Raw genomic sequence first — 54,137 nt, 5'->3', positions numbered from 1 at the left:
GAGGACCTGCTTCTCGATATAGGCCGTGACCTCGGCGCCGTTCTTCTCGGTCCGCTCGGCGTAGGCGGTCTCGGCCGCCTTGAGCAGGCGCTCGCGCATCTCCTCGTCGGCGATGCCCTCTTCCTTGGCCCAGTCCTCGACCGGCACGTCGAGGTTGAGGATCTCCTTCACCTGCTCGCGCAGGCCGGCGACGTCCCACTGCTCGGCGTAGGCGTTCTCCGGGATGTGGCGGGCGACGAGGTCGTCGATCACGCCCTCGCGCATCTCGTCCACGGTCTCGCGGACGCTGTCCTGGCCCATGAAGTCGCGGCGCTGCTCGAACACGACCTTGCGCTGGTCGTTCATGACGTTGTCGTACTTGAGCACGTTCTTGCGCATGTCGAAGTTGCGCGCCTCGACCTTCTGCTGCGCCTTCTCGATGGCCTTGTTGATCCAGGGGTGGATGATCGCCTCGCCCTGCTCCAGGCCGAGCTTCTGCAGCATCCCGTCCATGCGGTCGGAGCCGAAGATGCGCATCAGGTCGTCCTGAAGCGACAGGTAGAACTTCGAGCGGCCGGGATCGCCCTGGCGCCCGGAGCGGCCGCGGAGCTGGTTGTCGATGCGCCGCGATTCGTGACGCTCGGTGCCGATGATGTAGAGGCCGCCGGGCAGCGCCTTCTTGCGGCCCGCCTCCGGATCGGCCGGCTCGCCCGAGGCCAGCACCTTGGTGCGGTTCTCGGCGATCTCCGCCTTGATCGCCGCGATGGCGGCGTCGCGCTCCGGACCGTCGGCGAGGTGGCCCAGCTCCTTCTCGATCCGCATCTCGAGGTTGCCGCCGAGTTTGATGTCGGTGCCGCGGCCGGCCATGTTGGTGGCGATGGTGATCGCGCCCGGCACGCCGGCCTCGGCCACGATGTAGGCCTCCTGCTCGTGGAAGCGGGCGTTGAGCACGGCGAAGCGCTTGGTCACCCGGCCCTCGCGGGCGGCGGCGTAGACGTCGGTCAGCGCGTTCGGGTCGGAGTAGTCGAGCAGGCTGTAGCCGGCCTTCTTGAGCATCTCGGCGAGGTGCTCCGACTTCTCGATCGAGCCGGTGCCGACCAGGATCGGCTGGTGGCGCGCATGCGCCTTGTCGATCTCGGCGATGATGCCCTCGTACTTCTCGCCGACGGTCCGGTAGACCTCGTCGTCCTCGTCGACGCGCTCGACTTCCTTGTTGGTCGGGATGTCGACCACGTCGAGTTTGTAGATCTCGGCGAACTCGTCGGCCTCGGTCGAGGCGGTTCCGGTCATGCCGGCGAGCTTCTTGTAGAGGCGGAAGTAGTTCTGGAAGGTGATCGAGGCGAGCGTCTGGTTCTCGGGCTGAATCGTGACCCGCTCCTTGGCCTCCAGCGCCTGGTGCAGGCCTTCCGAGTAGCGCCGGCCCTGCATCATGCGGCCCGTGAACTCGTCGATGATCACCACTTCGTCGTTCTTGACGATGTAGTCCTTGTCGCGGGTGAACAGCGTGTGGGCGCGCAGGGCCTGGTTCACGTGGTGGACCAGCGTGACGTTGTGGGCGTCGTAGAGGTCGCCCTCCTTCAGGAGGCCGGCCTCGCGCATCGCCTCCTCGATGAACTCGTTGCCCTCCTCGGTCAGCGAGACCGTGCGCTGCTTCTCGTCGAGGTCGTAGAACTCCTTGCGCAGGCGCGGCATCAGCGCGTCGACCGCCACGTAGAGTTCCGACCGGTCATCCACCGGCCCTGAGATGATCAGCGGCGTGCGTGCCTCGTCGATCAGGATCGAATCGACCTCGTCGACGATCGCGAAGTTGTGCCCGCGCTGTGCCAGCTGGGACAGCTCGTACTTCATGTTGTCGCGCAGGTAGTCGAAGCCGTACTCGTTGTTGGTGCCGTAGGTGATGTCGCAGGCGTAGGCCTCCTTGCGCTGCGCATCGTCGAGCCCGTGCACGATCGTGCCGACGGAGAGGCCCAGGAACCGGTAGACCTGACCCATCCACTCGGCGTCGCGCGAGGCGAGGTAGTCGTTCACGGTGACGACGTGGACGCCCTTGCCCTCCAGGGCGTTGAGGTAGACCGGCAGCGTCGCCACCAGGGTCTTGCCCTCGCCGGTCTTCATCTCGGCGATGCCGCCCTCGTGGAGCACCATGCCGCCGATGAGCTGCACGTCGAAGTGGCGCTGGCCGAAGACGCGCTTGGCCGCCTCGCGCACCGTAGCGAAGGCCGGCACGAGGATGTCGTCGAGGCTCTTGCCGTTGGCGAGTTCGGCCTTCAGCATGTCGGTGCGGGCGCGCAGGGCCTCGTCCGAGAGGGCCTGGATCTCCGGTTCCAGCGCATTGATCTGCGCGACGCGCGGGCGGTAGCCCTTGACGCGGCGGTCGTTCGAGGAGCCGAAAATCTTCTTGGCGATGGAGCCGAGCATCATAGACCTGCGGACGCGCGAGCCCGCCCACGGGTAAGCGTGGCGGGCCGGCCTGGACGGAGTTGGCCGGGCTTATAGAGGTAAACATCGCCCGGCGCACCTGGAAGGGGCAGCCCTCAACGCATGCCGGTACGGTCACGGTTCCGGCACCGGTGAAATGGCCGCGCTTGCCTTCTCGCCCGACGCGGGCCACCTGTGCCGCGGCGCGACGCCCGGCCGATCCGGCGCGGCGCCGAGACGTGAGCCGAGGACTTCGCCCGTATGCCGAACACCGCCCTTCTCCGGCGCGTCAGCGCGCTCGCCGTCATGGTCGCGATGCCGGGACTGGCGCTGGCCCAGGCACCCCAGAAGGCCCCCACGCCGGCCGCCAACACGCCGGCCGCCGCCTCGCCCGCCGCGCCGGCCGCGGCGCCGAGCGCCGACGCGGTCGTGGCGAGCGTGAACGGCAAGCCGATCACGCAGGGCGACCTCGCCATCGCGGCCGATGACCCGGCCCTGTCACTGCCCGGCGTCGACGAGGCCCAGAAGAAGAGCCTGCTCGTCGACTACATGGTCGACCTCCGCGTCGGCGCGCAGGCCGCCGAGGCCGCCAAGGTCGGCGACACGCCCGAGTTCAAGCGCAAGCTCGCCTACTTCCGCGACAAGCTCCTGCTCGACGACTACCTGGAGCAGGAGGCCAAGCGCGCGGTCACGCCCGAGGCGGAGCACGCGATCTACGATCAGACCGTCAAGCTGATGAAGCCCGAGGAGGAGGTGCACGCGCGCCACATCCTGGTCGACAACGAGGCCGAGGCGAAGAAGATCGCCGCGCGCATCAAGGGCGGCGAGGACTTCGCCAAGGTCGCCGCCGAGGCGTCCAAGGACCCGGGCTCGAAGGCCGAGGGCGGCGATCTCGGCTGGTTCACCAAGGAGCGGATGGTGCCCGACTTCGCCAACGCCGCCTTCGCGATGAAGCCCGGCCAGGTCTCCGACCCGATCAAGACCCAGTTCGGCTGGCACGTGATCAAGGTCGAGGAGAAGCGGACCAAGCCGCAGCCGACCTTCGACGAGCTCAAGGAGCAGATCGACCAGCACCTGATCCGCAAGGCGCAGCAGGACATGATCCTGAAGCTCCGCTCGGAGGCCAAGATCGACCGCGCCGACGCGCCGCCGGCGGCTCAGACCGCGCCCGAACCGAAGAAGTGACGGTTCAAGGCTGACAGGCGCGGCCCCGCGGGGCCGCGCCCCGTCGTCAGTACGGCCGATCCGGGACGAGGTAGCTGGATCGCGCCGGGGCCGGCTGGGGCGTGATGCCGAGGGCCGAGAGTTCGGCGCCGCGGCGCCCCTCGGCGATCCTGTCGAGCACCGCGATCAGCAGCCACGGACACGCGATGCCGATGAAGAACGCCATGTGATCCTCCCGCGCCGAACCGATGGGCCCGTTCGGCTTAGGAAAATAATAGGCGGGCCGGGCCGCGCCGCAAGCGGCATCCCGGCCGGGATCTCAGATCCAGCCCTGGAGCTCGCGGCGCACGACGTGCTCGATCACCCGCATGCCGAGGTCGCTGTCGTTCAGGCAGGGGATGTAGGCGAAGCGCTCGCCGCCGTTCTCCTCGAAATAGTGCCGGTTCTCGCCGTCGAGCTCCTCGAGGGTTTCCAGGCAGTCCGCCGTGAAGCCCGGGGCGACGATCGCCATCCGCTTCACGCCCGACTTCGCGAGTTCCATCACCGTCTCGTCGGTGTAGGGCTTCAGCCACTCCTCGTTGCCGAAGCGCGACTGGAAGGTGACCCGCATCTTCTCCGGAGACAGGCCGAGCGCCTCGCGGATCAGGCGCCCGGTCTTGTGGCACTGACAATGGTACGGGTCGCCCTTGAGCAGGTAGCTCCGCGGCACGCCGTGGAACGAGGTGAGGATCACCTCCGGCTCGAAGTCGAGCTTGGCTAGGCCCTCGCGGATCGAATCGGCCATGGCGGCGATGTAGACCGGGTCGTCGTGATAGGGCGGCGAGACCCGCACCGTGGGCTGCCAGCGCATGTCCATCAGCGCCCGGAAGGCCTGATCGCAGGCCGTGGCCGAGGTCGCGGCGGCGTATTGCGGGTAGAGCGGCACCAGCAGGATCCGGTCGCAGCCCTGGTCGAGCAGCGCCTGGATCCGGCCGGCGACCTCGGGCTTGCCGTAGCGCATCGCCCAGTCGACGACCACCGACTCGCCCATGGCCGCCTGGAGGCGCTCGCTCTGGCCGCGCGTGATCGTCTTCAGCGGCCCCTCGTTGAGCGCGTTGTTCCAGACGCTGGCGTAGTCGCGGCCCTTCGGCCCGGGGCGCTTCGTCAGGATGATCAGGTTGAGGAGCGGCCACCAGATCAGCCGCGGCACCTCGATCACCCGGCGGTCCGACAGGAACTCCTTGAGATACCGGCGCATCGGCCAGTAGGACGTGCCCTCGGGTGTCCCGAGATTCATCAGGAGCACGCCGACGCGGCCCCAGGCCACCTTCGGGTGGTCGGCCGGAAGGGTGTTCGCCGCGGGCTGCAGCGGTGCGAGGGGCCGGCCATTCGCCAGCGCGGCGGGTTCGACGCGTTCGTTCATGGCAGCGTTCCGGCGCCGCGCGCCGAGATCCTTCCTCTGGCTTCCGATATCCGGCGGCCGGCGCGTACGCCCTGGTACGCCTCGGCTTGGCCGGCGCTTAAACCCCGTCGGGTGCGCTTCCATGTAGGGTGCGAAGCCGCCCGGCGAAGGGCGGACGCGACATGCCGCACCGCGACAGGCCGCGCGCTCGACCCCCGTCCCTAAACACGGGCGGCTCCCGGCCGCAACCGCCGCGCCGATGACGGTGCGCGTCCGCCTCCTATCTCGGCGTGGAAACCGATCGCGAGAGACCATGGCCACCACACCCGTCGCCGACGCCCTCACGGCCTTCCGCGCCTCCGGTTCGCCCTGGCTGAGCCTGCCGTTCTTCGCCGGCGGGGAGGCCGACGCCGTGGCGGCGCGGGTCGATGCCCGAATCGCCGCGGGCGCCCGCGTCCTGCCGGCACCGGACCGGATCTTCCGCGCCTTGGCCGAGACCCCGCTGCAGGACGTGCGGGCCGTGATTCTCGGGCAGGACCCCTACCCGACACCGGGCGACGCCAACGGCCTCGCCTTCTCGTTCGTCGGCTCCGGTCGCCTGCCCGCCTCGCTGAAGGTGATCCTGGCGGAGGCGGGATCCGACCGCGCCGCCGGCGGCGACCTGACGCCCTGGGCGCGGCAGGGCGTGCTCCTGCTCAACAGCGCGCTCACGGTCGAGGCCGGCAAGGCCGGGGCGCACCTGCGCTACGGCTGGGCCCCGCTGACCGATCAGGCCGTGAGCGCCGTCTCGGCCCGCGCGGAGCCCGCCGTGTTCCTGCTCTGGGGCGCCCAGGCGCGGGCCAGGGCCGCGCTCATCGACGCGACCCGCCACGGCGTGTTCGAGAGCGGACACCCCTCGCCGCTCAACCGGGCCCGGGATTTTCCCGGCTCCGACCCGTTCGGCCGGGCCAACCGCTGGCTCGCCGCGAACGGGCGCCCGCCGATCGACTGGCGCCTCGGCTGAGGCCGGCGGCGATCCCGCGAATGGGCTATTGCGGCTTGGCGGGCTCGGCGGGCTTCGCCGGCGCGGCGGGGTCCTGGCCGGCGGGCAGGAGCACGTTCTTGGCCACCGTGCCCTCGGGCCCGTACTCGCCGGCCACCGCGAGGCAGGCCTGGTCGCGGTTCTGCGCCATCTGGTTCGACATCAGCGTGAACATGGTCTGCACCCGGTTGCCGAACGGTCCGCGCGGCTGGACGTCGCCGATCTGCACGTTCTGCTTCGCCAGCAGGGCCTCGAACTGGTCGCTGCCGATCCGGTAGCCGCAGACGTTCGAGGCCGCGAAGATGTAGGCGGCGAATTCCAGGGCCCGCGGCGACGGGGCGTTCCGGATCTGCGCCTGCGCCGGCAGGGCCGCGAGCGTGACGGCGGCGAGGAGTGTGATCCGGGTCGTAGTGGGGCGCATGCGCGGCGGTTCCTCGATCGGGGGCGGCCTCTCGCGGGCCGCCTCTGGCGGGCGGGACATAGGCCGGACCCGCGCGCGCGCCAATGCGACCGAAGATGCGACCCGAGATGTCGGCAATTCACCCGTCCCGGTTCACGGCCCGTTCGCCATAAGTCCAGTCGCCGGCCCGCGCGTCGACGAAAAGACGGTCGTTTCTCGACGGAACGCCCGGGTGAGAGAGAGTGTTAACCTGCTCGCGTCACGCCAGGACCTGCAGTGTGTCCAGATTCAGGCGGTCCGCATCGCATGTACGGCGTCCATCACCCGGCGGCCTCCATCCCACTCCCGGCTCGCGACGCCGACCGGCGCGCCCGGCCGGGCGCGCAAGGAGCCGCCAGCGCGGAGCGGCGCGGCGCGCCGGCGGTGCCGGTCGCGGCGGTCTGTCCGCACCGCGTCTCGCGCTGGGCCTGGGGCGAGGGCCTGCGGGCCGGGCAGGCCGTGGCGCTCCTGGTGCAGGATCTCGGGCAGGTCGAGGCTATGCGCCTCGGCCTCACCCGCCTCGGCCTGCGCGTCGTCTGCCTCGACTGCGCCGGCCGCGACCAGGCGCTGGCGGAAAGCCTCGCGCAGTCGGGCGCCGGGCTGGCCGTCGTCGATACCGCGCTCGCCGACGCCTATGCCGGCGTGATGGGCCGGCTCACCGCCTATCCGGCGGTGTGGTGGAACGGTCCGGGCGCCGACTACGCGAGCCTCGACCTCGCCCTGGCCGAGCACGCCTGACAACCGCCGCATCGCGGATCGCGGGCCGCGGCACCGTCGCGGACCTGAACCCTGCGTGCTACCGTCCGGCGACGCGACCGGCCCCGTGCCAGGGAGGCCGGCGCCGGGAGACGCCGCCATGACCGCAGCCCTTGCCACGGCCCACGCCGCCAGCCCGGAGGCGCCGGTGCTGTTGCGCAGCGATGCCGACGGGGTCGCGACGCTGACGCTGAACCGGCCGCAGGCCCGCAACGCCCTGTCGATGGCCCTGATGGGCGCGCTCCAGGAGCAGCTCGATGCGATCCGCGCGGATCCGTCCGTGCGGGTGGTGATCCTGCAGGGGGCGGGCCCCGCCTTCTGCGCCGGGCACGATCTCAAGGAGATGCGCGCCGATCCGTCCCGCGCGGCGACCGAGGCGGTGTTCCGCACCTGCGCCCGGCTGATGCTGAGCCTCACGCGCCTTCCGCAGCCGGTAATCGCCCGCGTCCACGGGATCGCCACCGCCGCTGGGTGCCAACTCGTGGCCACCTGCGATCTCGCCGTGTGCGCCGAGACCGCCCGCTTCGCCACGCCGGGGGTGCAGATCGGCCTGTTCTGCTCGACCCCGATGGTCGCCCTGTCACGCGCCGTATCGCGCAAGGCCGCCCTGGAGATGCTGCTGGTCGGCGAGCCGATCGACGCCGGGGAGGCGCTGCGGATCGGGTTGGTCAACCGCGTCGTGCCGGAGCCGGAGCTCGACGCGGCGGTGGGCGCCCTGGCGGCCCGGATCGCCGGGAAGGCCCGGCGCGTCCTGGCGATCGGCAAGGAGGCGTTCGGCCGGCAGATCGAGATGGGCCTGGAGGGCGCCTACGGCTACACCGCCGAGGTCATGACCCGGAACATGATGATGGCCGACGCGCAGGAGGGGATCGACGCGTTCCTGGGCAAGCGGCCGCCCCGCTGGGAGCAGTGAGCCGGCATCCCGGTCCGCGCACTGGCGCGATACGACGCAGGCCCTCCGGCGCGACGCGCATAGGTTATGGCGCCGCCCTGCCCTAGGATGAGGGGCCTGTCCGACCCTGCCGGGCTCGGCGCCGCCACGCGGAACGGCTGATGAGCACCCTCGACCTGCTCGGTCTGACGCTGTCCTTCTACGGCACGATGCCGCCGCCGCGGCCCCCGCGGCCGAACCGCAACGGCGCCACCTGGGCCGCCGCCGTGATCTTCGGCGGCGTCTGCCTCGCGACGATCGGGCCGATGATCACCATCTGGAGCTTCCACCGGCCCTATGCCGAGGCCAAGGCGCGCTGCATCGCCTCCGGCGGCCGGGTCCTGTACGGGGCCCTCGACGGCAGCGGACCCTATCGCTGCGAGCGGCCCGCGGCCGCCGCGGCCGCCGCGCCCATTGCGCATCCGGCCAAGCCGGCGGATTAATCCGCCCGCCGCATGCGCTACAGGTCGATCCGGCGCCTCCCGACGCGAACCCGGATAGCCTCACCTTGGAAAACGCGATCACCCGCTGGGTCCAGTCGACCGCCCTGATGCGGTCGGATGTCGAGGCCCTGATCGGCTTCGCGCTGGCGATCGGCGTCACCCTGCACGCCCTGCTGCGCAAGCGCCGGGTCAGCGTGGCGGTGGGCTGGATCGGGCTCGCGTGGCTGTCGCCAATCTTCGGGACCGCCCTGTACCTGACCTTCGGCATCAACCGGGTCTCGCGCCGCGCGCGGCGGCTGCGGACCAAGCCGTCCGACGCGACGCAGCTGCCCGACACCGACGACGCCGTGGTGCCGGAGGCGCTCTGGCCCCTCGACCGGGCGATCCGGCGGATCACGAGCCTGCCGGCCTTCGCGGGCAACACCGTGCAGATGTTCCGCAACGGCGACGCCGGCTATCCGCAGATGCTGGCGGCGATTCGCGAGGCGCGGTCCAGCATCGGCCTGTCGAGCTACATCTTCCGGGACGACGCCACCGGCCGCGAATTCTGCGACGCCCTCGTGGAGGCGAAGGCCCGGGGCGTGCAGGTCCGCGTCATCATCGACGGGATCGGCGGCGGCTATTTCCGCGCGCCGGTCTACCACCGCCTGACGGCCGCCGGGGTGCCGGCCGCCCTGTTCATGCACTCCGCCCTCCCCTGGCGGATGCCGTTCCTCAATCTGCGCTCGCACAAGAAGCTGCTGATCGTCGACGGGCGGATCGCCTTCACGGGCGGTCTCAACATCTCGCACCCGAACCGCGTCGCCCTGAAGCCCGAGCACCCGATCCGGGACACGCATTTCCGCCTGACCGGCCCCGTGGTCGAGCAACTCGCCGCCGCGTTCGCGGCCGACTGGGCCTTCGTGGACGGCGAGATCCTCGACGGCCCCCCGTGGTTCGTCGACCTCGAGCCCTGCGGACCGAGCGTCGCCCGGGCGGTGACCTCCGGCCCGGACGCGGACGTCGAGAAGATCGAGCAGGTCATCCTCCAGGCGCTCGCCTGCGCGCGCCGGTCGGTGCGCTTCGTGACGCCCTACTTCCTTCCCGACGAGCTGGTGACCGGCGCGCTCGCCCAGGCCGCGACCCGGGGCATCACCGTCGACGTGATCATCCCGCGGGTCAGCGACCATCCCTACATCGACTGGGCGACCCGGGCGCATCTCGACCCGCTGCTGCGGGCTGGCGTGAACGTCTGGCTCGACGAGCCGCCCTTCGACCATTCCAAGGCGATGGTGGTCGACGACATCTGGTGCTTCGTCGGCAGCGCCAACTGGGACATGCGCAGCTTCCGGCTCAATTTCGAGCTGAACGTCGAGATCATCGACGCCGACCTCGCCGCCGACCTCGACCGGTTCATGCGCGGCAAGATGGAGGCGCGGCTCAGCCGGGAGGATCTCGCCGCGCGCGGCCTGCCGATCCGTCTGCGCGACGCAGGCGTGCGACTGCTGCTGCCATACCTTTGAACCGGGCGGGGGCGTGCGCCTCCGGCGCCGGGCCGAGATGGACGACAATCGGCCGGTGATCGGAGCGTCCCCGCGGCAGCACCGCGTGCGCGTGGCAGACGAGCCCGCGGGCGAGGCAGCGGTCGAGCCGCAGCGGCAGCACCTCGACCATCGCGTGGGTCGATTGCCGCGGTCCGACGTCGCGGAAGCCCGGGATCAGCGCCGGGCCGACGATGTTGTAGTCGCCGAGCACAGCCGCTCGCGGCGGCAGCTCGCCGACGATGCGCCGCAGCTGGCGCCGGTTCAGCATCTGTCCGTGCGACAGGTGGACGTTGGCCACGCCGAATTCGCCGAGATCGAGGATCTGGCAGACCCGGTGCACGAGGGCGCCGGAGGGGAGCGCGATGACCCGGGGCGGCGCCGCCCAGGGCTTCGGGCTCCACATGGCGAGCCCGTGGATCCGGCCCGGCAGGGGCGCCCAGGCGTAGTGGCCGCCGATCCGGTCCAGCAGGAAGCCGATGGCGCGCGTCGCCTCCTGCATCAGCAGCAGGTCGGGCTTCTCCTGCGCCACGAGGGCGGCGACGTCGTCCACCGCCGCGCCGGTGCGCCGCAGCAGGTTCCAGCTCACGATCTTGAAGGGCTGGTGCGGCCGCTCGGCGGGGCGGATCGGCGTGACGGGCGACGGTGCGGGGGTGGAGCGGGCCGGGCGTGCAGCAGGATTCATCGGGCCGGTCTCGTACCTCAACGCGCGGCGCTCCCGCCACCGCCACGCTCTAACGCGCCCGGAGCCGGGACGTTCGACCGCTTTCGCGCCGGGCCCGGGCGCGGTCCGACCTGGGCGCCCCACAGCCCATCGCCGGGCGCCGCTTGAGGCGGACCCGGTCGGCGGCCTAAGAGCCGGCATGGCGACGCCGGCCGCTCCGCGGATCGCCGCGCACCGCCATCCCACCGATCCCGTCCGGAGGCCATGACGGCGTTCAGCTTCATCCATGCCGCCGACCTGCATCTCGGCAGCCCGCTGTCGGGCCTCGCCGCGCGCGACGCGGAACTGGCCCGGCGCCTCGCCGCGGCGAGCCGGCAGGCCTTCGAGGATCTGGTGACCCAGGCGATCGAGCGGTCGGTCGCCTTCGTCGTTGTCGCGGGTGACGTCTACGACGGCGACTGGGCCGACACCACGATCGGCCTGTTCTTCGCCCGGCAGGTCGCGCGCCTCGACCGCGCCGGCATCCCGACGATCCTCGTGCGCGGCAACCACGACGCCGAGAGCGTCATCACGCGCTCGATCACGCTGCCGGCCTCCGTCCACGTCTTCCCGACCGCCCGCGCCGGCACCCTGCGCCTCGACGCGCTCCGCGTCGCGGTCCACGGCCGCAGCTTCCAGGGCCGGGCCGTGGAGGAGAACCTCGCGCTCACCTACCCGGCCGCCGTGCCGGGCTGGTTCAACCTCGGGGTCCTGCACACCTCCTGCACCGGCCACGCCGCCCACGAGACCTACGCCCCCTGCTCGGTCGCCGACCTCGCGGCCCGGGGCTACGAGTACTGGGCGCTGGGCCACATCCACGAGTACGCGGAGCTGTCCCGGGATCCCTGGATCGTGTTCCCCGGCAATCTCCAGGGCCGGAGCGTGCGCGAGTGCGGCGAGAAGGGCGCCGTCGTGGTCGACGTCGCCGACGGGCGGGTGACCGGCGTCAGCCGCCTGCCCCTCGACCGGGCGCGATTCGAGCAGATCACGGTCGACCTCGCGGCGGTGGCCGACGCGCGCGGCGCCGTCGAGGCCGTCGAGGCGGCGCTGAGGCCCCTGGCCGGGATCGCGGCGCGCCGGCTGCTCCTGGTCCGCGTCCACCTCGCCGGGACGACCCGGGCCCACGACGCCCTCGCGGCCGATCGCGAGTCCCTGACGGCCGAGATCCAGGCGGCCGCGCACCGGCTGCACGAGGACATCTGGCTGGAGCGCCTGAAGATCGAGACCCGCCGCCCGCGCGCCGCGGCGGAGCCGACCGGCGCCGCCATCGACCCCGCGGCCCTGCTCGCCGACCTCGACCGCGACCCCGAGTTCCGCGCCCGGGCGAAGGCGGCGCTGGCCGAGATCGGCGGCCGGATGCCGGGGACGGCCGCCGCCGAGGCCGACCTCGACGCGGAGTTCGACGCGCTCTGCGCCGAGGCCGAGGCCCTCGTCCTCGGACGCCTCGGCGGCCGGCACTGCTGAGGCGCGCGCCCATGGACCCCCGATGCGCCTGATCCGCCTCGCCTTGGAGCGCTACGGCGCCTTCACGGACCGCACCGTCGCGTTCCGGCCCGACGCGCGCCTGCACGTGGTGCTGGGCGCCAACGAGGCCGGCAAGAGCACCGCGCTGGCGGCGGTCACCGACCTGCTGTTCGGCTTCGGGAAGACGACGCCCTACGCCTTCCTGCACGACATGCCGCAGCTGCGCCTCGGCGCGGAGATCGCCGCCGCCGACGGACGCCGGCTGTCCTTCCGCCGCCGGAAGGGCAACAGCCGCACCCTCATCGACGCCGACGACGCGCCGCTCGCCGACGACGCGCTGGCCCCGTTCCTCGGCGGCCTGTCCCGGACGGTGTTCTGCCGGGCCTTCGGACTCGACGCGGCGAGCCTCCGGGCCGGGGGCCGCGAGATGGTCGACGTGGAGGGCGAGGTCGGCGCGAGCCTGTTCGCGGCGGGCTCGGGCCTGCGCGGCCTCACGGAGCTGCAGACGACGCTCGACGCGGAGGCCGACGCCATCTTCGCCCCGCGCCAGGCCAAGCACCGGACCTTCTACCAGGCGCTGGAGCGCCACGAGACGGCCCGGCGGGCGATCCGCGAGCGGGGCCTGCGCGCCGGCGACTGGCGCGCCCTGAACGACGAGATCGCCGCGGCGGCCGCGCAGCTCGAGGCGCTCCGGTCCGAGCAGAAGGCCGGGGCGGTCGCGCGCGCCCGGCTGGAACGGTTCAAGCGCGTCCGCCCGATCATCGCCGAGATCGACGCGCTGGAGCGGCGCATCGCCGCCGAGACCGACCTCGTCGACGCGGATTCCGCCTGGATCGCCCGCCTCGGGGCGGCCCTGGACGCGTGCCGCGCCGCGGACGCCGAGGCGGAGCGGGCCGAAACCGCGCGCGACCGGGCCCGCGGCGAGGCCGAATCGGTGCCGGTCGAGCCGGGGCTGACCCATCGGGCGGACGAGATCCTGGCGGCGTTCAGCGGTACTCGGGAGTTCGAGAAGGGTGGCACCGACCTGCCCCGCATCGAGGGCGACGCCCACAAGGTCGGGCTGGATCTGGAGCGGCTGCGCGCCCGGATCGGCGTGCCCGACCTCGCCGCGCTCGAGGCCCGCCAGCCCCCGGACGCCGCGCGGGCGCGGACCGAGCGGCTGATCCGCGACGGTCGGACCCTGGCGGCCGCCGAGGAGCAGATCGCCCGCGACCTCGCCGCCGCCCGCGCCGAGCGGGAACGCCTCGCCCGCGAGATGGAGGCGGCGGACGCGGCCCGGGACCCGACCCCGCTCCGCGAGGCGCTGAAACCCCTGGCCCGGCTGCACGAGTGGATCGCCGCCCGCGACACCCTCGAGGGCGCGATCCGCCGGGAGGCGGCGCTCCTGCGCAACCAGGCCGAGCGGCTGTCGCCGCCGGTCGCCGACCTCGCCGCCCTTGTCCGGACGCCCCTGCCCGCCCCCGACACGGTGGCGCGCTACCGTCAGCGCCTCGAGGCCAAGACCCGCGAGCACGAGCGGGCGGCCGACCGGTGCGACGCGGCCCGGCGCCAGGTCGCGGCCACCCGCGCGCGCCTGCGGGAGCGCGAGGCCGGCCGGCCCGTCGCCACCCGGGAGCGCCTCGAAGCCCTGCGGGCAGCGCGGGACGCGGCGCTCGCGCCGCTGCGCGAGGCTCTCGCGGCCGGCCGGCCGGCCGCCATCGCCGGGATCGCGGCCTTCGAGCGGGCGCTCCTCGAGGCCGACCGCGTCGCGGACGAGCGGGCCTCCGACGCGGCCCGGGTCGCCGCCCACGCGGCCGACCTGGAGCGGCTCGCCGCCGAGGAGGCGGAGGCCGCGCAGGCCGACGGCGTCCTCGCCGGTCTCGCGGCGGAGATCGCGGCGGGCGAGGCGGCGTGGCGCGAGGCCTGGCGGCCCGCCGGCCTCGTGCCCGGACCGCCGGCCGAGATGGCGGCCTGGCTCGCCGAGGTGGAGAGCCTGATCGAGGCCGAGCAGCGCCTCGCCGCGCAGCGGATCGAGGCCGACCGCCTCCTGGCGCGGATCGAGACCGCGCGGGGGCCCTTGGCCGACCTGCGCACCCGCGCCGGGCTCGACGCCGCACCGGACCTCGAGATCGCCGCCGCGCTGGACGGTCTCGAAGCGCGCATCGCCGCCCTGGCGAGCCGCTGGGAGGCCAATCTGCAGGCCGGTGGCCTGCTGCGCGCGGCCGGACTGTCCGTCGAGCGGCTGGAGGCGAGCCTCGCCGAGACCGCTGCCCGCCGCGCCGCGTGGCAGGCCGACTGGGCGGCGGCGCTCCTGCCCCTCGGCCTCGACGGTGCGGCCGGGCCCGAGGAGGCCGAGGGCGCGCTGGAGGCGTGGCGGAGCGTGCCGGACCGGCTGGCGGAGCGAGCCGCCCTGCAGCGCCGCTCGGCCGGGATCCGCCGGGATATGGAGGCGTTCCGCGACACGGCGGCCACGCTGGTCGAGGCCCTGGCCCCCGATCTCGCCGAGACGTCGCCCGCCGGCGCGATCCGGTCGCTCCACGGGCGCCTCGTCGCCGCGCAGGCCCGCGAGGCGCGGCGCGCCGAGCTCGACCGTCGCCGCGACGAGGCCGAGGCGGCCCATCGCGCCGCTGCCGAAGGGCGCGACGCGGCGCGGGCGATGCTCGTCCGGCAGGTCGCCGAGGTTATGCCGGACCTCGCCGCGGCACCGACGCCGGAGATCGATCGTCTGTTCGGCCGCCTCAGCGCTCGGGAAGCGCTGCGCGCCGAGCGTCTTCGGCTCCGCGGCAACCTCGCGGGTGCGGCCGACGGACTTCCCGAGGGGGAGCTGCGCGCCGGGCTGGAGACGTTGTCGCCCGAGGCGATCGAGGCGGAGCTGGCGCGTCTGGTCCTCGAGGCCGAGGAGCAGGCCGAGCGCGGGCAGGTCATCTTCGCGGACCGCGACCGGGCGGAGCGGCGGCGGGCGGAGCTCGAGGGCGGCACCGGCGCCGAGCTGGCCCTCGCGGAGCGCAAGGCCGCGGAGGCGGATCTCCAGGCGGCTTCCCGCTCCTGGGCCGTCTTGCGGCTCGCCGGGCTGATGCTCGGGCAGGCGGTCGCCCGCCACCGCGCGGGGCAGCAGGACCCGCTCGTCACCCGGGCGGGCGCGCTGTTCCAGGCTCTCACCGGCGGCGCGTTCTCCGGTCTGGCGCAGATCTACGACGAGGCCGACACGCCGAAGCTCGCCGGGCAGCGCGCCGGCGGCGGCACGGTCGCGATCGAGGGCATGAGCGAGGGCACCCGCGACCAGCTCTACCTCGCCCTGCGGCTGGCCTATCTGGAGGATTACGCCGGCCGCGCCGAGCCGGCCCCCTTCATCGGCGACGACCTGTTCTCGACCTTCGACGAGACCCGGACCGGCTACGGCCTCGATGCGCTCGCGGCGATCGGCGCCCGGGTCCAGCCGATCCTGTTCACGCACCACCGCCACGTCGCGGACATCGCTCGCGACCGGCTCGGCGACGCCGTCGACGTGGTGACGCTCTAGGCGTCGCCGGCGGAGGGGGCCGTTCCGTCCCCTCCCCGGCCACCGCGTCTCAGGCGCCCGCGCCCCCAAGGTAGCGCGCCTCCAGATGGGCCCGGAACGCCGCCGTGCCGAGCCTCGTCCCGGTGGCGCGGGTGAGGAGGTCGTCGGTCTCGAGCAGGCTCCCCACCGCGTGGACATGCGTGCGGAGCCAGTCCCGCAGGGGGCCGAAATCGCCCTGCGCGAGGCAGCCCGGCAGCGCCGGCTCGGCCGCGCGGGCCGCCCGGAACAGCTGCGCGGCCGCCAGGGCGCCGAGCGTGTAGGTCGGGAAATAGCCGAAGGCGCCGCTCGGCCAGTGGATGTCCTGCAGGCAGCCGACCCGGTCGTCGGGCACCGTGAGCCCGAGGAGGTCGCGCAGGCCGTCGTTGAACGCCCCCGGCAGGTCGCGCACCGCGAGGTCGCCCGCGATCATCGCGGTCTCCAGCCGGTAGCGCAGGAGGATATGGGCCGGGTAGGTCGCCTCATCGGCATCCACCCGGATGAAGCCGGGCGCGACCCGGGTGTTGAGCGCGTGCAGGTTCTCCGGCGACCATTCGGGCCCGGACCGCCCGAACGCCGCCTGCAGGAGCGGCGCCAGGAAGGTGAAGAACTCCCGGCTCCGGCAGGCCTGCATCTCGACGATGAGCGACTGGCTCTCGTGCAGGCTCATGCCCCGCGCCGCGCCGACCGGCTGGTTGCGCCACGCCGCCGGCCGGCCCTGCTCGTAGAGGGCGTGCCCGGTCTCGTGGAGAACGCCCATCAGCGCCCGGCCGAAATCGGCCGCGTCGTAGCGCGTCGTGATCCGCACGTCGTCGGTGGCACCGCCGCAGAACGGGTGCAGGCTGATGTCGAGCCGGCCGCGGGTGAAGTCGAAGCCGACCGCCGCCATCAGCTGCAGGCCGAGGTCGCGCTGCACCGCCACGTCGAACGGCCCGGCGAGCGGGAGCGGCGCCGGCCGGGACGCCTGGATCTCCCGGGCGCGGGCGATCAGGGCCGGCAGCCAGTCGGTCAGGTCCGCGAAGAGCGGGTCGATCGTCGCCCGGCGCATGCCGGGATCGTAGCTGTCGAGCAGCGCGTCGTAGGGATCGAGGCCGAGGGCCGCGCCCTTCGCCTGGCCGATCTCCCGCTGGAGCCGCAGCACCTCGGCGAGGTGGGGTTCGAGGCGGCCGAAGTCGGCGTCGCGCCGCGCCTCGCGCCAGACCATCTCCGAGCGGGACACGGCGCGGGAGCTGGCCTCGACGAGGTCGCGGGGGACCGCCGTGGCGTGTCCTTGCGCGCGGCGCATCTCCCGCAGGTTGGCGGCGGGCCAGGGCTCGAGGTCGCCGCCCTGCTCGGCTGCCGCCAGCTCCTCGGCGGCCTCGGGGGCGGTGAGCATCCCGTGGGCGAGCCCGCGCAGGATCGCGAGCTGGTCGCCGCGGGCCTCGGCGGCGCCGTCCGGCATCAGCGTCTGCGCGTCCCATCCGAGGATCCCGGCCGCGCCCTCCAAGGCGGCGAGCCGGGCGAAGCGCTGTTCGAGGGTCTGATAGGCGGTCATGCGATCTCCGGTCGGGTACGTCTCGCGGCGCGATGCGGCGGGTCTCATCCCGCCTGAAGCATCTCCAGTTCCAGCCAGCGGTCCTCCGCCTGCGACAGCTCGGTCTCGGCCTGGGCCAGCATGGTCGAGGCCTTGTCGAACCGGGCGGGGTCGCGGGCGTAGAGCTCGGGGTCGGCGAGGATCGTGCGGAGCTGGGCGATCGCCGCCTCCAGCTTCTCGATGCGGGCCGGCAGGGTCTTCAATTCGTGCTGGTCCTTGAAGCCGAGCTTGGGCTTGCCCGACGGCTGGGCGGCCGGCGCGGCGGCGCGCTCGCGCGACTCCTTCGCCTTCGGCGCGACGGTCCGCGCCTCGACGCCCTGGCCGCGCTGGACCAGCATGTCGCTGTAGCCGCCGGCATACTCGACCCAGCGACCGGCGCCCTCCGAGACCAGCACGCTGCCGGCCACGCGGTCCAAGAAGTCGCGGTCGTGGCTCACCAGGATCAGCGTGCCCTGGTAGTCGCCCAGCATCTCCTGGAGCAGGTCGAGGGTCTCGAGGTCGAGGTCGTTGGTGGGCTCGTCGAGGACGAGGAGGTTGGCCGGCTGGGCCAGGGCGCGGGCGATCAGCAGCCGGTTGCGCTCGCCGCCGGAGAGAACCGAGACCGGCGTGCGCGCCTGCTCGGGCGTGAACAGGAAGTCCTTGAGATAGCCGATCACGTGGCGGCTCTGGCCGTTCACCGTGACGCTGTCGCCGCGGCCGCCGGTCAGCACGTCGGTGACGGTCATCCCGGGCTCCAGCACGGCGCGGGCCTGATCGAGCACCACCGGCAGCAAGTTGGTGCCGAGCACCACCTGCCCGGCATCCGGCGCGAGCCGGCCCATCAGCAGGTTGATCAGGGTGCTCTTGCCCGCGCCGTTCGCCCCGACGATGCCGAGCCGGTCGCCCCGCATCACCCGCAGGGACAGCCCGTCGACGATCCTGCGCTCGCCGTAGCTCTTCGCGATGTCCCGGGCCTCGACGACGAGGCTCCCGGAAGATTCGGCGTCCGAGGCCTGCATGCTGACGCTGCCCACGGGGCGGCGCACCTCGCGGCGGTTCTGCCGGAGTTCGTGCAGGTTGCCGAGGCGGCGGACGTTGCGCTTGCGCCGCGCGGTGACGCCGTAGCGCAGCCAGTGCTCCTCGGCGGCGATCTTGCGGTCGAGCTTGTGCTGGTCCCGCTCCTCTTCCTCGAAGAAGGCGTCGCGCCACGCCTCGAAGCTGGAGAAACCCTGGTCGATCCGGCGGGTCTCGCCGCGGTCAAGCCAGATCGTGGCCCGCGACAGCGCCGAGAGGAATCGCCGGTCGTGGCTGATGAGCACGAGGGCCGCGCGGGTGCCCTTCAGCTCCGTCTCGAGCCACTCGATCGCCGGCAGGTCGAGATGGTTGGTGGGCTCGTCGAGGAGCAGCACGTCGGGCTCGGGGGCGAGCGCCTGCGCCAGCGCGGTGCGGCGCCCCTCGCCGCCGGAGAGCTTGCTCGGATCCTCCGCGCCGGTCAGGCCGAGGCTCTCCAGCAGGTAGCGGGCGCGGTGGGTCGATTCGCCCGGCGGCAGGCCGGCCTCGACGAAATCCAGGGTGGTGGCGAAGCCCGTGAAATCGGGTTCTTGCGCGAGGTAGCGGATCGTCGTGCCGGGCTGGACGAAGCGCCGTCCCCGGTCGGGCTCTGTGAGGCCCGCGGCGATCTTCATGAGCGTCGACTTCCCCGACCCGTTCCGGCCGACGAGGCAGGTGCGCTCGCCCGGCGCGATGGCGAGGCTCGCGCCCGTGATCAGCGGCGTGCCGCCGAAGGTGAGCGCGACGTCCTGGAGGGTGAGGAGCGGGGGAGCGGCCATGGGCCGGCTTATGGCAGCGCGGGGCGGCCTGTTCAAACAGAGCCGCCCCCGTCGGTCGGCGCCCGGTCAGGCGATCGGGTTGGCCGGTCCTGTCGGCGGGCTGATCTCGGGCACGCCCGGATCGTTGACGGGGATCTCGGGCGGCTGGATGCCCGGCGCCTCCGCCGGGGTGTTCCCGGGGATCTCCGGCCCGGGCGGCTGGGTCGGCGCCTGCGGCGGATCGTAGGGGCGGTCCGGCACCGGCGTCGGCTGCGGCGGCACCTCGGGGACCTGCCCCGGGTCGGCGAGCGTGAAATCGGGCACCGTCATCCTCCGCGAGACCGGTGGTGCACAGCGGCACCGGTCTCGCGGAAACAGAGTGCGGCGGATCCGGTTCCGGAGGGCTACTTCTTCGTCAGCAGGAGGTTGCCCTCCTTGCTCGCCACCTTCTGGATCTTCTCGGCGAACAGGGCGAGGAGGAACGGCAGCTTCACCTCGAGGCGCACGCTCTCCGCGCCCACGTCGATCGTGCCGGCGATCTTCTGCGCCACCGCGGACACGCCGAAATCGAGCCGGTCGCCCGTCCAGGCGAGCTGGTCCACCGTGATTCCGCTCTTGGCCAGGAGGGCCCGCGCCTGATCCGTGCCGTGCTCCAGGCGCCGCTTGGCCTCGTCGCGGCCGAGGTCGTGCGGGATGTCGACGATGAGGGGCTTGGGCATGGGCGGGTGATCCGAGCTGAACCCGGCAGCAGATGGTGCGTCCGGGTCCGGCAGACAACGCCCCGGAGGCTGCCCCGCCCGCGCGGGCGGAGGCGCGCCGGGGCGCTCGATGCCCGTGAAGGGTCAGTGCACGACCTGCAGCGACACGTAGCTGACGCCGCCCATGCCGAGGGCGCGGGCGGAGCCGCGCGACAGGTCGATGATGCGGCCGCGCACGAACGGACCGCGGTCGTTGATGCGCACGACGATCGAGCGGCCGGTCCGCTTGTTCTCAACGCGGACCCGGGTGCCGAACGGCAGGCTGCGATGAGCGGCGGTCAGTCCGTTGGGGTTGAAACGCTCGCCGTTGGCGGTGCGATGGCCGCTCCCGTACCAGGAGGCCGCTCCGCTCTGGGCGGCGGCCGGGAGGCTTGTTCCGACGACGGTGGACAGCATTCCAAGCGAGACAACGAGCTTACCGAAACCGAACGACATTCTCGACGCATTCCCATTGTTTTTGTCGGGGCGGCGCCAGTCGTGCCCGAAACGGGCCGGAATATGGCAGGCTTTTTCGGGCTGTCGGGGTCACATTTTGGCCGATTTCGCGCTGGTCATCCCCATTACATGGCGGCTTATTTCAGTTTATTTCCGCTCTTGTTGCGGGTGATGCATTGGCGTGTGGTTCTGCGTATTCAGCAAGAACTGCTCGGCTCCATCGGGGAGGATGCAAAATAGGACATCATTCTTAAGCCTTGCGCGGAGCGTGACCCTGCATCCCGCTGAGGTGGAAGCGCGACCCGCCCGGCGCCCCTGGCACGACGATGATTGTCGTGCGCGGCTGTTTCCCAAGCACAGGCTGCCGCGGCCGCGCGTGACCCGCAGGGATAGAGTGTTGTCGCCCGATCCCGGCGGCGCGGCGCAGGCGGGTAAGGGTTGCTTAATCTGTCGGAGGATTGTCCGGGCGCCCGGTCGGCAAAATCTGCAGCCCCAGAACGGGACGCGCCGGACGCGAAATCGACAACGTGACCTTTACCGTACCCGGCGCATGGTCTGCCGGTCAGTCGCGTAACCGGTGTTTGCCATGGCTTCCCCGCGTACCGTGGCTGCCGACGCCGTCGCCCGGAAACAGGTCTCGCGTGCCGGGCGGCCCGCGTCGGCGCCACGGATGGGTCTCGTACCCGCCCAGCGTTCTCTGCCCCTCGACCAGGTACTCGTCGGGGACTGCATCGCGGCCATGAACGCCTTGCCGGCGTCGAGCGTCGACTGCGTGTTCGCCGACCCGCCCTACAACCTTCAGCTCGGCGACGCCGGCCTCCTGCGCCCGGACCAGAGCCGCGTCGACGCGGTCGACGACGACTGGGACAAGTTCGCGACCTTCGAGGCCTACGACACCTTCACCCGGGACTGGCTCGCCGCCTGCCGCCGCGTGATGAAGCCGAACGCGACCCTCTGGGTGATCGGGTCGTACCACAACATCTTCCGGGTCGGGAGCGCGTTGCAGGATCTCGGTTACTGGATCCTCAACGACATCGTCTGGCGCAAGGCCAACCCGATGCCGAACTTCCGCGGCAAGCGCTTCACCAACGCCCACGAGACCCTGATCTGGGCCTCGCGCTCGGCCGACTCGAAGGGCTACACCTTCCATTACGAGGCGCTGAAAGGGGGCAACGAGGACCTCCAGATGCGCTCGGACTGGTTCATCCCCCTCTGCACCGGCGAGGAGCGGCTGAAGGATGCGGAGGGCCGCAAGGTCCACCCGACCCAGAAGCCCGAGGCTCTGCTCGCCCGGACGCTGCTCGCGGCGACCAATCCCGGCGACGTGGTGCTCGACCCGTTCTTCGGCACCGGCACGACCGGCGCCGTCGCCAAGCGCCTCGGCCGCCGCTTCATCGGCATCGAGCGCGAGGCGACCTACGCCGAGGCGGCCCGGGAGCGGATCGCCGCCGTGGAGACCCTGTCGAGGGCCGCCCTCATGGTGGCGCCGACCAAGCGCGCCGAGCCGCGGGTCCCGTTCCTGTCGGTGATCGAGGCGGGCCACATCCGCCCCGGCGAGACCGTGACCGACGAGCGCCGCCGGTTCCGCGCCACGGTGCGCCCGGACGGCCAGCTCGACAACGGCCTCGTCATCGGCTCGATCCACAAGATCGGCGCGCTGGTGCAGGGCCTGCCGGCCTGCAACGGCTGGACGTTCTGGCACGTGGAGCGCGGCGGCAAGCCGGTGGTGATCGACAGCTACCGGGCCGGTCTCCGGCAGGCGATGGCCAACGGCTGAGCCAGCACACCGTCTCTGCGAGCGGAGCGAAGCAATCCAGCAGCGCCACGCAGACAGATGTCGCGCTGCCCTGGGTCGCTTCGCTTCGCTGCGCTCGCGATGACGGTCGGCTACCGCTTCCGGCCCGGCCCCGGCCGCCGCGGCGATGACCGGGCCCGCGCCGGTGCGGGCGATGGTTCGACCTCCCCGTCGAACAGTTCGTCCGTCTCCTGCGGCGGCACCGGCGCCGGCTTCGGCTGGGGCTTCGGGACGGCCCGCACGCGCGGTCGGGGCTCGGGATCCGGCATCGAGATCGGCGCCTCCATCGCCGCCAGCAGCGGCATCGGCGGCGGCTCCTTCCGCGGGCGCCCGCGCGGCTTCTTCTCGGGCTCCGGCTTCGGGTCGAAGGCGTGCGCCAGGACCTTGCGCATGAGGCCGGGCAGCGGTTCGTCCGCGAGGGCGCCGCGCGGCGTGAAGCGCATGCCGGACGGGGCCGGCGTCGCCAGCGCGACGCGGGCCACGAACACCGTCAGCTCCAGGGGAAAATGCGTGAAGCCGTGGCGGACGAGGCCCGGGAGCCGCCTCCACCGCGCGTCGAGGGGCGCGTCCAGCAGGGCGGCGGCCACGTCGTAATCCGGCTCCCAGGCGCTCCCCGGCGGCTCGGCCATGTTGCCGAGCAGCCCCTCGGGGGCGCGGGTCCGCAGCAGCACCGCCTCGTCGCCGCTGCGGATCGCCACGAAGGCCGCGCCGCGGCGGAGCGCCCCCTTGGCGACCCTGATCTTGCGCGGGAAGGTCTCCTGCGTGCCCAGCGACCGCGCCCGGCAGGGCCGCATCCACGGGCAGAGCGCGCAGGCGGGGCGCTTGGGCGTGCAGATCGTCGCGCCGAGATCCATGAGCGCCTGAGCGAAGTCGCCCGGCCGCTCCTGCGGGACGAGCGCCTGCGTCAGGCGGCGGATCTCCGGCCGGCTGCCCGGGAGCGGCGCCTCCACCGCGTAGGCCCGGCTCAGGACCCGCTCGACATTGCCGTCGACGGCGGCCTCCGGCCGGTCGAACGCGATCGCGGCGATCGCGCCGGCCGTGTAGGCGCCGATTCCCGGGAGCTTGCGCAGGCCCTCGGCGGTGTCGGGGAAGCGGCCGCCGGCCGCCGCGACCGCCTTCGCGCAGGCGTGCAGATTGCGCGCGCGGGAGTAGTAGCCGAGGCCGGCCCAGGCCGACATCACCGCCTCCTCGGGCGCCTCGGCCAGGGCGAAGATGTCGGGGAAGCGCGTCAGGAAGCGCTCGAAATACGGCCGGACCGCCGCGATGGTGGTCTGCTGCAGCATCACCTCGGACAGCCAGACCCGGTAGGGATCGGGGACCGCGCCGGCGAGCGCCCGCCAGGGCAGCACCCGCCGATGCCGGTCGTACCAGGCGAGCAGGTCGTCGGCGCGCGGTCCGGGACCGGCTTCAGGATCCGTGGCTGTGCGAGGCGGCATGGGCGGGTCGACAGGGGTCGCGCTGCATAGCCGGAGCGCCGCGGCGATCATAGGGCGGCGAAAGCGCCGGCGCGCGCTCCCTTCGTCAACCATCCTGCGCTAACCTCCGCGGATCCAAGGGGCCGGAACCACTATGGCGCGCGTCAAACCGCTGGCCGAACTGATCGAGAGTTGCATCGGGCCGGCCTTCGCGGCGCAGGGTTTCGCCTCGACCGACATCCTGGCCGCGTGGCCGGAGATCGTCGGCGAGCGGCTGGCCCGCTATTGCCGCCCGTCCAAGCTGGAATGGCCGAAGCGCCGCCGGAGCGAGTCCGCCGCGCCCGAATCCGGCACGCTGGTCGTGCGCGTCGAGGGCGTCTTCGCGCTCGAGTTGCAGCATCTCGCGCCGGTGGTGATCCAGCGGATCAACGCCCATTACGGCTGGGCCTGCGTCTCCCGGATCGTGCTGCAGCAGGACCGGGTCGGGCGCGCCGGCCGGGCGCCCGCCCGCGCGCGGGTCGATCCGGCCGCCGCCGTCGAGGTCCAGCGCGCCGTGGCGGGAATTGCCGATGACGGCCTGCGCGCGGCCCTCGACCGCCTCGGCACCGCCGCCGTGGCGACGCGCCCGGAGCGGTGAACGGTCGATTCGGTCACCTTGCCAGGACGGTCGCGCCCGAGTACCGGCATCCGGACGCCACGACTGATCAATCCGGCGGAGCCTGCCCGATGACGACGCGACGCGACGCTCTCAAGTTCTCCGGCCTCGCCCTCGGCGCCGGCCTCGCCCTGCCGTATCTCGGGCGGCCCGCCCGGGCGCAGAATTCCGAGATGGCGGCCCTGCTGCAGCCGGGCCCCCTCGGCGACGTCTGGCTCGGCCCGGCGGACGCCAAGTGCACGATCATCGAGTACGCCTCGATGACCTGCTCGCACTGCGCGGCCTTCCACCGGACCACGTGGCCGACCCTGAAGGAGCGCTACATCGACACCGGCAAGGTGCGGTTCACGCTGCGCGAATTCCCCCTCGACCCGCTGGCCACCGCGGCCTTCATGCTGGCGCGCTGCCAGGGCGATGCCAAGTACTACCCGATCACCGACCTGCTGTTCGATCAGCAGGCGGCCTGGGCTTTCACGCCGAAGCCCGTGGACGCGCTGGAGCAGATGCTCCGGCAGGCGGGCTACAACAAGCAGACCTTCGAGGCCTGCCTGAAGGACCAGAAGATCTACAGCGCGGTCAACGCCGTGAAGCAGCGCGGCCTCGACGTCTTCAAGGTGGATTCGACCCCGACCTTCTTCATCAACGGCGAGCGCTACACCGGCGAGATGACCGTCGAGGGTATGGAGAAGGTGATCAAGCCGATCATCGGCGCCTGATCGACCCGCCGGGGCCTCGCGCGGCGCGGCTCCGGCGCATCGCACAAAGTTGGAATACCAAACTAAAATCAATTACTTACGGTGTATGGGGTTCGCCTTGACACTCAAGATAGGCGAAACTATGGTGCGCCCCGCTTGCTGGGGGTGTCCAGCCGGTTCCACAGCCTCCCGCCCGATGAGTTTTGAGCCGTGAACGGCGACGATCCGAGGGACGGGAGAGGGACCGAGCAGACGCCGACGGACAGCGAACTCTCCGCGAGGCTCAGACGTCTCGAGACGCAGATCGAACGGAAGCGGCCGCAGGCTGCTCCCGGTCATTCCACGCGCCCTCGGGACGGCGGGCCATCCTCGCTGGGCCAGGCCATGACGCTCTCCACGGAGTTCGTCGCGGGCGTGATCGCGGGGGGCATACTCGGCTGGATCGTCGATCATGTCTTCGGGACGAAGCCCTGGGGCCTGATCGTCCTCCTGATGCTGGGGTTCGTCGCGGGGGTCTACAACGTGATGCGGGCGTCGGGTTTCGCCGGCGCGCGTCCGGGACGGCGCGATCGGCAGGAGCCATAAGGCGCGCCGGTCAGTGGGGAATGTGGGGCGGCCGACACCCGTCGGCGCGCCGGACAAGAAGGGCGGAAGCGGGAATGGCGGTCACGATCGACCCGATCCATCAGTTCGAGCTGAAGCCGCTCGTGTCGCTGGGCCATATCGGCCACCAGCAGCTCGCGTTCACGCAGTCGGCCCTCTACATGTTCGCCGCCGTCGGCGTGATCGCGCTCATCACCATCGTGGCGACCGCGTCCCGCTCGGTCGTTCCGGGCCGCATGCAGTCGCTGGCCGAGATCTTCTACGAATTCATCGCCGACACCGTGCACCAGGCGACGGGCGACGGCGGCAAGCGGTTCATGCCGCTCGTGTTCTCGCTTTTCATGTTCGTGCTCGTCCTGAACCTGTTCGGGATGATCCCCTACGCCTTCGCGGTGACCAGCCACCTGATCATCACCTTCGGCCTCGCCGCGCTGGTGATCTCCACCGTGGTGATCTTCGGCGTGATGAAGCACGGCACCCACTTCTTCGGCCTGTTCGTGCCGTCGGGCGTGCCGAAGCCGCTCCTCGCGATCCTGGTGCCGATCGAGGTGATCTCGTTCATCTCGCGCCCGATCAGCCTGTCGGTCCGTCTGTTCGCCAACATGCTGGCCGGCCACATCGCGATGAAGATCTTCGCGTTCTTCGTGGTCCAGCTCCTTCTCGCGGGCGCCTGGAGCGTGCTATCGCCGCTCCCGCTGTTCCTGACGATCGCGCTGACCGCTCTCGAGTTCCTCGTTGCGGCGCTTCAGGCCTACGTCTTCGCGACGCTGACGGCGATCTACCTCAACGACGCCCTTCACCCCGGCCACTGATCGGCCGGCTCCACCCGCCGCAAACGTCACCGCACGTTTCGATCTGAAGAGACCTCAGGAGTTACCATGGATCCCGTCGCTGCGAAGTACATCGGCGCCGGCCTCGCCTGCCTCGGCATGGCGGGTGCGGGCATCGGCCTCGGCAACCTGTTCGGTCAGTTCCTCGCCGGCGCCCTTCGCAACCCGTCCGCGGCCGACGGCCAGCGCGCCACCCTGCTCCTGGGCTTCGCCCTCACCGAGGCGCTCGGCATCTTCTCGCTGCTGATCGCGCTGCTGCTGCTCTTCGCCGTCTGATCGGCGCCGGAGGCCGCGGTCCCCGCGGTCTCCTCCCGGGCCCCGGCCCGATGAACGGGTGGACGCTCCCGCGACGGGGCGTCCGCCTTCGTCCGTCACCGCGCCGGCGGTGGCCTCAGCGAACGGTGTCAGTGTAGCGGTCTCATGGCGCAGCCCAATCCCCTCACCACGCCGCCCCCGGGCGCCGACACGCAGGTCGTGCCGGGCCATGTCGAGCATACGGAAGCGCATTCCGGCGCCTTCCCGCCCTTCGAGACCTCGGGCTTCCTGGCGCAGCTGATCTGGCTCGCCCTGGCCTTCGGCCTCCTCTACTACCTGATGGACAAGATCGCGCTGCCGCGGATCCAGTCGATCCTGCACGCCCGCGCCGAGCGCCTGCGTGCCGACCTGGACCAGGCGCAGGCGATGAAGGCCGAGGCGGATGCCGCCGGCGTGGCCTTCGAGACCGCCCTCCGGGACGCCCAGGGCAAGGCGCGCGACATCGCGCAGACCACCCGGAACGAACTGGCCGCGGAGGCCGAGACCAAGCGCAAGGCGCTGGAAGACGAGCTGAACGCCAAGCTCTCCGCTTCCGAGGCGACGATCCGCACGCGGACCGAGGCCGCCATGGGCAACGTCCGCTCGATCGCGGGTGAGGCCGCGTCGGCCATCGTCGAGCGTCTGACCGGGCAGGCCCCGGACCGGACGAGCCTCGACCGCGCCCTCGACGCCACCGCACACTGACGGGATCCCACGATGCTGCTCGAAGCCGAATTCTGGGTCGCCGTCGCGTTCGTCATCTTCATGGGCATCGCCTGGAAGGCCGGCGCCTTCTCGACGATGCTCAAGGGCCTGGACGGGCGCGCCAACCGCGTCCGCCACGAGCTCGACGAGGCCAAGCGCCTGCGCGAGGAGGCCGCCGCCGTGCTGGCCGACTACAAGCGCCGCCGCGCCGAGGCCGAGAAGGAGGCCGAGTCGATCGTCGCCGGTGCCCGCGAGGAGGCCCAGCGCGCCGCCGAGGAAGGCCACCGCAAGCTGGACGATTTCCTGGCCCGCCGCACCAAGGCCGCCGAGACGAAGATCGCCCAGGCGGAAGCCCAGGCCGAGGCTCAGGTCCGCGCCGCCGCCGCGGAGGCCGCCGTGAAGGTCTCGGAGACGATCCTGCGCGAGCGGATGCAGGGTGACGCCGCCCAGAACCTGATCCGCGCGAGCCTCGGCGAGGTGCGGACCCGCATGCGCTCCTGATCCGGACGCAGCAGCGCGACGTTCACGAAAGCCGCCTCCGGGCGGCTTTTTTCATGGTCGACGGCCCCTGTCGGCCGACGCGATCCCGCCCGGCGCGGGATCGGGGGACGGGCCGCGCAGGACGCGCTTCCGACGCCGGGCGGAATCGGCGCGCGCCGCGGCGAACATCGAGGCCGTGACCGGCGTTCCCGACCCGTGAGGATGCGGAGACGTCATGGCGGAGAGACCACGGATCGTGATCGTCGGCGGCGGCGTCGCCGGGATCGAAGTGGCGACCAGCCTCGGACGCGGCGGCCGGGCCGACGTCACCCTCGCCGATCGCAGCCTCTCGCACGTCTGGAAGCCGATGCTGCACACCTTCGCGGCGGGTACGGCCCGGGCCGACCGGCAGAAGGTGGATCTCTTCGCCCAGGCGCGCCGCAACGGCTTCCGCTTCCAGCCCGGCGCCCTCGTGGGTATCGACCGGGCGGCCAGGCGCGTCCGGCTCGCGGTCGAGGCCGCGGAGGGGGTTCCGGAAGTGGAGCGCGCCTACGACCTGCTGGTGCTCGCCATCGGCAGCCGCGCCAACGATTTCGGCACGCCGGGCGTGGCCGAGCATTGCCTGACCATCGACGACCTGACCGAGGCCGAGCACTTCCACGAACAGCTGCGGTGCCATCTCCTGGCCCGGCTCGACGGCGGCGGCCTGCTGGAGATCGCCATCGTGGGCGGCGGTGCGACCGGCGTCGAGCTGGCCGCCGAGCTCAAGCACGCCATCAACCTCTTCGCGGCCTACGGCTCGCCCGACCTGCCGGGGCGCCTGCGCCTGACGCTGATCGAGAGCGGGCCGCGCCTGTTGCCGGCCTTCCCCGAGAAGGTGTCGCGCGCCGCCGCCCGCACCCTGTCGGATCTCGACGTGGAGGTCCGGACCGGCGCGACGGTGACGGCCGCGGACGCGGACGGGTTCATCCTGAAGGACGGCCGCCGCATCCCGGCCGGGCTGAAGGTCTGGGCCGCCGGCGTCAAGGCGCCGGACGTGCTCGCCGGCCTCGACGGCCTGGAGCGCTCGCGGGCCGGGCAACTCGTCGTCCGCCCGGACCTGCGCACGACCCGGGATCCGGCCATCATCGCCCTCGGCGACTGCGCCAGCCTCACCGACTCCCGGACCGGCCACCCCGTTCCGGCAACCGCGCAGGCCGCACGCCAGCAGGCGCAGCATCTCGCGCGCCATCTCGGCCGCGCGCTGGCCCGCGGGGATGCGCCCGACGCGGACCTGCCTCCGTTCCACTATGCCGAGAAGGGCGCGATCGTCTCGCTCGCGGATTTCAACGGCTGGGGCACGCTCGGCCGCTACACGTTCGGCGGCGGGCGCCTGAACGGGCTCTCGGCGCGGCTGACGCACGACCTCCTCTACCGGCAGCACCAGATCGGGCTCTACGGGCCGCTGCGCGGGACGATGACGTGGGTCCTCGACGATCTCGACCACCTGATCAGCCCGCCGGTGCGGCTCGACTGAGGCGGCCGGCGCGGATCCGGCGTCGCGGGCGGCGCGCGGTGCCGTCGGCGGCCCGAGTCCTCGGTCTAAGTCCTCGGTCTCAGTCCGGACGCTCGCCCTCGACCGCCTTGGTCTCCTCGACCTCGGGGGCGACCTGCCCGTAGTTCAGCACCGCCACCAGCGCCACGCCGCCGAACGTGTTGCCGAGCAGCGTCGGCAGGAAGAACTTCACCGCGTAATCGTGCAGCGACGCGGCGCCCGTGACCACGAGGTAGAAAGCCTCGACGGAGCCGGCCACGATGTGGGCGAGGCTGCAGAGCGCGACCAGCCACGTCATCAGGAGGATCACGAACGGCGCCGCGCTGGCGGTGGCCGGCAGGAACCAGACCATCAGGGCGATCATCCATCCGGCGAAGACGGCCTTGACGAAGGTCGCCCAGAACCCGTGCGCGATGGCGTCGTGGCTGATCTCCGCGAAGGCCCTGAGGACCGGCGGCTCGAAGGCGCCTGAATAGGCCAGCACCGTCGCGATCGCGAGCGTGCCCAGGATGTTGCCCGACAGCACGATCATCCAGAGCCTGACGACGCGGAGCGCCGTCTTCACGGAGCGGTCGTGCAGGAGCGGCAGGATCGGCGTGATGGTGTTCTCAGTGAAGAGCTGCTGGCGCCCGAGGACGACGACCAGGAACCCGACCGCGTAGCCCATCGAGCCGACGATCTTGGCCCAGTCCGTCTCCGGGAGATGGCTTCGCAGGACGCCCGGCACGATCAGCGACAGGGCGATGCTGAGCCCGGCCGCGAAGGCCGAGAGGAACAGCGCGAGGCCGTGGCGGCGCAGTTCCTCGTCGCCCTCGAGCCGGATGACCTCGTGCAGGACGTAGGCGTCGGGCCGGCCGATCTCGGAGACTTCCTTCAGCAGCTCGTCCCGGCGCGTCTCGGGGTCGGCCCGCTTGTCCCTATCCCGCACCATCCGAAAGCTCCGCTACGCAACACGATCGATCGGACGGGACGAGTCAGGCCGAGAGCCGCGCCAGCAGGGCCTCGACGGCGCCGCGCGCCTCGGCGAGGGCCTCCGGGTCCCGGCTGCGCACGACGATCCGGTTGCGGAAGCCCTCCGGCGTGATCGCCGGGTACGAGCCGATGGAGACGGCTTGCCGCGCCCTCGCGATCTCGCCGAGGCCGCCCGCGTAGCTGCCCTCCGGGAGGCCGGCCGCCTCGATCGTCTCGGACAGCATCGCGGCGCCGCCCGTCAGCGTCGGGGCGATCGAGTCCAGCATGGCCTGCATGATGCTGGGCACGCCGGCCATCACGTGGACGTTGCCGATGCGGAAGCCCGGCGCCTTCGAGACGGGATTGGCGATCAGGTCGGCCCCGAACGGGATCCGCGCCATGCGCAGGCGGGCCTCGTTGAGATCCTCGGGTTTGTGCCGCTCCAGCAGCATCGCCCGGGCGCGCTCGTCGACGTCGATGCCGACCCCGAAGGCCTCGGCCACGCAGTCGGCGGTGATGTCGTCGTGGGTCGGGCCGATCCCGCCGGTGGTGAACAGGTAGGTGTAGCGGGCGCGCAGGGCGTTGACCGCCTCGACGATCATGGCCGCCTCGTCGGGCACGATCCGCACCTCGCGCAGGTCGATCCCGGCGGCGGTGAGGAAGTCGGCGATGGTGCCGATGTTCTTGTCCTTGGTGCGACCCGAGAGGATCTCGTCGCCGATGACGAGGATCGCGGCGGTGACGGATTCGGAAGGCTGGCTCATGGAACTCTGGCGTCGGGCGGGTCCTGCAGGCAGATAGCGCGACCGCGGCCCGCGACTACGTGAACCCCGAGGATCCCATGCAGTTCGCCGCGTCGCTGGTGCCGGGACGGCTCGTGCAGCGCTACAAGCGCTTCCTCGCCGATATCGACACCGATGACGGCCGCGTCACCGTTCACTGCCCCAATCCCGGAGCCATGCTCGGGCTCAACACGCCGGGTGCGCGCGTGCTGCTGTCGCGCTCGAGCAACCCCGCGCGCAAGCTGCCGCTCACCTGGGAGCTGGTGGAGGCCGACCTCCCCGGCGGGGCGCAGTGGGTCGGCATCAACACGATGCGGCCGAACGCGCTCGTGGCCGAGGCCTTCCGGGCCGGCGCGATCGCGGCGCTCGATGGCCACGACGCGCTGAGGCCCGAGGTGCGCTACGCCGCGGCCAGCCGGGTCGACTTCCTCGCGAGCGGCGCGGCTACAGGGCCATGCCACGTCGAGGTCAAGAACTGCCACCTGATGCGGCGGGCGGGCCTTGCCGAGTTCCCGGACTGCAAGGCGGCCCGCAGCGCCCGGCACATGCGCGACCTGGCCCAGGTCGTGGCCGAGGGCGGTCGCGCGCTGGTGGTGATCGTCGTGCAGATGCGGGCCGAGGCCTTCGACGTCGCCCGGGACATCGATCCCGCCTTCGACCGGGCGTTCCGCGAGGCGCGCGCGGCGGGCGTGGCGGTCCGCGCCTATCGCTGCGCCGTCGCGCCGGAGGGCGTCGCCATCGCCGAGGAGATCCCGGTCATCACGCCGGCCTGACGGCGCCGCGCTCGAACATCAGGTTGAGACGTGAGCGCGCGATCTCGCGGTAGCCGTAGCGCCCCAGATGCCGCAGCAGGTCGAGCTGCCACTGGCCGGTGCCGTTCTCGACCAGCAGGATCCGCGGCAGGAGCGCGTCCGGCGCCTCGCGGAGGAACGGCTCGAGGATCAGGTCCTCGGCGCCCTCGACGTCGAGCTTGATGGCGTCGACGCGGTCGAGGCCCTCGCTGCGCAGCAGGTCGAGGAGCGTCACCGCCGGCACGGTGATCCGCGCGCCCTCGTTGGTGCCGACGATGCGCAGGCTCGACTCGCCGCGGTTGCGCGGATCGATGAACAGGGTCAGCTCACCGGCCTTGTCGGCCACCGCGCAGGCGACCGCCTTGACGGTGTGGAACGGGTTCTGGGCGATGTTGTAGGTCAGGCGGTCGAACACGTCCGGCTGCGGCTCGACGGCGACGATCCGCGCCCCCGGCCCCGAGAAGGCGGCCACGCACAGCGCGTAGGCGCCGACATTGGCGCCGATGTCGAGGAACACGCAGTCCCGCGGCAGCCGCTCCTGGAGTAGCGCCCGCTCCTCCGGGTCGAAGAACTGCGGGGTGAAGAGCACCTTCTTCTCGCAGTTGTTGTTGTACGGGTGCAGCCGCATCCGCGCGCCGTAGCGGGTCACGTCGAGGGGCTTGCCCCCGAGGCGCGCGATCGCGATCCGGCGCAGGAACAGCGCGAGGCGCCGCCCGTACCAGGACTCGGCCGGGATCCGGTTCGTGCGGCGGGTGATCGCCGCCACGAGGCCGGACGGTTCGTAGGTGCCGTAGGGCTGCGTGTCCGTCATGACCGGGGCGGTTTGCCAGCCGGCGCTCCGACCCGCAAGCGGATCGATCCGCGTTGCTCCCGCGCGCCCGGGTGGTCTAAGCCGTGGCCGAGCTTGATGAACACAGGTTGCGTGGCATGGAGACCTTCAATTCCGACGGCGTGCGGATCGCCTATATCGACGTCCCGCCGGCGGACGGTCCGGGCAAGCCGATCCTGCTGATCCACGGATTCGCGTCGAACCACGCGGTCAACTGGGTCAACACCCAGTGGGTGAAGGCCCTGACCCAGGCCGGCTACCGCGCGATCGCGCTGGACAACCGCGGCCACGGCGAGAGCGAGAAGCTCTACGATCCGGCCGCCTACAGCTCCGAGGCCATGGCCGGCGACGCGGTCCGGCTCCTCGACCATCTCGGGATCGGGCGCGCCCACGTCATGGGGTACTCGATGGGCGGGCGGATCACCGCGCATCTCGCGCTCGACCACGCGGACCGGGTGCGCTCGGCCCTGATCGGCGGCCTCGGGATGCACCTGATCGAGGGCAAGGGCCTGCCCTCCGGCATCGCCGAGGCCCTGGAGGCGCCCGCCGGGACGCCCGCGCCCAACCCCACGGCGGCGGCCTTCCGGATGTTCGCCGAGCAGACCCGGAGCGACCTGCGGGCGCTCGCCGCCTGCATGCGCGGCTCGCGCCAGACGCTCAGCCGGGGCGAGCTCGCGCAGATCGAGGTGCCGGTCCTGGTCTCGGTCGGGACCCTCGACACGGTCGCGGGCTCGGGGCCGGCCCTCGCCGCCCTGATCCCGGATGCCCGGGCCCTCGAGATCGAGGGCAAGGACCACTCCACGGCGGTCGGTGCCAAGCCGCACCGGGACGGGGTGCTGGCCTTCCTGGCCGCGCAGCCCTGAGGCCTCAGCTCTTCAGACGGTAGCCCGTGCGGAAGATGTAGGTCACGAGGCCGAGGCAGATCACCAGGAACAGCGCGGTCATGCCGAGGCTGACCGCGATGTTCACGTCCGCCTTGCCGAAGAACGCCCAGCGGAACCCGCTGATCAGGTACACCACCGGGTTCAGCAGGCTCACCGCGTGCCAGAACGGCGGCAGCATGCTGATCGCGTAGAAGCTGCCGCCCAGGAAGGTGAGCGGGGTCACGACGAGGAGCGGCACCAGCTGCAGCTTCTCGAACCCGTCCGCCCACAGGCCGATGACGAAGCCGAACAGGCTGAACGTCACCGCGGTGAGCAGCAGGAACCCGATCATCCAGAGCGGGTGGTCGATCCGCAGCGGCACGAACAGCGCCGAGGTCGCCAGGATGATCAGCCCGATCAGGATCGACTTCGAGGCCGCGGCGCCGACGAAGCCCAGCACCACCTCCAGCGGCGAGATCGGTGCCGACAGGATCTCGTAGATCGTGCCGGCGAAGCGCGGGAAGTAGATGCCGAACGAGGCGTTGGAGATGCTCTGCGTCAGCAGCGAGAGCATGATCAGGCCGGGCACGATGAACAGCCCGTAGGGCACATCGTCGACCGCCGAGACCCGGGAGCCGATCGCCGCGCCGAAGACCACGAAGTACAGGGTCGTCGAGATGACGGGGGCCAGGATGCTCTGCCCGGCGGTGCGCCAGAAGCGGCCCATCTCGAACAGGTAGATGGCCCGGATCGCCGGCCAGTTCATGCTGAACGCCGCGCTCATGCCTGTGCCCTCTCCTCGCGCACGAGGCCGACGAAGATGTCCTCCAGCGAGCTCTGCTCGGTGTGGAGGTCGTTGAAGCGGATGCCCGCCGCCGCGAGGCCGGTCAGGAGCCCGGTGATGCCGGTGCGCTCGGCGCGGGTGTCGTAGGTGTAGACCAGCTCGGTCCCCTCCCCGCCGAGCGCCAGGCCGTAATCGGCGAGTTCCGGCGGTACGGCGGCGATCGGCTGCTGGAGGTGGAGCGTCAGCTGCTTGCGCCCGAGCTTGCGCATCAGCGCGGCCTTCTCCTCCACGAGGATGATCTCGCCCCGGCGGATCACGCCGATGCGGTCGGCCATCTCCTCGGCCTCCTCGATATAGTGGGTGGTGAGGATGACGGTGACACCCTGCTGGCGCAGGTCGCGCACGAGGCGCCACATGTCCTGGCGCAGCTCCACGTCGACGCCCGCCGTGGGCTCGTCGAGGAACAGCACCCGGGGCTCGTGCGACAGCGCCTTGGCGATGAGCACCCGCCGCTTCATGCCGCCCGACAGGGTCATCAGCCGGCTGTCGCGCTTGTCCCAGAGGGACAGCGCCCGGAGGATCCGCTCGATATGCCCGGGATCCGGCCGCAGCCCGAACAGGCCGCGGGAGAAGCTCACGGTGTTCAGCACCGTCTCGAAGGCGTCGGTGGTGAGTTCCTGCGGGACGAGCCCGATGGCCCGGCGCGCGGCGCGGTAATCCGCCGCGATATCGTGGCCGTCGACCAGGACGGTCCCCGCACTCGCGGTGACGATCCCGCAGACGATGTTGATGAGCGTGGATTTGCCCGCTCCGTTCGGACCGAGCAGCGCGAAGATCTCGCCGCGCTCGATGGCGAGGTCGATGTCGCGCAGGGCTGTGAAGCCGGACGTGTAGGTCTTCGACAGCTTCGAGATGGAGATGATCGGCATCAGAGCCTGGTGCGAGCGGGAGCGTGCACGGGTCCGGCAACCATGCTCAGGCGCCGGACACGCGAGGGGCCGGCCGAGCGGGACGCCTCCGGCGGCGGGCGCCCCTATAGCATGGTGAATGACCGGCGCTGACCGAGCCCGTGTGCGCCACCGCACCGCGAGGGCGCCCGCGGCTCACCGGCGGCCGAGGCGCTCCGCCAGCGCGAGGCACTCCTTGCGGAGATCCGGATCCTCGATGCGCGAGAACGCGGTCAGCAGGGCGGCGCATTCCGCGGCGCTCGGGCCGCCGGCTGCCGGGGACCCCGGCGGCCCGCGGAAGATCGAGACCGGGACGTTCAGCGCGTGGGCGATCTGGCGAAGCAGCACTTCCCGCTCGTGAGCGGAGTTCGCCGTGCCGTCGAGATCGAATCCGCCCGCGTCCGTCATGATCTCTTCGAAACCAGTCCTTCGGCCGAGCTCGGATGCACGGGATGCCCACAGACGCTGCTCACGCGGCGCGCGGCACGACCATCCACACTTTCTCGGCGGGTGCAACCTACCGTTATGGTATCAGCTTGGCAGGGCCGCATTGTCCAGAACGCGCGGACAGCCACCCCGGACCGAGATCTTGTGCCGCTCATCTGTAATCGGCGAAGTCGGTTCAGCCTCCGTTCCGAATCAACATCCAGAAATACAATTGCCGGTAGCATGGTTCCGGCGCTAGGCCGCTCGCCGAAGCGTGATCAGCGCGGCCAGGCCGATCAGGGTCGCTGCACCGAGGATCCGGCGCCAGGGATTCACGCCGCGCAGGAGCTCGTCGATCGCCCACCATGTCAGCGCGATATCGGCCCCGAAGGACAGAGAGGAGGCCGGCAGCCAGGGGGCCAGCTCTCCCCTGTCCCGGGCCAGCCAGGCCGCGAGGCTCAGGCCCGCGAAGAGCCAGAGCGGCAGGTTCGGCCACTGCGCCACGGTGATCGCGCCGGTGGTCCTGTCGCGAAACATCCAGTCGACGGCCCGCCCGAAGGTCGTGCGCGGACGTGGAGACATGGCTCGAACCTTCGTGCGTTCCGGCCGGCGCAGATCGTGCCGCCCCGCCGGACCAGAATGAGCCGACGGCTCCGGAAGAGGCCTTAACACATCGGTAACGTTAGCGAACGGAAACCGTCGGTAAATCCCTAACGGATCCTGAAAGGACTCGCGAAAAATTCGTTAATCTGGTGATCATCGGTCATCGGAACGGCGGCCAACCAGCCGAACATCGAGGATCGATCATGAGCGCCCGTCTCGAAGACCTGAAGTTCATGCTGACGCTCAGCGCCGTGGTCCTGCTCGGCAGCGGCCTCGACGTCATCCTGCGCTGATCGCGCCAATCAACCCGGCCCGCGGCGCCGCGCCGCCGGACGTGAAGGCGCGTCCGAGCGCCGCGCGGGCGGCCGACGGACGAGCCTCCGGAGCACCGCCCCGGCCGGTCGTGTACGGGACGGCGATCAGCCGCGCGGCAGCGTCCGCGGGACGGCGCATCCCCCCGATCTCGACAATCGGGATCTGTCCGGAGCGAAGGAAGCTCCGCAAGTCCGCGGCCCGCGCCCGCCGCTCCGTCCGCATCTTGAGCACGGCGATCACGAGGCCGGCCAGCCCGGCCGCCTCCAAGAACGCCGCGACCACGTAGCCCGCAGCCATCCGCTTCCACCAACTGTATCGAGGAGAGGCCGCCCTCGCGGCGGCCGCCACCGATCTGCGGGGTCATGGTTAGCGGGGCCTTAACGGCTGCGTAGAAGTCCGCAGATCGCGCCGGCGTCGACACTCGCCGCCCGCGACCGGGGCGCGGTGCGAGCCTTTCCCGTGCAACGACAATCGGGCGCCGCGCAGGGTCCGCGCGTCGCGCCCGGGAGTCCCTTCGGGAAGCCCTGACGCTCCGCGGGGGCGCTACCACATGTCGAGGGCGACGCGGGCCTCGTCCGACATGCGGCTCTGATCCCACGGCGGGTCGAAGACCATGGTCACCGCGCAGGACTGGACCCCGGGCACGGCGGACACCGCGTTCTCGACCCAGCCGGGCATCTCGCCCGCGACCGGGCAGCCGGGCGCCGTGAGGGTCATGTCGATCGCGACGACGCGATCGTCGCCGATATCGACCTTGTAGATCAGGCCGAGCTCGTAGATGTCGGCCGGAATCTCGGGATCGTAGACCGTCTTCAGCGCCGCGACGATGTCGTCGGTCAGGCGGTCCAGTTCCGCCTGCGGGATCGTCGAGTCGCCGGCGACGTCGGGGGCGTTCTTGCCGCCCGTGATGGTGGCGTCGGTGCTCATCGCTTCACTCTCCCCGGGCCCGCGCGGGCGGGACCAGCCTCATCCCAGTATCAGGTGAACAGCATTTCTGCTCTGCCGAGCGCCTCGGCAAGGGCATCGATCTCGGCGGTCGTGTTGTAAAGCCCGAACGAGGCGCGGCAGGTCGAGGTGACGCCGAAGCGGTTGAGCAGCGGCATCGCGCAGTGGGTCCCGGCCCGCACCGCCACGCCCTGCCGGTCGATCACCGTGGCGATGTCGTGGGCGTGCGCGCCCTTCATCTCGAAGGCGATCACGCCGCCCTTGCCCGGTGCGGTGCCGATGAGGCGCAGGGAATTCATCGCGCCGAGGCGCTCCTGCGCGTAGGCCGTGAGCTTCGCCTCGTGGGCGGCGATCGCGTCGCGCCCGAGATTCATCATGTACTCGAGCGCGGCGCCGAGACCGACCGCCTCGATGATGGCCGGGGTGCCGGCCTCGAACCGGTGGGGCGGATCGTTGTAGGTGATCGCGTCCTCGCTGACCGTCCGGATCATCTCGCCGCCGCCCTGGTAGGGCGGCAGGCGCTCCAGCCATTCCTTCTTGCCGTAGAGCACGCCGATCCCGGTCGGGCCGTAGACCTTGTGGCCGGTGAAGACGAAGAAGTCGCAATCGAGCGCCCGCACGTCGACCGGCTGGTGCACCGCGCTCTGGGCCCCGTCGAGCAGGACCGGCACGCCGTGGGCGTGGGCGATGCGCACGATCTCGGCGGCCGGCGTCACCGTGCCGAGCACGTTCGACATGTGGGTGATCGCCACCATCTTGGTCCGCGGCGAGAACAGCTTCTCGTATTCCTCGACCAGGAAATTGCCCTGGTCGTCCACCGGGGCCCACTTGATCACGGCGCCCCGGCGCTCGCGCAGGAAGTGCCAGGGCACGATGTTGGAGTGGTGCTCCATGATCGAGAGGATGATCTCGTCCCCCTCCCCGATCAGGCCGGCCCAGCCCATCGACGAGGCCACGAGGTTGTAGGCCTCGGTGGCGTTGCGGGTGAAGATGATCTCGTCCGTCGAGGCGGCGTTGAGGAACTGGCGCGTGGTCTCGCGCGCGCCCTCGAAGCCCTCGGTGGCGGCGTTCGCCATGTAGTGCAGGCCGCGATGGACGTTGGCGTAGCCGGTCTCCATGCAGGAGACCATCGCGTCGATCACCTGCCGGGGCTTCTGCGCCGAGGCGGCGTTGTCGAGGTAGACGAGCGGCTTGCCGTAGACCTGCTGCGACAGGATCGGGAAATCCTTCCGGATCGCCTCGACGTCGTAGGTGGGGGTAAGGACGGGTGCGTTCATGGTCGCGACCTTCCGAAGACTTCGCCGATCCCGGGAACAGCCCTCATCCTGAGGTGCCGGAGCGAAGCGGAGGCCTCGAAGGAGGCCTCCAGCTAGCGTTGCGATCCCCGGATCCCGCCTGTAGGGCCCGCTGCCGCGGTGACCTCAGGACGGGATCAGGTCTCGAGAAGGGCCGGTCCGCGGAGCGGAACCGGCCGGGACGATCAGCCGCGCGCCTTCAGCCAGGCCTCGATCTCGCCGATCAGCGCCGCGCGGGCGCCCTCGTGCGTGACCGCCTCCACGGCCTCGCCCACGAAGGCCTGCACGAGCAGGCTCTCGGCGGTCGCGCGCGGAAGGCCGCGGGCCATCAGGTAGAACAGCAGATCCTCGTCCGGGGCGCCGCAGGTGGCCCCGTGGCCGCAGGCCACGTCGTCGGCGAAGATCTCCAGCTCCGGCTTGTTCATCATCTGCCCCTCGTCGGTGAGGAGGAGGCAGTCGGACTTCATCTTGCCGTCGGTCTGCTGGGCGGCCTGACGGACGATGATCTTGCCCTGGAACACGCCGGTGGCGTCGCCGTCGATGATCCACTTGAACTGCTCGCGGCCGACGCCGCCGACCGCGGCATGGTCGGCGAGCAGCGTCGAGTCGGCGAGCTGGCCCTTGCGCAGCATGGCGGCGCCGTTGACCACGACGTTGGTGTCGTCGCCCGCGACGTGGACGAAGATCTGGTGGCGCGACAGGACCGCTCCGGTCACGAGGTTCACGGTCTCGACCTGACCCTCGGCCTCGACCTTGAGCGACAGGGTCGAGAGCGCGATGGCGGCGTCGCCCTGCTTGTTCAGGCGGGTGTGCCGGAAGGCGGCCTTGGGGCCGACCACCACGTCGAGGGCGTCGTTAGGCTGGCAGGTGAGCCCGTCCGGGCCCTCGTGGCTCTCCAGGAGACCGAACTCCGCGCCCTCGCCGATCTGGACGAGCACGCGGGTCGCCGTCGAGAACGGCGTGTTCCCGGCGCCCACGAAGCGCAGGTGCAGCGGCCGCGCCGGCTTCGCCCCGGGCGAGACCTTGATCAGCGCGCCGTCCGCCAGGAAGGCGGTGTTGAGCTGGTAGACCGGGTTCTCCCGGGCCTGCGCCACCGGGGCGAGCTGCTTCAGGTCGACATGCGCCTCGGTCAGCGCCTCGGACATCGGGACGACCGTGACCCCCTCGGGGATCCGGTCGAGATCCGACAGCTCGCGGACGAGATGGCCGTTCACGAAGGTCAGGCGCGCGGCCTCGATGCCGGCGAAGCCCTTCGCCCCGGCGACGGCCGCCTGGGCGACGTCGAGGCTCGGCGCCTCGGCCGGGGGCGCGGCCTCCGTGATGGCGGCGCGCAGGTCCGTGTACTTGAAGGCCTCGACCCGCCGGCTCGGCAGGCCGGTCGCCTCGAAGAAGCGGAACGCCTCCTCGCGGGCGATCGCCTTCTCGCTGGCGAAGCTCTGGCGGGCCGACTCGAACAGCTTCGACAGGCCGGCCTCGGCGGGGGAGCGGAGGTTCGTGACGTCGGCCATGGCTCAGGCCGCCTCCCCGGTGCGGTACTCGGCGTAGCCGGAGGCCTCGAGCTCGAGGGCGAGCTCCTTGCCGCCGGTCTTCACGATCTGACCCTTCGACATGACGTGCACGGTGTCGGGCACGATGTGGTTGAGCAGGCGCTGGTAGTGGGTGATCACCAGGAACGAGCGGCCCTGGTCGCGGAGCGCGTTCACGCCCTCGGAGACGATCCGCAGGGCGTCGATGTCGAGGCCGGAATCGGTCTCATCGAGCACGCAGAACTTCGGCTGCAGCAGCGCCATCTGGAGGATCTCCATGCGCTTCTTCTCGCCGCCGGAGAAGCCGACGTTGAGGGCGCGCTTGAGCATCTCCTTGTTGATCTCGAGCTTGTCGGCCGCGCCGTTCACCGCGCGGATGAAGTCCGGGGTCGACAGCTCGGCCTCGCCGCGCGCCTTGCGCTGCGCGTTCAGGCAGGCCTTGAGGAAGGTCATGGTGCCGACGCCGGGGATCTCAAGCGGGTACTGGAAGGCCAGGAAGATGCCGGCCGCGGCGCGCTCGTCGGCGGCCATCTCCAGAACGTTTTGCCCGTCGAGCAGGATCTCGCCGTCGAGAACCTCGTAATCCTCCTTGCCGGCGATGACGTAGGAGAGGGTCGACTTGCCCGAGCCGTTCGGGCCCATGATCGCCGCGACCTCGCCGTCGTTCACGGTCAGGTTGAGGCCGTTCAGGATGCGGTTGTCCTCGATCTGCACGACGAGGTTCTTGATTTCCAGCATGTCAGTCCAAGTCCTTCAAAACCATTCGTCCCGCATCGCCCGCAGGAACGCGGCGCTCCCGACCGGGTAGCCGGAGAGGTCGCCGATCACCGCGTCGATGCCGCACCGGGGACAGAGGGCGGTGCCCTCATCGGCGATCCAGCCCGCGATCTCGTCCGGCGCGAAAACCTCGAGGCAGAAGAAGCACCCGCACAGGACGCTGCTCCGGACCTCGTCGGCGTGCCGCGCGCTGTGCCGATGGGCCGCCCGCAGCACGTCGTCGTCGTAACCGCCCAGGCGGTCAGCCCACCGAGCCTTCCAGGCTGATCGAGATCAGCTTCTGGGCCTCGACGGCGAACTCCATGGGCAGCTGCTGCAGCACGTCCCGGACGAAGCCGTTGACGATGAGTGCGGTCGCCTCCTCCTCGGAGAGGCCGCGCTGCTGGCAGTAGAACTTCTGCTCCTCGGAGATCTTCGAGGTCGTCGCCTCGTGCTCGAAGACGGCCGAGGCGTTCTTCGACTCGATGTAGGGCACGGTGTGCGCGCCGCACTGGTCGCCGATCAGCAGGGAGTCGCAGTTCGTGAAGTTGCGCGCGCCCTTGGCCTTCCGGTGCGCCGAGACGAGGCCCCGGTAGGTGTTCTGCGACCGGCCGGCCGAGATGCCCTTCGAGATGATCCGGCTCGTCGTGTTCTTGCCGAGATGGATCATCTTGGTGCCGGAATCGACCTGCTGCATGCCGTTCGACACCGCGATCGAGTAGAACTCGCCGCGGGAATCGTCGCCGCGCAGGATGCAGGACGGGTACTTCCAGGTGATCGCCGAGCCGGTCTCGACCTGGGTCCACGAGATCTTCGAGCGGGCGCCGCGGCAGTCGCCGCGCTTCGTCACGAAGTTGTAGATGCCGCCCTTGCCCTCGTTGTCGCCCGGGTACCAGTTCTGAACGGTCGAGTACTTGATCTCGGCATCATCCAGGGCGACGAGCTCGACCACCGCGGCGTGGAGCTGGTTGTCGTCGCGCTTCGGGGCGGTGCAGCCCTCGAGATACGAGACGTAGGAGCCCTTGTCGGCGATGATCAGCGTGCGCTCGAACTGGCCGGTGTCGCGCTCGTTGATGCGGAAGTAGGTCGACAGCTCCATCGGGCAGCGCACGCCCGGCGGGATGTAGACGAACGACCCGTCGGAGAAGACGGCCGAGTTCAGCGTCGCGAAGAAGTTGTCGGTCGCCGGCACCACCGAACCCAGGTACTTCTGCACCAGCTCGGGATATTCCTGCACGGCCTCGGAGATCGGCATGAAGATCACGCCGGCCTTCGACAGCTCCTTCTTGAAGGTGGTGGCCACCGAGACCGAGTCGAACACGGCGTCGACCGCGACGCGGCGCTCGGGGGCGATGCCCTCCAGCACCTCGACCTCGCGCAGCGGGATGCCGAGCTTCTCGTAGGTCTTGAGGATCTCGGGGTCGATCTCGTCGAGCGACAGCGCCGCCGGGCGCTTGGGCGCCGCGTAGTAGTAGATGTCGTTGTAGTCGACCTTGTCGTAGGAGACGCGGGCCCACTCCGGCTCCTTCATGGTGAGCCAGCGCCGGTAGGCGTCGAGGCGCCACTCCAGCAGCCACGCGGGCTCGTTCTTCTTGGCCGAGATGAAGCGGACGACGTCCTCGGAGATGCCCTTCTCGGACTTCTCCATCTCGATCGTGGTCTCGAACCCGTACTTGTATTGGTCGAGGTCGATCGAGCGGACCCGGTCGATGGTTTCCTGCACAGCAGGCATCAGCGTCTCCTAGGCATCTCCGGCGTCAAGGGCCGGGAAGCGACTGTCGGAAAGCGGGGGGGCGGCGCTCAGGCCGCCTGGCCTCGCCGTCTATATAGGGTCTCCACGACCCGTTCGAAGGCGTCGAGGAAGCATGCCACCTCCTCGTCCACCGTGTTCCAGCCGAGGCTGACGCGCAGCGCCCCCCCGGCGAGGTCGGAACCGACGCCCATCGCGGCGAGCGTCGCCGAGCGCGCGACCTTGCCCGACGAGCAGGCCGAGCCCGACGACACCGCCACGCCGGCGAGGTCGAGGGCGATCAGGGCCGAGGGCGCGTCGAGCCCCGGGACCGAGAAGCTCAGGGTGTTGGGCAGGCGCGGCGCCCCAGCGGCGAACACCACCGCGTCGGGCGCCATGGTGCGCACGCCGGCCTCGATCCGGTCCCGGAGGGCGGAGAGGCGCGCGGCCTCCGCGTCGAGCGCCGCGCGGGCGATCCGGGCAGCCTCGCCCATGCCGACGATGGCCGGCAGGCACTCGGTGCCGCAGCGCAGCCGCCGCTCCTGGCCGCCCCCGCGCAGGAAGGCGCTCTCCAGGCTGACGCCCTCGGCCAGGACCAGCGCGCCGACCCCCTTGGGCGCCGCGAACTTGTGGCCCGAGAGGGTCAGCGCATCGAGGCCGAGCGCCGCCATGTCGAGTGGGATCTTGCCGACGGCCTGCACGGCGTCGCTGTGGACCAGGGTCCGGCCGTGCGCCCGCGCCAGGCCGACGATCTCGGCCAGCGGCTGCACCGCGCCTGTCTCGTTGTTGGCGGCGTGGACCGAGAGGAGCAGGGTCTCGTCGGCGAGAGCACCCAGGCGCGCCTCCAGGGCGACGAGATCGACCACGCCGTCGGCGGTGACCGGGACTTCCTCGACGGCCGCGTCCGGGAACCGGTGACCGGCGGCGACGCAGGGATGTTCCGTGGCGGAGTAGAGCAGTCGCGACGGGGCCGCCGCGCCGCCGCGACGGAGGGCGCCGGACAGGACCGCGTTCGCCGCCTCGGTCCCGCCGCTGGTGAAGACGACCTGCTCGGGCCGGGCGTTCACGAGCGCCGCCACCTGGGTGCGGGCCGCTTCGAGGGCGGCCCGGGCCGCCCGTCCCTCCGCGTGGATCGAGGACGGGTTCCCGGGGAGCGTGAGCGCGCGCGCGACCGCCTCCGCGACGTCCGGGCGGACCGGCGCCGTGGCGTTGTAGTCGAGATAGGCGCGTGCCCGGCTCATCCGCGTTCCGTTAAGCCCTCTGCTGCGGCGCGTCACAATTCCTTGCCCGCGCGCCGGCTCGCCGTGCTAAGGCGCGCCGAGACAATGAGATCCCGCCGACCCGGCACGGTCGGCGTGGCAGCCAACGCGGTGCTTCGGACGGGTTGTTTAGAATAGTTCTAATCGCCTAGAACTGTTCTAAGACTGCTTTTATGGTGCGCGCGCGACGAGTCAAGGCTGCTGCGCCGCCGGGCCAATCGCCCGGCGGGCGATCTCCGGAGCGAGAGACGAGCGATGCCCGAAGTGATCTTCACCGGCCCGGCCGGCCGCCTGGAAGGCCGTTACCAAGCCCCCAAGAAGCGCGGCGCGCCGATCGCCATCATCCTGCACCCGCACCCCCAGTTCGGGGGCACGATGAACAATCAGATCGTGTACAACCTGTTTTACACGTTCGCCAATCGCGGTTTCGCGGCCCTGCGCTTCAATTTCCGCGGAGTCGGGCGCAGCCAGGGCTCGTTCGACCACGGCTCGGGCGAGCTGTCGGACGCTGCGGCCGCCCTCGACTGGGTTCAGTCGGTCAACCCGGAGGCGAAGTCCTGCTGGATCGCGGGCGTGTCCTTCGGCTCGTGGATCGGCATGCAGCTCCTGATGCGCCGCCCCGAGATCGAAGGCTTCATCTCCATCGCCGCCATGGCGAACCGCTACGACTTCACCTTCCTGGCCCCCTGCCCCTCCTCCGGCCTGTTCGTGCACGGCTCCGAGGACCGGGTCGCGCCCGCCCGCGAGGTCATGCCGGTGATCGAGAAGGTGAAGACCCAGAAGGGCGTCATCATCGAGCACCAGATGGTCGAGGGGGCCAACCATTTCTTCGACGGCAAGGTCGAGGAACTGACCCAGACGGTCGACACCTACCTCGACAAGCGCCTCGGCAAGCGCGAGGAGGCGGCCTGACGGATCCGGCCCCGCGCCTTGACGGGGGGAGCCCCGGAGGAATAGGGCGCGGGTTTCGGAATTGAGACGCACCTTCGCAGGTCTGATGTCAGATAGCCCGTCCGACCATCCCGTCGTTCTCCTCGTGGAAGATGACGGCCTCCTTCTGATGGAGGCCTCGGACACCCTCGCGGATGCGGGCTTCACCGTCGTCGAGGCGACGCATGCCGACAAGGCGCTGAAGGTTCTGGAGAACCGCGACGACGTCGGGGTCCTGATGACCGACGTCGACATGCCGCAGGGGTCGATGGACGGCTTCGCCCTGGCCCGCCTCGTCGCGCATCGCTGGCCCTCGATACCCGTGCTGGTGGTGTCGGGCATGGGCACGCCCGGTCCCAACGACATGCCGGAGGGCGCCCGGTTCATCCCGAAGCCCTACGAGCCGACCACCCTGGTCCGGACCCTGCAGGCCTTCATCCGCCGCGCGGCTTGACGCACGGATCCGCTCGGGCTGACACCCGGTCCGGGCCCTGAACACCCGACCGAGAGCCATGACGGACAAGAATCGACCGCACCGCTTCGCGACCCGGGCCATACACGCCGGCGCGGCGCCCGATCCTGCCACGGGCGCCCGGGTCCAGCCGATCTACTTCACCAACGGCTTCGTCTTCGACTCGACCGAGCAGGCCGCCGACATCTTCGCGGGCCGCCGGACCGGCTTCTCCTACTCGCGCGGATCCAACCCGACGGTCGCCGCGCTGGAGCGCCGGATCGCCGATCTGGAAGGCGCGAAGGCGGGTGTGGCGGTGTCCTCCGGACAGTCGGCCATGCAGCTCATTCTGATGACGCTGTTGAAGAGCGGCGACGCCTACGTCGCGTCGCCGCGCCTGTTCGGCGGGTCGCTCGGCCTGATGCGCCGGCTTGACGGGCGCTACGACCTGAAGCCGCGCTTCGCGCGCGGTATGGCCCCGGAGGATTTCGAGGCGGCGATCACCCCGGACTGCCGGGCCATCTTCTGCGAATCGATCGTGAACCCCTGCGCGTCGGTGGTGGACCTCGACGGCATCGCCGCGGTGGCCCGCCGCCACAACCTGCCGCTCGTCGTCGACAACACCCTCGCCTCGCCGGCCCTGATCCGGCCGATCGAGCACGGCGCCGACATCGTCTGGCACTCCACCTCGAAGTTCCTGAGCGGCTCCGGCCAGACCATCGGCGGCGTGATCTGCGACGCCGGCCGCTTCGACTGGGCGAAGGTCGGCGGCTACAACCTGATCACCGAGCCCTGGCCGGACTATGACGGGCTGGTGCTCACCGAGGCCTTCCCGGCGACCCCCTTCGCGGCGGCGTGCCGGTTCTTCGGCCTGCGGGACCTCGGGCCCGGCCTGTCGCCGATGAACGCGTTCCTGACGCTCATGGGGATCGAGACCCTGCCGCTGCGCATGGAGCGGCACTGCGCCAACGCCCGGGCGGTGGCGGCCTTCCTGAAGGATCACCCGGCCGTGGCCTGGGTGAGCTACCCGATGTTGCCGGGCCAGACCGGCGAGGACCTCGCCCGCCGCTACACCCCGGACGGGCCGGGCTCGATCTTCACCTTCGCGCTGAAGGGCGGCGAGCCGGCGGCGCTGCGGTTCATCGCCGGCCTGGAGCTGATCTCCCACTTGGTGAACATCGGCGAGATCAAGTCGCTGGCGATCCACCCGTCCTCGACCACCCACCGGCAACTGCCGGAGCACGAGAAGGCCGCCGCGCAGGTCGGGCCCGAGACCGTGCGGTTGTCGATCGGGCTGGAGAACGAGGCCGACCTCATCGCCGATCTCCAGCAGGCGCTGGATCGCCTCCTCTAGTCCGTCATCGCGAGCGCGGCGAAGCGACCCAGAGCGGCGCGATCTCGACGATCGTGGCGCCGCTGGATTGCTTCGCGCCGCCCGCGAGGACGGCCACGGCTGGCAGGGATTGGCCGCAACCGGGACGGCCTCAGCGCCGCCGCTCCAGGATCGACACGTAGTTGGCGACCGCCGCGCCGCCCATGTTGAAGATCCCGGCGAGCTCCGCCCCGGGCACCTGCATCTCACCGGCCTCGCCCATGAGCTGGAGGCAGGCCATGACGTGCATCGACACGCCGGTCGCCCCCACAGGATGACCCTTGGCCTTCAACCCGCCGGACGGGTTGATCGGCAGCCGGCCCCCCTTCTCGGCGAGCCCCTCGCGCACCACGCGAAAACCCTCGCCCGGGGCGGCGAGGCCCATCGCCTCGTACTCGATCAGCTCGGCGATCGTGAAGCAGTCGTGGGTCTCCACGAAGGAGAGGTCCTCGTTGGCGATCCCGGCCTGGGCCCGCGCCCTCTCCCAGGCCATTCGCGCGCCCTTGAACTCCACCGGGTCGCGGCGGGACAGGGGGAGAATGTCATTGACGTGCGCGCGCGCGCGGAAGCCGATCGCCCGCTCCAGGCCCTCGGCGGTCTCGGCATCGGCCACCACAAGCGCCGCCGCCCCGTCCGAGATCAGCGAGCAGTCTGTGCGCCGCAGGGGGGCGGCCACGTAGGGGTTCTTCTCCGAGACCCGGTTGCAGAAGTCGAAGCCGAGATCCTTGCGCAGCTGCGCGTAGGGATTGCCGACGCCGTTGCGGTGGTTCTTGGCGGCGATGCGGGCCAGCTCCTCGCTGCGGTCGCCGTAGCGCTGGAAGTAGCCCGCCGCGATCCGCCCGAACACGCCCGCGAACCCGCCCTCGATGTCGGCCTCCTCCTTCCGGTAGGAGGCGCCCAGCAGGATGTCGCCGGTCTCGGCGACGCTCTTGGCCGTCATCTTCTCGGCGCCGATCACCAGGGCGACCCGGCCGCGGCCGCTGTCGACGAAGTCGAGGGCCGCGTAGAGGGCCGCCGACCCGGTGGCGCAGGCGTTCTCCAGGTGGGTCGCCGAGGCGTGGGCGAGGCCCGGCCGGTTCACCGCCACCAGCGAGCCCTCGAAGCCCTGCTTCGAGAAGCCGGTGTTCATCGAGCCCACGTAGATGCCGTCGACCTGCGCGTCCTCGACGCCGGCATGGGCCAGCGCCTCCCCAGAGACCCGGGCGATCAGCCCCTCGACATCGGGCTCCTCGAGCTTGCCGAAGGGGGTGTGGGCCCAGCCCACGATGCAGGCGCGCGTCATCCGGTGACCTCCCGTGTGTGGACAGGACGATGGGCCCGCCGCGGCCGGCGATCAAGACGGGGCGCGGGTTCTTCGACGCGCCGGACCCGTCCGGAGGAGGGCCGCTCGGGCCCGCTCAGCGCAGGTGGAAGGCGACCCACGCGACGCCGACCAGCACCAGCGCGGTCAGCAGCGCGCGGCCGAGCGCGCGGCGGCCTCTCACGGGGCGAACAGCTCCGAATGGCGTGCACGGAGTGCCAGGATCAGGGCCAGTGTCTTGAGGTCGGTGATCTCGGCGCGGTCGGCGCATGCGGCGAGCTCGGACAGCGGCATCTCAACCACCCGGATGTTCTCGTGCTCGCCCTCGGCCCCGCCGCCGGCCTCGGCGCGGTCCGCCCGGCCGTAGGGCGCGAGGTAGAGGTGGATCTTCTCGGTGGTCAGGCTGGCGCAGGAATAGGTGGCGCCGACGAACTCGAGCGCCCGCAGGCGCAGGCCCACCTCCTCCAGCGCCTCGCGGCGGGCATTCTCCTCCGGGCTGCCGGCGTCGATCAGCCCCGCCGGGGCCTCCATCTGGACCTGCTCGCCGGCCGCGAACAGCGGCGGAACCCGCAGCTCGCGCACGAGCGTCGCGACCTTCCGCTCCGGGTCGTAGGGCAGGATCCCGACCGAGTTGCCGTGGTCCTCGATCTCGCGCTCGACGACGGCGCCGTCGGCGAGGCGCACCCGCGCGATCCCGAAGCGGCTCCAGCCCTCGTGGACGAAGCGGATAGTGAGGATCTCGGCTTTCATGGGCACTCCCACTCCTCATCGTCCTACACGGAACCGTGTCTCCGGGTTCCGGGAACGCCGACGACCGCGGCCACGTTTGGTCGGACACGCGCATGGTCACGCTTCCGCGGGGCGCGCCGGTCAGGATCGATGCGGGCAGGATCGACGCAGGCAGGACCGATCGGCGGGCTCGGGAAGCGTTCGCGGCGCGACGGCGCAGCGATCTGGGTCGTCCTCGCCCTCACCTACATGGTCTTCGCCGGCTCGGTGAGCCTGAACGAGGGGATGGCCGCCGTCGGCTGCGCCAGTCTCGGCACGCTCTGGTGGTGGGGCGTCGGACGGCGCGGCGGGCTGCGCTTCCGCTTCGACCGGGCGTCGCTCTACCCGCTCGGCCCGGCCGTCCGCGACATGCCGCGCCAGACCGCCCGCGTCGGGCTGCACCTCCTGCGCGCGGTCCTCGGTCGCGCCGGCGGCGGCGCGACCCGGGAGCGGACCGCCGCCGAGATCGCCTGGGCCACGCCGGAGGGCGAGGCGGCGCCGGCCGCTCGGGCGGTCGGGCTTCTGGCCGCGTCGCTCGCCCCCGACAGCTACGTGCTCACCCTCGACCGCGCGCACGGAACCGTGGTGACGCACGGCCTGGAGGAGGCGCGATGAGCGTCTGGACGGTCGCCATCCTGGCGCTGCTGCCGCCGCTCGCCGTGGCCGCGGTGCTCGCGTGGCGGGGCAGACCCGGCCAGCGTTTCGCCGCCTACCAGCTCGCCGGCAGCGTCACCGTCCTGATCCTGACGCTGATGGCCTTCGCCACCGATCAGGCGTCGATCACGGATCTCGCCCTCACCCTGGTCCTGCTCAACCTGCCCGGCACGATGCTGCTCGCGGTCTTCCTGGAGCGTTGGATATGAGCGTCGCGATCGGCTCGGTCCTGGCCCTTGCCGTGGGGTCCGCTTGGCTCGCAGCCTTTGCCCTCTGGCGCCTGCCCCGGGCGCTCGACCGGATGCACGCCGTCGCGTTCCTGAACGTCGCGGCCGCGATCCTCGTGACGGTGGCGGCCTTCCTCGCGGACGGCGTCTCCGGGCGCTCGCTCAAGATCCTGGTGATGATGGTGGTGTTCCTCGCCTGGGCGGCGGTGCTGTCGCACGTCTCGGGCCGGGCCGTGCTGATGCGCGAGGGCCGCTCGGCATGACGGTCATCCTGCCGCTGCTCTTCCTGCTCACCGCGATCTCCGGCACTGCCGTGGTCCTCGTGCGCGACCCCGCGCGGCAGGTCTTCGCCATCGCGGTCAACGGGCTCGTCCTGGCGATCCTGTTCGACGCCCTCCAGGCCCCCGACGTCGCGCTCTCGGAGCTGGCGGTCGGTTCGGCGGCGGTGCCGCTCCTCTTCCTCGTGGCCCTGATGGCCGTGCGGACGCAGCCGCCCGAGGAGGAATCGTGAGCCCGCGCGCCCGCGTCGCGCTCCTGGCCGTCGCGGGCCTCGTCCTCCTCCCGGGCGCGGCCGCGGTGATCGCCGGCCTGCCGCCCTTCGGATCGACGATCGCCCAGTACGGTGCGCGCATCAACGCGATCACCCCGGAGGCCCGGCACGTCGCCAACATGGTGAGTGCCATCAACTTCGACCTGCGCGGCCTCGACACCCTCGGCGAGGAATTCATGCTGCTCGCCGCCATCACCGGAACGGTGGTGCTGCTGCGCGGACGGCGCGGTGAGGGCAACTCCGAGCGCGCCATGCGCCGGCCCGGCCGGGCCGTGCTCCCGCGCTCCGAGGCCATCGTGCTCGCGTGCCGCGTCGCCGGCCCGCTCACCGCGCTGTTCGGCCTCTACGTCGTGCTGCACGCGACCGTCACGCCGGGCGGCGGCTTCCAGGGCGGCGTCATCCTCGCCTCGGGCACCCTCCTCATCTACCTCGGCGAGGGCTACGCCGGCTGGCGCGACGCCATCCGCAGTCACTGGCTCGATGCCCTGGAGGGGGGCGGCGCGCTGCTCTTCGCCCTGTGCGGGCTCGCGCCGATGCTCACCGGCGCCGCTTTCATGCAGAACATCCTGCCGCTCGGCACCTTCCGCGACCTGTTCTCGGGCGGCCTGATGCTCGTCGAGAACCTCGGCGTCGCCCTGGCGGTGACGGGCGGCTTCACGCAGCTCTTCCTGGAATTCATGGAGGAGACCCGCGCGGCCGACGCGCCCGAGGAGCCGGGGGAGGAATCCGCGTGAGCGCGGTCACCAGTGTCCTGCCCTACGCGGTCGCCGCGTGGCTGTTCGGGATCGGCCTCTACGGCATCGCCACGAGCCGCAACTTCATCCACCTCGTGGGCTGCCTCGGCGTCTGCCAATCGGCGACCTACGTGCTCCTGCTCGGCCTCGGCTATCGCTGGGGCAGCATCGCGCCGATCTTCTACGACCACCCGCCGGGAACGCCCGCCGTCGACCCGGTGATGCAGGCGCTGGTGCTCACCGACATCGTGGTCGGCGCGACGCTCACCGCCCTCCTCCTCGTCCTCACCATCCAGGCCTACAAGCGCGGCGGCAGCCTGGACCCGGAGAAGCTCCGGCCGATGCGCGCGGGCGGCAAGTCCGGGCGCGACGCCGGGTCCAGCCGCGTGCGCGACGCGGAGCGGAACGCCCCGTGACCGCCTTCCCGGCCGCCCTCCTGCCCCTGCCCGTCGCGATCCCGCTCGTGGTCTGCGCCGCGATGCTGGCGACCGCGCAAGTCCTGCCCGGCCGTCTGCCCGACATCCTGGCGACGCTGGCGGCGCTCACCGTGGCGGTGCTCTGCGGCATCATCGCCACCCGCGCCGCCGACGGGCCGCTGGTCTACTGGTTCGGCGGCTGGGAGCCGCGCGACGGCGTCCATCTCGGTATCGGCTTCTCGGTGGACGAGGCCAGCGGCTGGGTCGCGGCCTTCATCGGCCTGCTCTACGCGCTGACCTTCGTGTTCGCCTGGGGCTTCTTCGACCGCACCCACGGCCACTTCCACATCCTGATGCTGCTGTTCCTGGCCGCCATGGTCGGGTTCTGCTTCACCCGCGACATGTTCAACCTGTTCGTGTGGTTCGAGGTGATGAGCGTCGCGGCCTTCGCGCTCACGGCCTACCATCTGGCGGAGTCGTCGCTGGCGGGCGCCATCAACTTCACGGTGGTGAACAGCCTCGCGGGCTTCCTGATGCTCGGCGGCATCGGCCTGATCTACTCCCAGACTGGCACGCTCGACTTCGAGGGCATCGCGGCCGCGGTGGCGCGGGGCGGCCGGGATCCGGTGGTGGCCGGAGCGTTCTGCCTCGTCGCGGCCGCCCTGATGATCAAGGGCGCGATCGTGCCGTTCCAGTTCTGGCTCGCCGACGCGCACGCGGTCGCGCCGAGCCCGGTCTCGGTGATCTTCTCCGGATCGATGGTCTCGCTCGGCCTGTTCGGGCTCGCGAAGGTGAGCGCCGTCGTGTTCGGCGGCTCCGATCAGGTCCAGCACGCCCTGCCGGGGCTCCTCATCGGCCTGGGCAGCTTCACCGCCCTCCTGGGCGGCTGGATGGCGCTGCTGCAGCGGCACCTCAAGCGGCTACTCGCCTTCTCGACCATCTCGCACGCCGGCATCATGCTCACCGGCCTCGGCGCCCTCTCGGTCGACGGGACCGGCGGGATGCTCGTCTACGTGGTCGGCCACGGGCTGGTGAAGGGCGCCCTGTTCATGATCGCTGGCATCCTGCTCGCCACCCAGGCCAGCATTGACGAGATCGCCCTGCGCGGCCTCGGACGGGGGATCTGGCCCGCCGGCGTCGCCATGGCTCTGGCCGGGCTGCTGCTCTGCGGCCTGCCCCTCGGTGTGCTCGACCAGGGCACCCGCCTCGTCCAGGGCGCGCTCTGGCAGCAGGGGCACGGGGTGGCGCTGGCGGCCGGTGCCATCGGCGCGGCGCTGACCGGGGCCGCGGTGCTGCGGGCCGCGGGCCGGATCTTCCTCGGGCTCGGGCCCGATCCCGGCGACGAGGCCGGCGCCCCGAGCGCGGACGAGCGCGAGAAGGCCAACCGGCCGCTCTGGCTGATGCTGGCGCCGTGCTGCCTTCTCCTCGCGCTCGATATCGGTCTGCCGGCGGCTCTCATCGAGCACGCCCTGCCGCGGGCGGCGTCGGCCTTCATGCACCGGCCGACCGTGCACGCGCTGGCGGAGGGGCCCGGCTGGCTCCCCTGGGCCTCGGTCGCCGCCGCTCTGGCCGGCGCGGGATACGGGCTGTTCCGCAGACATCTGCCCGCGTTCGTGGTCCGGCCGGTCAGCGCGACGCAATCCGCGCCGACCCGCGTGCTGGAAATGCTCCATAGCGGCTTGATCGGCGATTACGCCGCCTGGCTCGCCGTGGGCGTGGCGGCGATCGCGGCCGTGCTGGCCATCGCCTGAGCGCGCCCGTCGCCGCGCGCCTCAGCCGACGGGCTCACGCGGGCTCGAGCCGGCACAGGCCATCGGCCAGCGGCTCGCTCGTGTATGCTTTCGGGAAACGCCTGGGGGAAGTGGTGCGCCAGATCGAATTAAAATGCGAACACTTATGTAGTTGAAATCAAAAGATAAATTGAAGCTCGGCTCATGCCTGACAGCTGCATATCAAGCTCGTTTTTTCGATCAGATCCAAGAGGAAAGTGTTGCTCAATAGATTGAACCGATTGATCCGTCCTTATGATCAGGGTTCGAATCCCCTCAGCTTCACCACTTATTTCTCGCGAGAAATAAGTGAGTGGCAACAACGGTTTAGATGAGCCGAATTCCCGGATAAATCCGAGTTTATCCCAGTCGGCATCCCAAAAATCCCTGCTGTCGTCGGATAAAGCGGGCGAGCTTCGGCCTCCGGGTGAATTCCAAACGCCTGAGAGGCGCAAGCCTGACCGGCATCCGCACCGACGCCGGCACGAAACTCTCCCGGCCCGCGCATCATCGACGGCCTGAGCATCCGAAGGGCGGTCAGCCCGTCGACGAGGTCCAGCGACATAGGCAGGTCGCCGAGTTCGAACGTCCCCCAGAATTCACGATAGGCGCGAACGGACGTGGATGCCGAGGCCCGGTCGGGCATCGCCACACGGGCCGCGGGAGTCAGTACGCGGCAGAGGCCTATCGGAAGGTCTTGGCCGAGCACGGGCTTGTTGGCTCGATGGGCCGGCGCGGCAATCCCTACGATAACGCCAAGGCTGAGAGCTTCATGAAGTGATCCGCCCCCAGTGAAGTGGTCCGCCCTGAGGTATGGCTTTCGGGCCAGGACGAGGACGGACAGATGGGAACGAAGGGGCACAAGCCGGAGGA

57 protein-coding genes and 1 pseudogene (1 of these 58 running past the window's edge) are annotated in these 54,137 nt (G+C 71.3%); 30 read left to right on the top strand and 28 right to left on the bottom strand.

Annotated features, from left to right (window positions below):
- Positions 1-2,397 carry the 5' portion of a preprotein translocase subunit SecA gene (gene secA / locus ABIC30_RS17200; protein ID WP_026604963.1) on the bottom strand. The gene continues 495 nt to the left of window position 1, outside the view, so 2,397 of the gene's 2,892 nt are visible here — the first part of the coding sequence; it begins with the start codon at positions 2,395-2,397; the stop codon falls past the left edge of the window.
- Positions 2,398-2,658: 261 nt separating this feature from the next.
- Between secA and ABIC30_RS17195 the strand changes: the two genes are divergently transcribed.
- On the top strand, positions 2,659-3,582 hold the full coding sequence (locus ABIC30_RS17195; protein ID WP_020093372.1) for a peptidylprolyl isomerase: 924 nt from the start codon (positions 2,659-2,661) through the stop codon (positions 3,580-3,582).
- A 46-nt stretch (positions 3,583-3,628) separates the two neighbouring features.
- Here ABIC30_RS17195 and ABIC30_RS17190 read toward each other — a convergent pair whose 3' ends face one another.
- Together ABIC30_RS17190 and hemH are read right to left on the bottom strand one after the other, a co-directional pair.
- Entirely contained in the window at positions 3,629-3,787 is a 159-nt protein-coding gene (locus ABIC30_RS17190) for a hypothetical protein (RefSeq protein WP_020093373.1), read from the bottom strand.
- Between the two features lie 93 nt (positions 3,788-3,880).
- Positions 3,881-4,963, bottom strand: a complete 1,083-nt coding sequence (hemH, locus tag ABIC30_RS17185; protein WP_020093374.1) for a ferrochelatase — start codon at positions 4,961-4,963, stop codon at positions 3,881-3,883.
- A gap of 292 nt (positions 4,964-5,255) precedes the next feature.
- Here hemH and ABIC30_RS17180 point away from each other — a divergent pair, with 292 nt between their 5' ends.
- Positions 5,256-5,945, top strand: a complete 690-nt coding sequence (locus tag ABIC30_RS17180) for a uracil-DNA glycosylase (protein ID WP_331326323.1) — start codon at positions 5,256-5,258, stop codon at positions 5,943-5,945.
- Between the two features lie 25 nt (positions 5,946-5,970).
- On the opposite strand, the gene ABIC30_RS17175 is transcribed toward ABIC30_RS17180, so the two are convergent.
- Positions 5,971-6,384 carry a hypothetical protein gene (locus tag ABIC30_RS17175; protein ID WP_020093376.1) on the bottom strand — a complete coding sequence of 138 codons (414 nt, stop codon included), beginning with the start codon at positions 6,382-6,384 and terminating at the stop codon, positions 5,971-5,973.
- 285 nt (positions 6,385-6,669) lie between these two features.
- On the opposite strand from ABIC30_RS17175, the gene ABIC30_RS17170 reads away from it, so the two are divergent.
- From ABIC30_RS17170 to ABIC30_RS17155, 4 genes are all read left to right on the top strand, one after another.
- A complete protein-coding gene (locus tag ABIC30_RS17170; RefSeq protein ID WP_354455808.1) occupies positions 6,670-7,140 on the top strand; it encodes an AMP-dependent synthetase in 471 nt (156 codons plus the stop codon).
- Between the two features lie 118 nt (positions 7,141-7,258).
- Positions 7,259-8,071, top strand: a complete 813-nt coding sequence (locus tag ABIC30_RS17165) for an enoyl-CoA hydratase (RefSeq protein WP_331326320.1) — start codon at positions 7,259-7,261, stop codon at positions 8,069-8,071.
- Positions 8,072-8,211: 140 nt separating this feature from the next.
- On the top strand, positions 8,212-8,532 hold the full coding sequence (locus ABIC30_RS17160; RefSeq protein ID WP_020093379.1) for a hypothetical protein: 321 nt from the start codon (positions 8,212-8,214) through the stop codon (positions 8,530-8,532).
- Between the two features lie 65 nt (positions 8,533-8,597).
- The gene (locus ABIC30_RS17155) at positions 8,598-10,034 is read left to right on the top strand and encodes a phospholipase D-like domain-containing protein (protein ID WP_020093380.1); all 1,437 of its coding nucleotides are present in this window, start codon (positions 8,598-8,600) and stop codon (positions 10,032-10,034) included.
- Here the strand turns inward: ABIC30_RS17155 and ABIC30_RS17150 are convergent.
- A complete protein-coding gene (locus tag ABIC30_RS17150) occupies positions 9,952-10,737 on the bottom strand; it encodes an endonuclease/exonuclease/phosphatase family protein (protein ID WP_170855145.1) in 786 nt (261 codons plus the stop codon). The two genes, ABIC30_RS17155 and ABIC30_RS17150, sit on opposite strands and share 83 nt — an antisense overlap.
- 243 nt (positions 10,738-10,980) lie before the next feature.
- On the opposite strand from ABIC30_RS17150, the gene ABIC30_RS17145 reads away from it, so the two are divergent.
- Both ABIC30_RS17145 and ABIC30_RS17140 read left to right on the top strand, forming a co-directional pair.
- Entirely contained in the window at positions 10,981-12,219 is a 1,239-nt protein-coding gene (locus tag ABIC30_RS17145; RefSeq protein WP_042673791.1) for a metallophosphoesterase family protein, read from the top strand.
- 22 nt (positions 12,220-12,241) lie between these two features.
- Positions 12,242-15,718, top strand: a complete 3,477-nt coding sequence (locus ABIC30_RS17140) for an ATP-binding protein (RefSeq protein ID WP_091679912.1) — start codon at positions 12,242-12,244, stop codon at positions 15,716-15,718.
- A gap of 49 nt (positions 15,719-15,767) precedes the next feature.
- Here ABIC30_RS17140 and ABIC30_RS17135 read toward each other — a convergent pair whose 3' ends face one another.
- From ABIC30_RS17135 to ABIC30_RS17115, 5 genes are all read right to left on the bottom strand, one after another.
- Positions 15,768-17,267, bottom strand: coding sequence for a carboxypeptidase M32 (locus tag ABIC30_RS17135; RefSeq protein WP_091679914.1), 1,500 nt, complete (start codon positions 17,265-17,267; stop codon positions 15,768-15,770).
- Positions 17,268-17,311: 44 nt separating this feature from the next.
- On the bottom strand, positions 17,312-19,114 hold the full coding sequence (locus ABIC30_RS17130) for an ATP-binding cassette domain-containing protein (protein ID WP_056525268.1): 1,803 nt from the start codon (positions 19,112-19,114) through the stop codon (positions 17,312-17,314).
- A 66-nt stretch (positions 19,115-19,180) separates the two neighbouring features.
- Entirely contained in the window at positions 19,181-19,423 is a 243-nt protein-coding gene (locus ABIC30_RS17125) for a hypothetical protein (RefSeq protein ID WP_020093386.1), read from the bottom strand.
- 74 nt (positions 19,424-19,497) lie between these two features.
- Complete coding sequence (locus ABIC30_RS17120; protein WP_020093387.1) at positions 19,498-19,812, bottom strand: polyhydroxyalkanoic acid system family protein; 315 nt, start codon at positions 19,810-19,812, stop codon at positions 19,498-19,500.
- A 123-nt stretch (positions 19,813-19,935) separates the two neighbouring features.
- Positions 19,936-20,286: a septal ring lytic transglycosylase RlpA family protein gene (locus ABIC30_RS17115; RefSeq protein ID WP_020093388.1), complete on the bottom strand. Its 351-nt coding sequence runs from the start codon at positions 20,284-20,286 to the stop codon at positions 19,936-19,938.
- A gap of 586 nt (positions 20,287-20,872) precedes the next feature.
- Between ABIC30_RS17115 and ABIC30_RS17110 the strand changes: the two genes are divergently transcribed.
- Positions 20,873-22,063, top strand: a complete 1,191-nt coding sequence (locus ABIC30_RS17110) for a site-specific DNA-methyltransferase (protein WP_280141568.1) — start codon at positions 20,873-20,875, stop codon at positions 22,061-22,063.
- Between the two features lie 110 nt (positions 22,064-22,173).
- Here ABIC30_RS17110 and mutY read toward each other — a convergent pair whose 3' ends face one another.
- Complete coding sequence (gene mutY, locus ABIC30_RS17105) at positions 22,174-23,517, bottom strand: A/G-specific adenine glycosylase (protein WP_331326327.1); 1,344 nt, start codon at positions 23,515-23,517, stop codon at positions 22,174-22,176.
- A gap of 133 nt (positions 23,518-23,650) precedes the next feature.
- Between mutY and ABIC30_RS17100 the strand changes: the two genes are divergently transcribed.
- From ABIC30_RS17100 to ABIC30_RS17065, 8 genes are all read left to right on the top strand, one after another.
- Positions 23,651-24,133, top strand: coding sequence for a DUF721 domain-containing protein (locus ABIC30_RS17100; RefSeq protein ID WP_020093391.1), 483 nt, complete (start codon positions 23,651-23,653; stop codon positions 24,131-24,133).
- Positions 24,134-24,222: 89 nt separating this feature from the next.
- Positions 24,223-24,867 (top strand): DsbA family protein, encoded by a 645-nt coding sequence (locus ABIC30_RS17095; protein WP_020093392.1) that lies wholly within the window; start codon positions 24,223-24,225, stop codon positions 24,865-24,867.
- 189 nt (positions 24,868-25,056) lie between these two features.
- A complete protein-coding gene (locus tag ABIC30_RS17090; protein ID WP_056525259.1) occupies positions 25,057-25,431 on the top strand; it encodes an AtpZ/AtpI family protein in 375 nt (124 codons plus the stop codon).
- 74 nt (positions 25,432-25,505) lie between these two features.
- Complete coding sequence (locus ABIC30_RS17085; protein WP_020093394.1) at positions 25,506-26,261, top strand: F0F1 ATP synthase subunit A; 756 nt, start codon at positions 25,506-25,508, stop codon at positions 26,259-26,261.
- Between the two features lie 66 nt (positions 26,262-26,327).
- Positions 26,328-26,555 carry a F0F1 ATP synthase subunit C gene (locus ABIC30_RS17080; RefSeq protein ID WP_007566773.1) on the top strand — a complete coding sequence of 76 codons (228 nt, stop codon included), beginning with the start codon at positions 26,328-26,330 and terminating at the stop codon, positions 26,553-26,555.
- A gap of 144 nt (positions 26,556-26,699) precedes the next feature.
- Positions 26,700-27,278: a F0F1 ATP synthase subunit B family protein gene (locus ABIC30_RS17075; RefSeq protein ID WP_020093395.1), complete on the top strand. Its 579-nt coding sequence runs from the start codon at positions 26,700-26,702 to the stop codon at positions 27,276-27,278.
- A gap of 15 nt (positions 27,279-27,293) precedes the next feature.
- On the top strand, positions 27,294-27,779 hold the full coding sequence (locus ABIC30_RS17070) for a F0F1 ATP synthase subunit B family protein (protein WP_170855147.1): 486 nt from the start codon (positions 27,294-27,296) through the stop codon (positions 27,777-27,779).
- 214 nt (positions 27,780-27,993) lie between these two features.
- On the top strand, positions 27,994-29,274 hold the full coding sequence (locus ABIC30_RS17065) for an NAD(P)/FAD-dependent oxidoreductase (protein WP_091976979.1): 1,281 nt from the start codon (positions 27,994-27,996) through the stop codon (positions 29,272-29,274).
- A 79-nt stretch (positions 29,275-29,353) separates the two neighbouring features.
- On the opposite strand, the gene ABIC30_RS17060 is transcribed toward ABIC30_RS17065, so the two are convergent.
- Together ABIC30_RS17060 and ABIC30_RS17055 are read right to left on the bottom strand one after the other, a co-directional pair.
- Positions 29,354-30,223: a formate/nitrite transporter family protein gene (locus ABIC30_RS17060; protein WP_091679928.1), complete on the bottom strand. Its 870-nt coding sequence runs from the start codon at positions 30,221-30,223 to the stop codon at positions 29,354-29,356.
- A gap of 43 nt (positions 30,224-30,266) precedes the next feature.
- Positions 30,267-31,007, bottom strand: coding sequence for a competence/damage-inducible protein A (locus ABIC30_RS17055; protein ID WP_020093399.1), 741 nt, complete (start codon positions 31,005-31,007; stop codon positions 30,267-30,269).
- 77 nt (positions 31,008-31,084) lie between these two features.
- On the opposite strand from ABIC30_RS17055, the gene sfsA reads away from it, so the two are divergent.
- Positions 31,085-31,798, top strand: coding sequence for a DNA/RNA nuclease SfsA (gene sfsA, locus ABIC30_RS17050; RefSeq protein WP_091924979.1), 714 nt, complete (start codon positions 31,085-31,087; stop codon positions 31,796-31,798).
- Here the strand turns inward: sfsA and ABIC30_RS17045 are convergent.
- On the bottom strand, positions 31,785-32,627 hold the full coding sequence (locus ABIC30_RS17045; RefSeq protein WP_020093401.1) for an FkbM family methyltransferase: 843 nt from the start codon (positions 32,625-32,627) through the stop codon (positions 31,785-31,787). The two genes, sfsA and ABIC30_RS17045, sit on opposite strands and share 14 nt — an antisense overlap.
- Positions 32,628-32,743: 116 nt before the next feature.
- Here ABIC30_RS17045 and ABIC30_RS17040 point away from each other — a divergent pair, with 116 nt between their 5' ends.
- Entirely contained in the window at positions 32,744-33,508 is a 765-nt protein-coding gene (locus ABIC30_RS17040) for an alpha/beta fold hydrolase (protein WP_091679936.1), read from the top strand.
- Between the two features lie 4 nt (positions 33,509-33,512).
- On the opposite strand, the gene ABIC30_RS17035 is transcribed toward ABIC30_RS17040, so the two are convergent.
- From ABIC30_RS17035 to ABIC30_RS16980, 12 genes are all read right to left on the bottom strand, one after another.
- Positions 33,513-34,274, bottom strand: coding sequence for an ABC transporter permease (locus tag ABIC30_RS17035; RefSeq protein ID WP_042673785.1), 762 nt, complete (start codon positions 34,272-34,274; stop codon positions 33,513-33,515).
- 14 nt (positions 34,275-34,288) lie between these two features.
- Complete coding sequence (locus ABIC30_RS17030; RefSeq protein WP_026604968.1) at positions 34,289-35,224, bottom strand: ABC transporter ATP-binding protein; 936 nt, start codon at positions 35,222-35,224, stop codon at positions 34,289-34,291.
- Positions 35,225-35,395: 171 nt separating this feature from the next.
- Positions 35,396-35,647 (bottom strand): hypothetical protein, encoded by a 252-nt coding sequence (locus ABIC30_RS17025; RefSeq protein ID WP_020093405.1) that lies wholly within the window; start codon positions 35,645-35,647, stop codon positions 35,396-35,398.
- A 273-nt stretch (positions 35,648-35,920) separates the two neighbouring features.
- Complete coding sequence (locus ABIC30_RS17020; RefSeq protein WP_042673770.1) at positions 35,921-36,247, bottom strand: hypothetical protein; 327 nt, start codon at positions 36,245-36,247, stop codon at positions 35,921-35,923.
- Between the two features lie 300 nt (positions 36,248-36,547).
- Positions 36,548-36,931 carry a hypothetical protein gene (locus ABIC30_RS17015; RefSeq protein WP_331326330.1) on the bottom strand — a complete coding sequence of 128 codons (384 nt, stop codon included), beginning with the start codon at positions 36,929-36,931 and terminating at the stop codon, positions 36,548-36,550.
- A 195-nt stretch (positions 36,932-37,126) separates the two neighbouring features.
- On the bottom strand, positions 37,127-37,510 hold the full coding sequence (locus tag ABIC30_RS17010; protein WP_020093409.1) for an SUF system Fe-S cluster assembly protein: 384 nt from the start codon (positions 37,508-37,510) through the stop codon (positions 37,127-37,129).
- Between the two features lie 50 nt (positions 37,511-37,560).
- Positions 37,561-38,805, bottom strand: a complete 1,245-nt coding sequence (locus tag ABIC30_RS17005; RefSeq protein WP_331326331.1) for a cysteine desulfurase — start codon at positions 38,803-38,805, stop codon at positions 37,561-37,563.
- 203 nt (positions 38,806-39,008) lie between these two features.
- Positions 39,009-40,331 carry a SufB/SufD family protein gene (locus ABIC30_RS17000; RefSeq protein ID WP_354455806.1) on the bottom strand — a complete coding sequence of 441 codons (1,323 nt, stop codon included), beginning with the start codon at positions 40,329-40,331 and terminating at the stop codon, positions 39,009-39,011.
- 3 nt (positions 40,332-40,334) lie between these two features.
- Positions 40,335-41,087 carry a Fe-S cluster assembly ATPase SufC gene (sufC, locus tag ABIC30_RS16995; protein ID WP_020093412.1) on the bottom strand — a complete coding sequence of 251 codons (753 nt, stop codon included), beginning with the start codon at positions 41,085-41,087 and terminating at the stop codon, positions 40,335-40,337.
- Positions 41,088-41,102: 15 nt separating this feature from the next.
- Positions 41,103-41,342: a cytoplasmic protein gene (locus tag ABIC30_RS16990; protein ID WP_354455804.1), complete on the bottom strand. Its 240-nt coding sequence runs from the start codon at positions 41,340-41,342 to the stop codon at positions 41,103-41,105.
- A 25-nt stretch (positions 41,343-41,367) separates the two neighbouring features.
- Complete coding sequence (sufB, locus tag ABIC30_RS16985; protein WP_103985353.1) at positions 41,368-42,837, bottom strand: Fe-S cluster assembly protein SufB; 1,470 nt, start codon at positions 42,835-42,837, stop codon at positions 41,368-41,370.
- A gap of 68 nt (positions 42,838-42,905) precedes the next feature.
- Positions 42,906-44,075, bottom strand: a complete 1,170-nt coding sequence (locus ABIC30_RS16980; RefSeq protein WP_354455802.1) for a cysteine desulfurase family protein — start codon at positions 44,073-44,075, stop codon at positions 42,906-42,908.
- Between the two features lie 273 nt (positions 44,076-44,348).
- Here ABIC30_RS16980 and ABIC30_RS16975 point away from each other — a divergent pair, with 273 nt between their 5' ends.
- The 3 genes from ABIC30_RS16975 (at position 44,349) to ABIC30_RS16965 (ending at position 46,828) form a co-directional block, all read left to right on the top strand.
- Positions 44,349-45,005, top strand: coding sequence for an alpha/beta hydrolase (locus ABIC30_RS16975; RefSeq protein WP_010686946.1), 657 nt, complete (start codon positions 44,349-44,351; stop codon positions 45,003-45,005).
- An 85-nt stretch (positions 45,006-45,090) separates the two neighbouring features.
- Positions 45,091-45,477, top strand: a complete 387-nt coding sequence (locus ABIC30_RS16970) for a response regulator (protein ID WP_026604970.1) — start codon at positions 45,091-45,093, stop codon at positions 45,475-45,477.
- 58 nt (positions 45,478-45,535) lie between these two features.
- Positions 45,536-46,828, top strand: coding sequence for an O-acetylhomoserine aminocarboxypropyltransferase/cysteine synthase family protein (locus tag ABIC30_RS16965; protein WP_331326335.1), 1,293 nt, complete (start codon positions 45,536-45,538; stop codon positions 46,826-46,828).
- Between the two features lie 130 nt (positions 46,829-46,958).
- Here ABIC30_RS16965 and ABIC30_RS16960 read toward each other — a convergent pair whose 3' ends face one another.
- Both ABIC30_RS16960 and ABIC30_RS16955 read right to left on the bottom strand, forming a co-directional pair.
- Positions 46,959-48,128: an acetyl-CoA acetyltransferase gene (locus tag ABIC30_RS16960; RefSeq protein WP_354455799.1), complete on the bottom strand. Its 1,170-nt coding sequence runs from the start codon at positions 48,126-48,128 to the stop codon at positions 46,959-46,961.
- A gap of 198 nt (positions 48,129-48,326) precedes the next feature.
- Entirely contained in the window at positions 48,327-48,896 is a 570-nt protein-coding gene (locus ABIC30_RS16955) for an NUDIX domain-containing protein (RefSeq protein ID WP_331326337.1), read from the bottom strand.
- A gap of 129 nt (positions 48,897-49,025) precedes the next feature.
- Here ABIC30_RS16955 and ABIC30_RS16950 point away from each other — a divergent pair, with 129 nt between their 5' ends.
- The 8 genes and pseudogenes from ABIC30_RS16950 to ABIC30_RS16915 all read left to right on the top strand — a co-directional run.
- The gene (locus ABIC30_RS16950) at positions 49,026-49,529 is read left to right on the top strand and encodes a hypothetical protein (RefSeq protein WP_091976995.1); all 504 of its coding nucleotides are present in this window, start codon (positions 49,026-49,028) and stop codon (positions 49,527-49,529) included.
- Positions 49,526-49,777 (top strand): monovalent cation/H+ antiporter complex subunit F, encoded by a 252-nt coding sequence (locus ABIC30_RS16945; protein ID WP_020093421.1) that lies wholly within the window; start codon positions 49,526-49,528, stop codon positions 49,775-49,777. Before ABIC30_RS16950 ends, ABIC30_RS16945 begins: the two co-directional genes overlap by 4 nt.
- Entirely contained in the window at positions 49,774-50,058 is a 285-nt protein-coding gene (locus ABIC30_RS16940) for a monovalent cation/H(+) antiporter subunit G (protein ID WP_331326339.1), read from the top strand. Before ABIC30_RS16945 ends, ABIC30_RS16940 begins: the two co-directional genes overlap by 4 nt.
- Positions 50,055-50,306: a Na(+)/H(+) antiporter subunit B gene (locus ABIC30_RS16935; protein WP_091976998.1), complete on the top strand. Its 252-nt coding sequence runs from the start codon at positions 50,055-50,057 to the stop codon at positions 50,304-50,306. The genes ABIC30_RS16940 and ABIC30_RS16935 overlap by 4 nt, the downstream gene beginning before the upstream one ends.
- Entirely contained in the window at positions 50,303-51,079 is a 777-nt protein-coding gene (locus ABIC30_RS16930; RefSeq protein ID WP_331326341.1) for an MnhB domain-containing protein, read from the top strand. The genes ABIC30_RS16935 and ABIC30_RS16930 overlap by 4 nt, the downstream gene beginning before the upstream one ends.
- Positions 51,076-51,495 carry a sodium:proton antiporter gene (locus ABIC30_RS16925; protein WP_331326342.1) on the top strand — a complete coding sequence of 140 codons (420 nt, stop codon included), beginning with the start codon at positions 51,076-51,078 and terminating at the stop codon, positions 51,493-51,495. Before ABIC30_RS16930 ends, ABIC30_RS16925 begins: the two co-directional genes overlap by 4 nt.
- Positions 51,492-53,246, top strand: coding sequence for a complex I subunit 5 family protein (locus ABIC30_RS16920; RefSeq protein WP_354455796.1), 1,755 nt, complete (start codon positions 51,492-51,494; stop codon positions 53,244-53,246). The genes ABIC30_RS16925 and ABIC30_RS16920 overlap by 4 nt, the downstream gene beginning before the upstream one ends.
- 667 nt (positions 53,247-53,913) lie before the next feature.
- A pseudogene (locus ABIC30_RS16915) lies at positions 53,914-54,036 on the top strand (IS3 family transposase); the annotation flags it as partial.
- Positions 54,037-54,137: the final 101 nt, after the last annotated feature.

Origin of the sequence: Methylobacterium sp. 1030 (genome assembly GCF_040544715.1) — a bacterium.
Lineage (GTDB): Bacteria > Pseudomonadota > Alphaproteobacteria > Rhizobiales > Beijerinckiaceae > Methylobacterium.
This window is presented reverse-complemented; position numbering and strand designations above follow the sequence as displayed.

What these genes read in the sequence shown, in the direction of transcription:
- ABIC30_RS17085 (WP_020093394.1), top strand. Translation starts at nt 25,506, where the DNA reads ATGGCGGTCACGATCGACCCGATCCATCAGTTCGAGCTGAAGCCGCTC.
- ABIC30_RS17135 (WP_091679914.1), bottom strand. Translation starts at nt 17,267, where the DNA reads ATGACCGCCTATCAGACCCTCGAACAGCGCTTCGCCCGGCTCGCCGCC.
- ABIC30_RS17140 (WP_091679912.1), top strand. Translation starts at nt 12,242, where the DNA reads ATGCGCCTGATCCGCCTCGCCTTGGAGCGCTACGGCGCCTTCACGGAC.
- ABIC30_RS17045 (WP_020093401.1), bottom strand. Translation starts at nt 32,627, where the DNA reads ATGACGGACACGCAGCCCTACGGCACCTACGAACCGTCCGGCCTCGTG.
- ABIC30_RS17125 (WP_020093386.1), bottom strand. Translation starts at nt 19,423, where the DNA reads ATGACGGTGCCCGATTTCACGCTCGCCGACCCGGGGCAGGTCCCCGAG.
- ABIC30_RS16970 (WP_026604970.1), top strand. Translation starts at nt 45,091, where the DNA reads ATGTCAGATAGCCCGTCCGACCATCCCGTCGTTCTCCTCGTGGAAGAT.
- ABIC30_RS17060 (WP_091679928.1), bottom strand. Translation starts at nt 30,223, where the DNA reads ATGGTGCGGGATAGGGACAAGCGGGCCGACCCCGAGACGCGCCGGGAC.
- ABIC30_RS17035 (WP_042673785.1), bottom strand. Translation starts at nt 34,274, where the DNA reads ATGAACTGGCCGGCGATCCGGGCCATCTACCTGTTCGAGATGGGCCGC.
- ABIC30_RS16940 (WP_331326339.1), top strand. Translation starts at nt 49,774, where the DNA reads ATGAGCGTCGCGATCGGCTCGGTCCTGGCCCTTGCCGTGGGGTCCGCT.
- sufB (WP_103985353.1), bottom strand. Translation starts at nt 42,837, where the DNA reads ATGCCTGCTGTGCAGGAAACCATCGACCGGGTCCGCTCGATCGACCTC.
- ABIC30_RS16960 (WP_354455799.1), bottom strand. Translation starts at nt 48,128, where the DNA reads ATGACGCGCGCCTGCATCGTGGGCTGGGCCCACACCCCCTTCGGCAAG.
- hemH (WP_020093374.1), bottom strand. Translation starts at nt 4,963, where the DNA reads ATGAACGAACGCGTCGAACCCGCCGCGCTGGCGAATGGCCGGCCCCTC.
- ABIC30_RS17080 (WP_007566773.1), top strand. Translation starts at nt 26,328, where the DNA reads ATGGATCCCGTCGCTGCGAAGTACATCGGCGCCGGCCTCGCCTGCCTC.
- ABIC30_RS17000 (WP_354455806.1), bottom strand. Translation starts at nt 40,331, where the DNA reads ATGGCCGACGTCACGAACCTCCGCTCCCCCGCCGAGGCCGGCCTGTCG.
- ABIC30_RS16965 (WP_331326335.1), top strand. Translation starts at nt 45,536, where the DNA reads ATGACGGACAAGAATCGACCGCACCGCTTCGCGACCCGGGCCATACAC.
- ABIC30_RS17065 (WP_091976979.1), top strand. Translation starts at nt 27,994, where the DNA reads ATGGCGGAGAGACCACGGATCGTGATCGTCGGCGGCGGCGTCGCCGGG.
- mutY (WP_331326327.1), bottom strand. Translation starts at nt 23,517, where the DNA reads ATGCCGCCTCGCACAGCCACGGATCCTGAAGCCGGTCCCGGACCGCGC.
- ABIC30_RS17165 (WP_331326320.1), top strand. Translation starts at nt 7,259, where the DNA reads ATGACCGCAGCCCTTGCCACGGCCCACGCCGCCAGCCCGGAGGCGCCG.
- ABIC30_RS16955 (WP_331326337.1), bottom strand. Translation starts at nt 48,896, where the DNA reads ATGAAAGCCGAGATCCTCACTATCCGCTTCGTCCACGAGGGCTGGAGC.
- ABIC30_RS17025 (WP_020093405.1), bottom strand. Translation starts at nt 35,647, where the DNA reads ATGACGGACGCGGGCGGATTCGATCTCGACGGCACGGCGAACTCCGCT.
- ABIC30_RS17020 (WP_042673770.1), bottom strand. Translation starts at nt 36,247, where the DNA reads ATGTCTCCACGTCCGCGCACGACCTTCGGGCGGGCCGTCGACTGGATG.
- ABIC30_RS17195 (WP_020093372.1), top strand. Translation starts at nt 2,659, where the DNA reads ATGCCGAACACCGCCCTTCTCCGGCGCGTCAGCGCGCTCGCCGTCATG.
- ABIC30_RS17130 (WP_056525268.1), bottom strand. Translation starts at nt 19,114, where the DNA reads ATGGCCGCTCCCCCGCTCCTCACCCTCCAGGACGTCGCGCTCACCTTC.
- ABIC30_RS17120 (WP_020093387.1), bottom strand. Translation starts at nt 19,812, where the DNA reads ATGCCCAAGCCCCTCATCGTCGACATCCCGCACGACCTCGGCCGCGAC.
- ABIC30_RS17110 (WP_280141568.1), top strand. Translation starts at nt 20,873, where the DNA reads ATGGCTTCCCCGCGTACCGTGGCTGCCGACGCCGTCGCCCGGAAACAG.
- ABIC30_RS17190 (WP_020093373.1), bottom strand. Translation starts at nt 3,787, where the DNA reads ATGGCGTTCTTCATCGGCATCGCGTGTCCGTGGCTGCTGATCGCGGTG.
- sufC (WP_020093412.1), bottom strand. Translation starts at nt 41,087, where the DNA reads ATGCTGGAAATCAAGAACCTCGTCGTGCAGATCGAGGACAACCGCATC.
- ABIC30_RS16945 (WP_020093421.1), top strand. Translation starts at nt 49,526, where the DNA reads ATGAGCGTCTGGACGGTCGCCATCCTGGCGCTGCTGCCGCCGCTCGCC.
- ABIC30_RS16980 (WP_354455802.1), bottom strand. Translation starts at nt 44,075, where the DNA reads ATGAGCCGGGCACGCGCCTATCTCGACTACAACGCCACGGCGCCGGTC.
- ABIC30_RS17040 (WP_091679936.1), top strand. Translation starts at nt 32,744, where the DNA reads ATGGAGACCTTCAATTCCGACGGCGTGCGGATCGCCTATATCGACGTC.
- ABIC30_RS17145 (WP_042673791.1), top strand. Translation starts at nt 10,981, where the DNA reads ATGACGGCGTTCAGCTTCATCCATGCCGCCGACCTGCATCTCGGCAGC.
- ABIC30_RS17150 (WP_170855145.1), bottom strand. Translation starts at nt 10,737, where the DNA reads ATGAATCCTGCTGCACGCCCGGCCCGCTCCACCCCCGCACCGTCGCCC.
- ABIC30_RS16975 (WP_010686946.1), top strand. Translation starts at nt 44,349, where the DNA reads ATGCCCGAAGTGATCTTCACCGGCCCGGCCGGCCGCCTGGAAGGCCGT.
- ABIC30_RS17010 (WP_020093409.1), bottom strand. Translation starts at nt 37,510, where the DNA reads ATGAGCACCGACGCCACCATCACGGGCGGCAAGAACGCCCCCGACGTC.
- ABIC30_RS16935 (WP_091976998.1), top strand. Translation starts at nt 50,055, where the DNA reads ATGACGGTCATCCTGCCGCTGCTCTTCCTGCTCACCGCGATCTCCGGC.
- ABIC30_RS17100 (WP_020093391.1), top strand. Translation starts at nt 23,651, where the DNA reads ATGGCGCGCGTCAAACCGCTGGCCGAACTGATCGAGAGTTGCATCGGG.
- ABIC30_RS17095 (WP_020093392.1), top strand. Translation starts at nt 24,223, where the DNA reads ATGACGACGCGACGCGACGCTCTCAAGTTCTCCGGCCTCGCCCTCGGC.
- ABIC30_RS17075 (WP_020093395.1), top strand. Translation starts at nt 26,700, where the DNA reads ATGGCGCAGCCCAATCCCCTCACCACGCCGCCCCCGGGCGCCGACACG.
- ABIC30_RS16950 (WP_091976995.1), top strand. Translation starts at nt 49,026, where the DNA reads ATGCGGGCAGGATCGACGCAGGCAGGACCGATCGGCGGGCTCGGGAAG.
- ABIC30_RS17180 (WP_331326323.1), top strand. Translation starts at nt 5,256, where the DNA reads ATGGCCACCACACCCGTCGCCGACGCCCTCACGGCCTTCCGCGCCTCC.
- ABIC30_RS17115 (WP_020093388.1), bottom strand. Translation starts at nt 20,286, where the DNA reads ATGTCGTTCGGTTTCGGTAAGCTCGTTGTCTCGCTTGGAATGCTGTCC.
- sfsA (WP_091924979.1), top strand. Translation starts at nt 31,085, where the DNA reads ATGCAGTTCGCCGCGTCGCTGGTGCCGGGACGGCTCGTGCAGCGCTAC.
- ABIC30_RS17160 (WP_020093379.1), top strand. Translation starts at nt 8,212, where the DNA reads ATGAGCACCCTCGACCTGCTCGGTCTGACGCTGTCCTTCTACGGCACG.
- ABIC30_RS17055 (WP_020093399.1), bottom strand. Translation starts at nt 31,007, where the DNA reads ATGAGCCAGCCTTCCGAATCCGTCACCGCCGCGATCCTCGTCATCGGC.
- ABIC30_RS17175 (WP_020093376.1), bottom strand. Translation starts at nt 6,384, where the DNA reads ATGCGCCCCACTACGACCCGGATCACACTCCTCGCCGCCGTCACGCTC.
- ABIC30_RS17005 (WP_331326331.1), bottom strand. Translation starts at nt 38,805, where the DNA reads ATGAACGCACCCGTCCTTACCCCCACCTACGACGTCGAGGCGATCCGG.
- ABIC30_RS17170 (WP_354455808.1), top strand. Translation starts at nt 6,670, where the DNA reads ATGTACGGCGTCCATCACCCGGCGGCCTCCATCCCACTCCCGGCTCGC.